48 protein-coding genes and 2 tRNA genes (1 of these 50 running past the window's edge) are annotated in these 56,216 nt (G+C 67.6%); 21 read left to right on the forward strand and 29 right to left on the reverse strand.

All coding sequences use genetic code 11. The features are described 5' to 3' along the window. From QLQ86_RS19370 to QLQ86_RS19385, 4 genes are all read left to right on the forward strand, one after another. On the forward strand, positions 1-614 hold the 3' end of the coding sequence (locus QLQ86_RS19370; RefSeq protein ID WP_282818095.1) for a solute:sodium symporter family transporter. The gene continues 982 nt to the left of window position 1, outside the view; 614 of the gene's 1,596 nt are visible here — the last part of the coding sequence; its start codon lies off the left edge, out of view; the stop codon is at positions 612-614. A 125-nt stretch (positions 615-739) separates the two neighbouring features. Further along, positions 740-2,134, forward strand: coding sequence for a YcjX family GTP-binding protein (locus QLQ86_RS19375; RefSeq protein ID WP_282737002.1), 1,395 nt, complete (start codon positions 740-742; stop codon positions 2,132-2,134). Further along, positions 2,131-3,201, forward strand: coding sequence for a TIGR01620 family protein (locus tag QLQ86_RS19380; protein ID WP_282737001.1), 1,071 nt, complete (start codon positions 2,131-2,133; stop codon positions 3,199-3,201). The genes QLQ86_RS19375 and QLQ86_RS19380 overlap by 4 nt, the downstream gene beginning before the upstream one ends. 79 nt (positions 3,202-3,280) lie before the next feature. Beyond that, complete coding sequence (locus tag QLQ86_RS19385) at positions 3,281-3,721, forward strand: universal stress protein (protein ID WP_282737000.1); 441 nt, start codon at positions 3,281-3,283, stop codon at positions 3,719-3,721. Between the two features lie 51 nt (positions 3,722-3,772). Here the strand turns inward: QLQ86_RS19385 and QLQ86_RS19390 are convergent, their stop codons facing one another. Further along, positions 3,773-4,573 (reverse strand): Cof-type HAD-IIB family hydrolase, encoded by an 801-nt coding sequence (locus tag QLQ86_RS19390; protein WP_282736999.1) that lies wholly within the window; start codon positions 4,571-4,573, stop codon positions 3,773-3,775. Between the two features lie 235 nt (positions 4,574-4,808). Between QLQ86_RS19390 and QLQ86_RS19395 the strand changes: the two genes are divergently transcribed. Continuing rightward, on the forward strand, positions 4,809-6,749 hold the full coding sequence (locus QLQ86_RS19395) for an exoribonuclease II (protein ID WP_282818096.1): 1,941 nt from the start codon (positions 4,809-4,811) through the stop codon (positions 6,747-6,749). 98 nt (positions 6,750-6,847) lie between these two features. Here QLQ86_RS19395 and QLQ86_RS19400 read toward each other — a convergent pair whose 3' ends face one another. From QLQ86_RS19400 to QLQ86_RS19420, 5 genes are all read right to left on the reverse strand, one after another. Continuing rightward, positions 6,848-7,717, reverse strand: a complete 870-nt coding sequence (locus tag QLQ86_RS19400; RefSeq protein WP_282818097.1) for an urea carboxylase-associated family protein — start codon at positions 7,715-7,717, stop codon at positions 6,848-6,850. A gap of 81 nt (positions 7,718-7,798) precedes the next feature. Next, on the reverse strand, positions 7,799-9,139 hold the full coding sequence (locus QLQ86_RS19405) for an extracellular catalytic domain type 1 short-chain-length polyhydroxyalkanoate depolymerase (RefSeq protein ID WP_282818098.1): 1,341 nt from the start codon (positions 9,137-9,139) through the stop codon (positions 7,799-7,801). 24 nt (positions 9,140-9,163) lie between these two features. Beyond that, a complete protein-coding gene (locus QLQ86_RS19410) occupies positions 9,164-9,580 on the reverse strand; it encodes a CopG family transcriptional regulator (RefSeq protein WP_282736995.1) in 417 nt (138 codons plus the stop codon). Positions 9,581-9,861: 281 nt separating this feature from the next. Continuing rightward, entirely contained in the window at positions 9,862-11,187 is a 1,326-nt protein-coding gene (locus QLQ86_RS19415; RefSeq protein ID WP_282818099.1) for an HlyD family type I secretion periplasmic adaptor subunit, read from the reverse strand. Continuing rightward, positions 11,184-12,887, reverse strand: a complete 1,704-nt coding sequence (locus QLQ86_RS19420; protein WP_282818100.1) for a type I secretion system permease/ATPase — start codon at positions 12,885-12,887, stop codon at positions 11,184-11,186. Before QLQ86_RS19420 ends, QLQ86_RS19415 begins: the two co-directional genes overlap by 4 nt. Before the next feature lie 228 nt (positions 12,888-13,115). On the opposite strand from QLQ86_RS19420, the gene QLQ86_RS19425 reads away from it, so the two are divergent. Further along, the gene (locus tag QLQ86_RS19425; protein WP_282818101.1) at positions 13,116-14,984 is read left to right on the forward strand and encodes a cellulose binding domain-containing protein; all 1,869 of its coding nucleotides are present in this window, start codon (positions 13,116-13,118) and stop codon (positions 14,982-14,984) included. An 85-nt stretch (positions 14,985-15,069) separates the two neighbouring features. Here the strand turns inward: QLQ86_RS19425 and sucD are convergent, their stop codons facing one another. The 9 genes from sucD to sdhC all read right to left on the reverse strand — a co-directional run bounded on the left by sucD (position 15,070) and on the right by sdhC (position 26,618). Continuing rightward, complete coding sequence (sucD, locus tag QLQ86_RS19430) at positions 15,070-15,942, reverse strand: succinate--CoA ligase subunit alpha (RefSeq protein WP_282736994.1); 873 nt, start codon at positions 15,940-15,942, stop codon at positions 15,070-15,072. Continuing rightward, complete coding sequence (gene sucC / locus QLQ86_RS19435) at positions 15,942-17,108, reverse strand: ADP-forming succinate--CoA ligase subunit beta (RefSeq protein WP_282736993.1); 1,167 nt, start codon at positions 17,106-17,108, stop codon at positions 15,942-15,944. Before sucC ends, sucD begins: the two co-directional genes overlap by 1 nt. 139 nt (positions 17,109-17,247) lie before the next feature. Beyond that, a complete protein-coding gene (gene lpdA, locus QLQ86_RS19440; RefSeq protein ID WP_282736992.1) occupies positions 17,248-18,687 on the reverse strand; it encodes a dihydrolipoyl dehydrogenase in 1,440 nt (479 codons plus the stop codon). Positions 18,688-18,736: 49 nt separating this feature from the next. After that, entirely contained in the window at positions 18,737-20,308 is a 1,572-nt protein-coding gene (gene odhB / locus QLQ86_RS19445) for a 2-oxoglutarate dehydrogenase complex dihydrolipoyllysine-residue succinyltransferase (RefSeq protein WP_282736991.1), read from the reverse strand. A gap of 41 nt (positions 20,309-20,349) precedes the next feature. Beyond that, entirely contained in the window at positions 20,350-23,178 is a 2,829-nt protein-coding gene (locus tag QLQ86_RS19450) for a 2-oxoglutarate dehydrogenase E1 component (RefSeq protein WP_282736990.1), read from the reverse strand. A gap of 222 nt (positions 23,179-23,400) precedes the next feature. Then, a complete protein-coding gene (locus QLQ86_RS19455; protein ID WP_282736989.1) occupies positions 23,401-24,111 on the reverse strand; it encodes a succinate dehydrogenase iron-sulfur subunit in 711 nt (236 codons plus the stop codon). Positions 24,112-24,123: 12 nt separating this feature from the next. Continuing rightward, positions 24,124-25,896, reverse strand: coding sequence for a succinate dehydrogenase flavoprotein subunit (gene sdhA, locus QLQ86_RS19460; RefSeq protein WP_282818102.1), 1,773 nt, complete (start codon positions 25,894-25,896; stop codon positions 24,124-24,126). Positions 25,897-25,899: 3 nt separating this feature from the next. Further along, complete coding sequence (gene sdhD, locus QLQ86_RS19465; protein ID WP_106230151.1) at positions 25,900-26,247, reverse strand: succinate dehydrogenase, hydrophobic membrane anchor protein; 348 nt, start codon at positions 26,245-26,247, stop codon at positions 25,900-25,902. After that, entirely contained in the window at positions 26,241-26,618 is a 378-nt protein-coding gene (gene sdhC, locus QLQ86_RS19470) for a succinate dehydrogenase, cytochrome b556 subunit (protein ID WP_282736987.1), read from the reverse strand. Before sdhC ends, sdhD begins: the two co-directional genes overlap by 7 nt. A 446-nt stretch (positions 26,619-27,064) precedes the next feature. On the opposite strand from sdhC, the gene gltA reads away from it, so the two are divergent. Further along, positions 27,065-28,351: a citrate synthase gene (gene gltA, locus QLQ86_RS19475; protein WP_282736986.1), complete on the forward strand. Its 1,287-nt coding sequence runs from the start codon at positions 27,065-27,067 to the stop codon at positions 28,349-28,351. A 517-nt stretch (positions 28,352-28,868) separates the two neighbouring features. On the opposite strand, the gene QLQ86_RS19480 is transcribed toward gltA, so the two are convergent. From QLQ86_RS19480 to gltX, 3 genes are all read right to left on the reverse strand, one after another. Beyond that, positions 28,869-28,944: transfer RNA gene (locus tag QLQ86_RS19480), tRNA-Glu, on the reverse strand. A 22-nt stretch (positions 28,945-28,966) separates the two neighbouring features. Continuing rightward, positions 28,967-29,042, reverse strand: a tRNA-Ala gene (locus QLQ86_RS19485). A gap of 58 nt (positions 29,043-29,100) precedes the next feature. Further along, positions 29,101-30,582, reverse strand: a complete 1,482-nt coding sequence (gene gltX, locus QLQ86_RS19490; protein WP_282818103.1) for a glutamate--tRNA ligase — start codon at positions 30,580-30,582, stop codon at positions 29,101-29,103. A gap of 158 nt (positions 30,583-30,740) precedes the next feature. Between gltX and QLQ86_RS19495 the strand changes: the two genes are divergently transcribed. Together QLQ86_RS19495 and QLQ86_RS19500 are read left to right on the forward strand one after the other, a co-directional pair. Next, positions 30,741-31,481, forward strand: a complete 741-nt coding sequence (locus QLQ86_RS19495) for an SDR family NAD(P)-dependent oxidoreductase (protein WP_282818104.1) — start codon at positions 30,741-30,743, stop codon at positions 31,479-31,481. 121 nt (positions 31,482-31,602) lie between these two features. Continuing rightward, positions 31,603-32,190: a helix-turn-helix domain-containing protein gene (locus QLQ86_RS19500; RefSeq protein WP_282736983.1), complete on the forward strand. Its 588-nt coding sequence runs from the start codon at positions 31,603-31,605 to the stop codon at positions 32,188-32,190. 4 nt (positions 32,191-32,194) lie between these two features. Here the strand turns inward: QLQ86_RS19500 and QLQ86_RS19505 are convergent, their stop codons facing one another. The 3 genes from QLQ86_RS19505 to QLQ86_RS19515 all read right to left on the reverse strand — a co-directional run bounded on the left by QLQ86_RS19505 (position 32,195) and on the right by QLQ86_RS19515 (position 33,583). Continuing rightward, entirely contained in the window at positions 32,195-32,791 is a 597-nt protein-coding gene (locus QLQ86_RS19505) for a hypothetical protein (protein ID WP_282736982.1), read from the reverse strand. Positions 32,792-32,855: 64 nt separating this feature from the next. Then, the gene (locus QLQ86_RS19510) at positions 32,856-33,179 is read right to left on the reverse strand and encodes a TraR/DksA family transcriptional regulator (protein WP_282736981.1); all 324 of its coding nucleotides are present in this window, start codon (positions 33,177-33,179) and stop codon (positions 32,856-32,858) included. A gap of 176 nt (positions 33,180-33,355) precedes the next feature. Further along, the gene (locus tag QLQ86_RS19515) at positions 33,356-33,583 is read right to left on the reverse strand and encodes a hypothetical protein (RefSeq protein WP_282818105.1); all 228 of its coding nucleotides are present in this window, start codon (positions 33,581-33,583) and stop codon (positions 33,356-33,358) included. A gap of 287 nt (positions 33,584-33,870) precedes the next feature. Between QLQ86_RS19515 and QLQ86_RS19520 the strand changes: the two genes are divergently transcribed. Continuing rightward, on the forward strand, positions 33,871-34,074 hold the full coding sequence (locus tag QLQ86_RS19520) for a cold-shock protein (RefSeq protein WP_089714596.1): 204 nt from the start codon (positions 33,871-33,873) through the stop codon (positions 34,072-34,074). A 204-nt stretch (positions 34,075-34,278) separates the two neighbouring features. Next, positions 34,279-35,274, forward strand: a complete 996-nt coding sequence (gene dusA, locus QLQ86_RS19525; protein WP_282818106.1) for a tRNA dihydrouridine(20/20a) synthase DusA — start codon at positions 34,279-34,281, stop codon at positions 35,272-35,274. A gap of 65 nt (positions 35,275-35,339) precedes the next feature. Here the strand turns inward: dusA and QLQ86_RS19530 are convergent, their stop codons facing one another. Further along, positions 35,340-36,371 (reverse strand): succinylglutamate desuccinylase/aspartoacylase family protein, encoded by a 1,032-nt coding sequence (locus tag QLQ86_RS19530; protein ID WP_282735539.1) that lies wholly within the window; start codon positions 36,369-36,371, stop codon positions 35,340-35,342. Between the two features lie 179 nt (positions 36,372-36,550). On the opposite strand from QLQ86_RS19530, the gene QLQ86_RS19535 reads away from it, so the two are divergent. Continuing rightward, positions 36,551-37,174, forward strand: coding sequence for a TetR family transcriptional regulator (locus tag QLQ86_RS19535; protein WP_282818107.1), 624 nt, complete (start codon positions 36,551-36,553; stop codon positions 37,172-37,174). Here the strand turns inward: QLQ86_RS19535 and QLQ86_RS19540 are convergent. From QLQ86_RS19540 to QLQ86_RS19555, 4 genes are all read right to left on the reverse strand, one after another. Then, positions 37,166-37,858 carry a hypothetical protein gene (locus QLQ86_RS19540; protein WP_282818108.1) on the reverse strand — a complete coding sequence of 231 codons (693 nt, stop codon included), beginning with the start codon at positions 37,856-37,858 and terminating at the stop codon, positions 37,166-37,168. The genes QLQ86_RS19535 and QLQ86_RS19540 overlap by 9 nt on opposite strands. A gap of 221 nt (positions 37,859-38,079) precedes the next feature. Next, a complete protein-coding gene (locus QLQ86_RS19545; RefSeq protein ID WP_282818109.1) occupies positions 38,080-41,265 on the reverse strand; it encodes an efflux RND transporter permease subunit in 3,186 nt (1,061 codons plus the stop codon). Then, the gene (locus QLQ86_RS19550; RefSeq protein WP_282818110.1) at positions 41,262-42,542 is read right to left on the reverse strand and encodes an efflux RND transporter periplasmic adaptor subunit; all 1,281 of its coding nucleotides are present in this window, start codon (positions 42,540-42,542) and stop codon (positions 41,262-41,264) included. Before QLQ86_RS19550 ends, QLQ86_RS19545 begins: the two co-directional genes overlap by 4 nt. Before the next feature lie 87 nt (positions 42,543-42,629). Continuing rightward, positions 42,630-44,066 carry a TolC family outer membrane protein gene (locus tag QLQ86_RS19555; protein ID WP_282735544.1) on the reverse strand — a complete coding sequence of 479 codons (1,437 nt, stop codon included), beginning with the start codon at positions 44,064-44,066 and terminating at the stop codon, positions 42,630-42,632. Positions 44,067-44,225: 159 nt separating this feature from the next. On the opposite strand from QLQ86_RS19555, the gene QLQ86_RS19560 reads away from it, so the two are divergent. The 5 genes from QLQ86_RS19560 to QLQ86_RS19580 all read left to right on the forward strand — a co-directional run bounded on the left by QLQ86_RS19560 (position 44,226) and on the right by QLQ86_RS19580 (position 48,739). Beyond that, positions 44,226-45,149, forward strand: coding sequence for an alpha/beta fold hydrolase (locus tag QLQ86_RS19560; RefSeq protein WP_282818111.1), 924 nt, complete (start codon positions 44,226-44,228; stop codon positions 45,147-45,149). A 65-nt stretch (positions 45,150-45,214) separates the two neighbouring features. Then, positions 45,215-46,339, forward strand: coding sequence for an ABC transporter permease (locus tag QLQ86_RS19565; protein WP_282818112.1), 1,125 nt, complete (start codon positions 45,215-45,217; stop codon positions 46,337-46,339). After that, complete coding sequence (locus QLQ86_RS19570; RefSeq protein ID WP_407650125.1) at positions 46,336-47,142, forward strand: ABC transporter ATP-binding protein; 807 nt, start codon at positions 46,336-46,338, stop codon at positions 47,140-47,142. Before QLQ86_RS19565 ends, QLQ86_RS19570 begins: the two co-directional genes overlap by 4 nt. Positions 47,143-47,144: 2 nt before the next feature. Beyond that, the gene (locus QLQ86_RS19575; protein WP_282818113.1) at positions 47,145-48,083 is read left to right on the forward strand and encodes an MlaD family protein; all 939 of its coding nucleotides are present in this window, start codon (positions 47,145-47,147) and stop codon (positions 48,081-48,083) included. Further along, positions 48,080-48,739, forward strand: coding sequence for an ABC-type transport auxiliary lipoprotein family protein (locus tag QLQ86_RS19580; RefSeq protein ID WP_282818114.1), 660 nt, complete (start codon positions 48,080-48,082; stop codon positions 48,737-48,739). Before QLQ86_RS19575 ends, QLQ86_RS19580 begins: the two co-directional genes overlap by 4 nt. A 13-nt stretch (positions 48,740-48,752) precedes the next feature. Here QLQ86_RS19580 and QLQ86_RS19585 read toward each other — a convergent pair whose 3' ends face one another. After that, positions 48,753-50,678: a sigma 54-interacting transcriptional regulator gene (locus QLQ86_RS19585; RefSeq protein WP_282818115.1), complete on the reverse strand. Its 1,926-nt coding sequence runs from the start codon at positions 50,676-50,678 to the stop codon at positions 48,753-48,755. A gap of 285 nt (positions 50,679-50,963) precedes the next feature. Here QLQ86_RS19585 and QLQ86_RS19590 point away from each other — a divergent pair, with 285 nt between their 5' ends. From QLQ86_RS19590 to cynS, 4 genes are read left to right on the forward strand one after another with little or no spacing between them, the layout of a single operon-like run. Continuing rightward, positions 50,964-52,403: a CmpA/NrtA family ABC transporter substrate-binding protein gene (locus tag QLQ86_RS19590; protein WP_282818116.1), complete on the forward strand. Its 1,440-nt coding sequence runs from the start codon at positions 50,964-50,966 to the stop codon at positions 52,401-52,403. Position 52,404: 1 nt separating this feature from the next. Then, positions 52,405-53,265 (forward strand): nitrate ABC transporter permease, encoded by an 861-nt coding sequence (gene ntrB / locus QLQ86_RS19595; RefSeq protein ID WP_282735551.1) that lies wholly within the window; start codon positions 52,405-52,407, stop codon positions 53,263-53,265. A gap of 4 nt (positions 53,266-53,269) precedes the next feature. Beyond that, positions 53,270-54,232 (forward strand): ABC transporter ATP-binding protein, encoded by a 963-nt coding sequence (locus QLQ86_RS19600; protein ID WP_282818117.1) that lies wholly within the window; start codon positions 53,270-53,272, stop codon positions 54,230-54,232. After that, positions 54,225-54,665 carry a cyanase gene (gene cynS / locus QLQ86_RS19605; RefSeq protein WP_282735553.1) on the forward strand — a complete coding sequence of 147 codons (441 nt, stop codon included), beginning with the start codon at positions 54,225-54,227 and terminating at the stop codon, positions 54,663-54,665. The genes QLQ86_RS19600 and cynS overlap by 8 nt, the downstream gene beginning before the upstream one ends. On the opposite strand, the gene QLQ86_RS19610 is transcribed toward cynS, so the two are convergent. Further along, a complete protein-coding gene (locus tag QLQ86_RS19610) occupies positions 54,650-55,495 on the reverse strand; it encodes a fructosamine kinase family protein (protein ID WP_282818205.1) in 846 nt (281 codons plus the stop codon). The two genes, cynS and QLQ86_RS19610, sit on opposite strands and share 16 nt — an antisense overlap. 152 nt (positions 55,496-55,647) lie before the next feature. Further along, entirely contained in the window at positions 55,648-56,154 is a 507-nt protein-coding gene (locus tag QLQ86_RS19615; RefSeq protein ID WP_282735554.1) for a fasciclin domain-containing protein, read from the reverse strand. Positions 56,155-56,216 lie beyond the last annotated feature (62 nt).

Consider the following 56,216-nt stretch of genomic DNA (forward strand, 5'->3'; position numbering starts at 1 on the left):
TGCCCGCGCCGCTCACCGGCTTCTTCGCCGCGGTGATGGTCGGCGCCATCCTGTCGTCGTTCAACTCGGCGCTCAACAGCACCACCACCCTGTTCAGCCTCGGCTTCTACAAGGTGGTCCTCAACAAGGACGCCAGCGAGGCGCAGGTGGTGCGCTCGAGCAAGGTCTTCGGCTGGATCATGGCCGTCGCCGCCATGACCATCGCCCCGCTGCTGGCCGGACAGGATAGCCTGTTCGGCTACCTGCAGAAGATGAACGCCATCTACTTCATCCCCATCCTGGCCGTGGTGCTGGTGGGCCTGCTGACCCGTCGCGTGCCGGCCCTGGCGGCCAAGGTGGCCCTAGTGGGCGGCTGTCTGCTGATCTTCGCCGGCTACTTCATCCCGCCCTTCGACAGGCTGCCGGTGGTGATGCACGAGTTCCACTTCGTGGCCAGCGTCTTCGTGCTGCTGGTGGCGGTGATGCTGCTGATCGGCCGGCTGATGCCACGCGAGACCCCCTGGGTCCACGAGGACAGCGGCGCCGTCGACCTGACCCCCTGGCGGGGCGCCATCCCCGCCGGCATCGTGCTGGTGGTCCTGGTGATCGCCATCTACGTGGCCTTCGCCGGCTGACGCGCCAGGGCTACCCGACGCTGCCCCGCCCCGTGCGGGGCAGCGTCGCTTCATGACCTCACGCCTTGTCAGGCGGACGCCCGACCCGCACATTAGGTCAGCATACGACCCTGCAAGGATGCCCCATGCGCACCCCGCTGACCCGTGAACTCCATGACCTGCTCGAGCGCGGCCGCGACCGCCAGCTGCGCCTGGCGGTGACCGGCCTGTCGCGCTCGGGCAAGACGGCCTTTCTCACCTCGCTGGTCAACCAGCTGCGCCATGCCGGCCTCGAGGCGCGACTCGACCTGCTCCCGGTCGCCCGCGAGGGGCGCCTGCTCGGCGCCCGGCGAGTGCAGCAGCAGGACCTCGGCGTGCCGCGCTTCCCCTATGACCAGGCGATGCTGGCCCTGGACGACCAGCCACCGCGCTGGCCCGAGCCGACCCGCGGCATCAGCGAGCTACGCCTGGCGATCCGCTACCGGCCGGCCCGGCGCGGCCTGCTGGGCGGCGAGACACGCCAGCTGACCCTGGATCTGTTCGACTACCCCGGCGAGTGGCTGCTCGACCTGCCGCTGCTGGCGCACGACTACCCGAGCTGGAGCCAGGCCCAGCGACAGGACGTCGGCAGCGAGCGCGCCGCCCTGTTCGCCGACTGGCATCGGGCCGTGGCCGGCCTTAACCCCGACGAGGAGGTCGACGAGGCGCGCCTGGCCGAGATCGCCGAGCTGTATGCGCAGGGACTGCGGGCCGCGCGGGAGGCCGGCTTCGCCGACCTGCAGCCGGGACGCTTCCTGCTGCCCGGGGAGCTCGAGGGGGCGCCGGTGCTGCAGTTCTTCCCCCTGCCGGGCATCGCCGAGGCCGACCCCGCCGAACTCGCCGCCCTGCCGGCCGAGAGCCTCTACGCCACCCTCGCCCGGCGCTTTCGCCACTACCAGCAGCACATCGTCAAGCCCTTCTATCGCGAGCACTTCCGTCGCTTCGACCGCCAGATCGTGCTGGTTGACGTGCTCGGGGCCCTCAACGCCGGGCCGGAGCGCTTTGAGGACCTCTCCCGCGCCCTGTCCAACCTGATGCAGAGCTTCGACTACGGCCGGCGCAGCCTGCTGACGCGGCTGTTCGCCCCGCGCATCGACCGCCTGGCCATTGCCGCCACCAAGGCCGACCATGTCACCCCCGAGCAGCACGGCCGGCTGGTCGCCCTGCTCGAGGCCCTGCTCGCCGACCCGCTGAAGGACCTGCGTTTCGCCGACGTGCCGGTCCGGGCCCTGTCCCTGGCGGCGATCCGCGCCACCCAGAGCCGCGAGGTGAACCAGCAGGGGCGACGCACCCCGGCCCTGCGCGGCACCACCCTGGCCGGCGAGTCGCTGCTGCTGTTTCCCGGCGAGGTCCCCGACCGGCTGCCGGGGGCGGACTTCTGGGCTCGCCAGGGCTTCGACTTCACGGCCTTCCGCCCCCTGCCCCGCGAGAAGGGGGCGCCGCTGCCGCACATCCGCATGGATGCCGCCCTGGACTGGCTGATCGGAGACAAGCTGTCATGACCCCTTCCCGCGAACAGGACCCACGCCCGGGCGAGCGCTTCACCTTCGATGACGCGCCGCCCCCGGAGGCCGACGCCCGAGATCCCCGGCCCGGGCGGCACTTCGAGGCCGGGCTGCCGAGCCAGCCCCTGGCCGACCCCCAGGCCGATGCGGCCCCCGGCGAACAGGCGCTGGGGGATGCCCTGATGCGCCCGCGCAGGCGGCGGTGGGGGCTGCTCGCGCTGCTCGGCGGCAGCCTGAGCCTGGGCGCGGTGGAGGCCGGCCGGACCCTGCAGGCCGCCAGCCTCGGCGGCGACTGGCTGGCCGGCGGCTGGAGCCTGCTGCTGCTGCTGGCCCTGGGGCTCGGCGGCTCGGCCCTGCTGCGCGAGCTGTGGCGCCTGCGCCGCCTGGCCCGCCACGCCCGGCTGCGCGAGCGCCTCGCCGCCCTGCCCGAGGCCACCCCGGCCCGGGCGCAGTCGCTGGGGGACCAGCTGCGCCGCGACCTCGGCCTGGACGACGACCACCCCCACTGGCAGGCCTTCCTGGCCGCCCGCGAGCCCCACCATGACGGGCGCGACACCCGGGCACTGCTCACCCATCACCTGCTCGCCCCCCGCGACCGGGAGGCCCGCCGACTGATCTCGCGGATGTCCGGCGAGACGGCGGTGATGGTGGCGGTGAGCCCCCTGACCCTGGTCGACATGGCGCTGGTCGCCTGGCGCCACCTGGCGATGATCGACCGCCTGTGCCGCCTCTACGGGCTGGAACTGGGCTATGCGGCACGCCTGCGGCTGCTGCGCAGCGTGCTCTACCAGATGGCCTTCGCCGGGGTCAGCGAGATCGCCAGCGAGGCGAGCATGCAGATGCTGTCCATGGACCTGGCCGGCAAGCTCTCGACGCGTGCCGCCCAGGGCCTCGGCGTCGGACTGCTGGGGGCACGGCTGGGGCTGCGCACCCAGCGCCTGGCCCGGCCGCTGGACTTCGCCGCGGAGGAGGCCCCCCGCATGGCCGACCTGCGCCGCGACCTCTGGCAGCAGCTGCGCCGCCTGGAGGCCGGCGAGGAAAAGGCGAAGGCGCGCCATCCTTGATGCGGATCATGACACCGCGCAAGCGGGGAGCTAGGCTCCTCGGTAGGTACCCCTACCATCACCCCTGAAGGATGCCACCATGTTCCACTCCATCCTGGTTCCCATCGACGGCTCCGAGCACGCCAAGAAGGCGCTGTCCGTGGCCTGCCAACTCGCCCGGCAGGAAGGCGCCGCCCTGCACCTGCTGCACATTCCCGAGGAACTCGCCCACGAGACCACACTGGTGTGGGGCATCGGCGCCATCGCCGTCGAGGCCTCGCGGCAGGAACGCGAGGCGGCCGGCAAGCAGGTCGTGGACCGGGCCGCCGAGGCGGCCCGTGAGCTCGGCGCCACCGACATCGAGACGGTCATCGGCCAGGGCGACCCGGCCCGCACCATCATCAGCGAGGCCCGCCGCCGGGGCGTGGATGCCATCGTCATGGGCAGCCGGGGCCTGAGCGACCTCAAGGGGCTGGTGGTCGGCAGTGTCTCCCACAAGGTCAGCCACGCCGCCGACTGCACCGTGATCACGGTCCACTGACCCCAGGCGACGAACAAGCCATCGACGGCGCCCGCGGGCGCCGTTATGCGTTCATGAGAGGTAGAAGCGCTCGCGCAGCCAAGTGGCCACGGCCTGGTCATCGTGATGGCCGATGCGCTCGGCCCCGGGAAGCCGGCTGGCCAGGTCGGGATGGGCATTGGCCATGAGGTGGGCCTCGCCGGCCAGGGTGAGCATCTCGGTATCGTTGAGGTTGTCGCCGAAGGCCAGGCACGCCTCGGGGCCGAGCCCCAGGCGCTCGAGCAGTGCGGCGAGGGCGGTACCCTTGTTCACCCCCTCGGCCATGATCTCCAGGGACGTGGCCATCGACCAGGTCAGGTGAAGCCGCGCGCCATGGCGAGCGCGGATCGTCGCTTCCAGCCGCCTGACCTCGTCCGGCTCGCCGATATAGAGCACCTTGCCGACCCCCTCGCCGTCGAGCTCACCGGGGTCGGCGACCCGGTAGCCGAAGCCGGTGTGGGCATGCAGCGCCAGCAGGCCAGGCGCCTCGGCATCGATCAGCCACTCGTGCTCGTGGTAGAGGTTGAGGCGCACCTCGGGAGGACGCGGCAGGGCGATCAGCGCCCGGGCCAGTGAGGCCTCCAGGTGGCGGGCGGTGACCAGGCGGCCTTCGGTGTCGTGGAGATAGGCGCCGTTGGTGCTGATCACGTGCACCGGCACACCCAGACGCTCGCGGAAGCGCTGCATGTCCCGGAAGTGTCGGCCCGAGGCAAATGCCAGATGGTGGCCCTGCCCCGCCAGTGCCCGCAGGGTGTCGACGGTCGTCGGGTGCAGGTCATGGTCGGCTCCGAGCAGGGTGCCGTCGAGGTCGGAGACGATCAGTCGTGGGGTCATGGGGCCTTCCGCATGTCGTGAAGCCTTCAAGGCTACCGAAGGCGCCCCGCCCTGTCTTCCTTGGCTCGCGCCGGCCGCTCCTGGCCCCGGGAAGCGTTCACCGGGCGCCACCCCCTCGCCTTTGGCCGGGGCGCCATCGCAAGTGACTGATTCCGTTTGGTGCCCCGGCACGCCGTTTGGCGCCACGGTCGCGAATCCGTATAGTGACCCCCCTACCCGCCAACCGATCGTGACCATGCTGCAGAACAACTCGGCGCTTGCCCAGCTCAAGCAACAGATCCGCTCCAACACCCCTCGCGTCGAGGGCGTGATCAAGGCCACCGACAGGGGCTTCGGTTTCCTCGAGACCGACGACGGCAACTCCTACTTCGTGCCGCCCCCCGCCATGAAGCTGGTGCTGCATGGTGACCGCGTCGAGGCCATCCTCCACGAGGAGGGTGACAAGACCTCGGTCGAGCCCGACACCCTGATCGAGACCGGCATGCAGCGCTTCATCGCCAGGGTGCAGAAGCGCGACGGTCGACTGGCGGTGATTCCCGATCACCCCTCGATCAAGACCGCCCTCAAGGCCCGCATCAAGCGAAGCCTCGACGAGGCGAGCATCGCCGACGGCGACTGGGTGGTGGCCCGCCTGGTGCGCCACCCCCTCAAGCCCGACGATCGCGCCTTCTTCACCCAGATCGACGAGCTGGTGGCCAAGACCGACGACCCGGCCGTGCCGTGGCGCGTGACCCTGGCCCGCCATGCCCTCGAGCAGGAGTGCCCGGACGCCGGCCATGACTGGCCGCTGCGCGACGAAGGCCTCGAGCGCGAGGACCTGACCGCCGAGCCCTTCTTCACCATCGACGGCGAGAAGACCCGAGACATGGATGACGCCCTGCGCATCCGCTCCCGCGAGGAGGGCGGCTGGTCGCTGACGGTGGCCATCGCCGACCCCACCGCCTACGTGGAGGAGGGGCATGCCGCCGACCTGGAGGCCCGCACCCGCGCCTTCACCGTCTACCTGCCGGGCCAGAACGTCACCATGCTGCCCGAGCAGCTGGCCGACGACCTCTGCTCGCTGTGGGAGGACAAGGATCGCCCGGTACTGGCCTGCACCCTGGAGGTCGGCGCCGACGGCAGCCTCGGCGACTATCGCTTCTTCGCCGCCACCGCGCGCTCCCATGCCAAGCTCGCCTACGACCGGGTCTCCGACTGGCTCGAGGGTCAGGGCGACTGGGCGCCGGTTGATGCGATCGGCGAACAGCTCAAGGCACTCGAAGCCATGACCGAGGCGCGCAGCGCCTGGCGGGCGGCCCACGCCCTGGTGTTCAAGGACCGGCCCGACTTCGTCTTCGACCTGGACGAGGCCGGCAACGTGCTGGACATCCGCACCGAGCATCGGCGCATCGCCAACCGCATGATCGAGGAGTCGATGATCGCCGCCAACGCCTGCTGCGCGCACCTGCTCGCCGAGCACGTCGGCCACGGCATCTTCAACGTCCACCGCGCCTTCGAGCCGGAGAAGGCCGAGGCCGCCCAGGAGTTCCTGGCCAGCCAGGACATCCAGGTGGAGCGCGAGCAGCTCACCGAGCTGCCCCGCTACACCGAGCTCAAGCGCGAGCTCGAGGGCCGCGACGACGCCTGGCTGGATGCCCGCCTGCGCCGCTTCCAGGGCTTCACCAGCATGTCCGCCCAGCCCGGCCCGCACTTCGGCCTGGGGCTGGCCGCCTATGCCACCTGGACCTCGCCGATCCGCAAGTACGGCGACATGGTCAACCACCGCCTGATCAAGCGAGTCCTCAAGGGCGAGCAGGCCCCGGCCGAGGCCAGCCAGCAGCTCACCGAGCAGCTCACCGAGCGCCGCCGGCTGAACCGCATGGCCGAGCGCGACGTCAAGGACTGGCTCTATGTGCGCTACCTGACCCCGGCCGCCGAGGCCCAGGAGAGCTTCGAGGCCGAGGTCATCGCCGTCAACCGCGGCGGCATGCGGGTGCGCCTGACCGCCAATGGCGCCACCGCCTTCATCCCGGCCCCGCTGATGCACAGCGACCGCACCAAGGTGGCGATCGACGACAAGGAGGGACGCGTCCAGATCGAGGGCGAGGAGCGCTTCAAGCTCGGCGACGTCATCCGCGTGGTGCTGACCGAGGCCCGCGAGGAGACCCGCTCGCTGGTGGGTCGTCCGGCCGACTGAGCCTCTGCCGTCACGCCTTCGACACCTGCCTGGTGTCGAAGGCTCCACGCTCCAAGGGTAACCTCATGGCCTGAGCCGTGTTGAACGCCTATGCCTTCTCAGCTGCTGTAACGACGCTGCTTCTCCGCCGTCCAGTCGATGGCCGGGGTGCGCATGCCGTGCCCGCCCCGGTAAGGCGCATACGCCGGCGGCTCCCAGCCCGCCAGCAGTGACGGCGCCAGCCGAAAGACCTCGACGCCGATGGGATGGCAGGTTGCCAGAGGATCGCGGGCGTCGGGGCCCCACAGGTCGACCGACAGGTCCCCGCCCGGGCAGCACGACAGCGCGCACAGCAGGTCGACCTCGGCGAACAGCTCGATATAATCGCCCTCGCGGGCCGGACAGGCCTTCATGAAGTACTGGTCATCGTCATTGAGTCCGGTGCACTGGAAGACATTCAGCACGTCATGCACGTCGAACTCGGTGAGCCCGAAGGGAGCCACCGCACGCACCAGATTGGAATGACAGTGATGGTCGAAGTCCTCGCCGGTCAGCAGCTTGTTGACGTAGGGGTCGCAGCGCGTCCCCAGCAGGTCATGGACGCGTCCACCGTCGACGTCCATGCCGTAGCCCGCCAGGGTATCGTCGATGATGGTCGCCATGGGCCGCAGATAGGGTAGCGACGACCACAGGCGATCGAACGTCGACACATGGGCCCGCTGCAGCTGGCGAGTGCGTGAGGCCCAGAAGCGCTCCCGCGGGTTATGGCGATGCCATAGGTTGAGATCTCCCACCTGCGGCCCCTCCAGCGTCGAGAGACGCAGCACATGGCCGGCCGGCACCTCCCAGGCCAGTCCCTCGCGGATCGGCACGACCCACTGATTGACGCTCGCTCTCGCCGCTGGCGCCGTCAGCCGGGCATAGAAGTCGCGGTCCACGTCGAGAATGGAGCCTTGCGTGGCGCGATAGGCGGCGGGCACCTTTGCCATTACCCTGTCTCCTTGGCTAGTCGAGCGATACCCGACAGCTAGTGAATGGTGTCAAGGGGCTCACGACTGCCAGATGACGCCTCAGCTCATGCTGCGCTCGTCCCGCCGATGGCAAAAGAAGAAGCGCAGCATCTCCTTCGCGGCATCGGGCCCGCTGGGATCGGTATAACTTCCATGCGCGCTCCCCCCCGACCAGGCGTGACCCGCGCCGTGTACCTGCCACTGCTCCAGGCGTGGCTCACCCTTCGCATCGTGATGCGTCGTACGGGTATAGGCATGGCCTTCGGCCACCTGCCCCTGCTCCACCGTTACCCTGGCGTTGCCCTCACGGTGGCTTGCCGTCTTGTCCTCCCTGCGCGTGGCGGCGTACTGGGCGGCAACGCGATCCGCATTGCTGGGATGCACGGTCGTGTCCCGGTCGCCATGAAAGATGATGGCAGGCACCTCCGACGCCCACCCTGAGGCTCGCGCTGTGCCGCCACCCCCGAGGGGCCTCGTGCCCCCCTGCATCGCCCCCAGGGCATCGGGAAGACTCTGGGCAACGCCATGGGGCAGACCGGAGTGCACGCCCACCGCCGCAAAGAGATCCGGATAAGTCATCGCAAGTGTCGTTGCCATGGCCGCACCCGCCGAGAGTCCCGCGACGTAGACCCGGCTCGCATCGAGCCCGTGCATGTCGATGACCTGACGGGTCATGCCGGCAAGGATGGCTGGCTCACCGCCCTCGCGCTGCTGGTCGTCGGCCTTGAACCAGTTCCAGCACTTCGAACTGTTGGCGGTCATCGGCTGGGCCGGATAGAGCACGCAACACGGCTGCTCTTCGGCCAGCCGATTCATGGAGGTCCCTGCAGCGAAGTCGTCCGGATCCTGCGTACAGCCATGCAGCATGACCACCAGCGGCAGTGCCTGCCCGTGATAGCCACTGGGGAGATACAGCTTGTACTCGCGCGTGCCGGCCTGATTGGCAAAGCCACCGGCGGTGAACGTGCCGGGCGCCGCTGGCGCGCTGGTGCGTCGAGCCTGCTCCGGCTGCTGCACCACGGTCTCACGCAAGTGGCGCCACTTGTCGCGCCAGGCAGAGGGCAGCCCGACATCACCGCCCGGGAAAATCCCCCTGGTCGCCTGACGAGCATGGTCAAATGCCGTGGATTGCGCCGCTCCCGCTGACGGCTCCCCTCTTCGGTGCGACCCCGACTCAGCGGACGCTGACCTCGACGCCGGCGCCTCCCCGTCGATGACCTGGCAGGTCCCCTCGAAGGTATTGCCCGCGCGGTTCGGTTCTTCCGGCGTTGGCTCGCCCCTCGCCACTCCTCTCCCCCCGGGCACGGCGCCCTGCAGGATGGCCATGGCCTCGTGCAGCTTCCCGGCGCGGGTGAGCCGTGTTGCGTCTTCCATTCGTCGCGTCATGGTGGCGTCGATCATCGTCGCTCTCCCCAATTCAATGATTCAGTGGATCCGATCCGCCAGGGCGGCCTTGACCGCCGCGCTGGCATGCAGGGCGCCCAGCACGACCACCGACTCGATGGTGGCGCGAGCAAGCTCCGGTGGTACGTCGTCGGCGATGCTGGCCATGCCCAGGACCTGTATCTGCAACGTCTCTCCTGCCGACTGGAGGGCCTCCAGGTCCGTGCGACTGTAATGCTCGAGCCCCAGCACGAAGGCCTTGCGGGTCACGGTCTCCCTGACCACCTCGGCATGGGTCGCCAGCTGGTTGCGGATGGCCGTGCGGATCAGGTCGGTGCGATTGGAATAGAACCCTTCCTGGACCAGCAGATCGATCTGCCCCAGGTCGACGACCCCCAGGTTGATGGTGATCTTCTCACTGGAATCGCCGGACTTGCGGCGAAGCTCATGGACGCTCATGTGGTGTACCTCGTTGGCCCAGGAGGGGAGACTCCCCCTCCTGGTAGTCAACAACCATCTTTATGGATTCCATATACCATCCATATGGATGGTATAGTAGGCCAACCGGGGCAATAGTCAAGACGTGGGCAGACGAAGACGACCCACCGAGTGATAGGCCGTCAAGCACCTCAAACAACAAGGACACCCAGCGGGTGCCCTTCAAGGACGCCATGCCCGAAGGCGGCGCCACGTATTTACCCGCTTGCCGGCCGGTCGCTTGCTTTTGCGTTCAGGGGTGCCTAGTCGGCCCGCATGGCCCGCGAGAGCGTGTCTTCCAGCGGTCTGATCAGGTAGCCGGCCAGGGTACGCTCTCCGGCCTGCAGCCTCACCTCGGCCGGCATCCCGGCCCGCAGCGGCATTGCCTCCAGGCTCTCCCCGGTCTCTTCCTCTTCGTCGATCCGGACCCGGGCCCGGTAGAAGCGCCGTCCCGAGCCCTCGTCCCTCACGCTGTCGGCGGAGAGCCGCACGACCCGCCCGTCGATGCTACGGGTACGACGTCGATTGTAGGCCGTGAACCGGATCTCGGCAGGCTGCCCTACCGCCACACGGTCGATATCGTGGTCGGCGACCCGCGCCTCGACCACCAGGGGATCCGTGTCGGGCACCAGTTCCATCAGGGTGGCCCCCGGTTCGATGACCGCACCCGCGGCATGCACCGCGAGGCCGACCACACTCCCGGAGACCGGGGCCGTGATCACCGCTCTCCGCCGTTGCTCCTGGAGACGGGCCAGTCGCTCCTCGACATCGGCGACCCGCCGGCGCGCCGCATGGAGGGCCTCGCCGACTTCCTCCCGGAAGGCCTCGCGGCGTCTCTCCGTGAGCCGGACATTCTCCGCGATGCGTGAGGCGAGGCGGATCCGCTCCAGGCGGTAGCCCTCGACGCGCCCCTGCTGCTCCAGCAGTGCCCGCTCCAGCTCGTTGAGCCGCTGCCGGTCACCCAGCCCGTCCCGGTAGAGCGAGCCCAGGGCCTCCACCTCCTCACGCAGGTTGTCGAGGCTGCGCTCGCCGATGTCCGCCTGGGTCGCGAGCCCCGCGACACGCTCCCGCAGCCGGTCGTTCTGCTGCGCAAGGGCCTTTCGCTCCTTCACCTGGGCGAGGCGTCGAACATGGAAGAGCCCGAGCTGCACCTCCTTGGCCCGGCGGGCCTTCGGGTCCTCGGCCTCGCCGAGTGCCGGCGGAAAGGTCGGGCGCGCCTCGCCTTCCCGCTCGGCCGCCAGCCGCGCCTCTGCTGCCAGGGCCAGGCGAAGGTGGGTGCGGGCGATCTCCAGCCGCCGTTCGAGCAGGGTGGTCTCCAGCACCACCAGCGGTTCGCCCTGCGCCACACCGTCGCCTTCCGCGGCGGTGACCCGGGCGACGACTCCGCCGGTGGGATGCTTCACGGCCTTGTTGGAGGAGGCTGCCACCAGTTGGCCGGGGGCGATGACCGCCACCGCCAGGTCGGCCGTCACCGCCCAGCCACCGACACCGCCCAAGCAGACCAGCAGCACGAGCAGGCCGAAGCGGCGCGCCCAGCGGTCATCGACGGGGGGAGACGACACGCCAGTACCGTCGAGATCCTGACTCATGGCGCGCCAGCCCCTGACGTCCCCTCGCGCTGACCGGCGAGATGCGCCAGTACCCGATCCCTGGGACCGTGGAGGGCGACGCGACCGCCTTCCAGCACCAGCAGCGTATCCACCTGTCGGAGCACCCGCGTGCGGTGACTGATCACCACCAGGCTGACGCCCTCCTCCCGCAGCAGCTGCAGGCTCCGGGACAGGGCCCGCTCGCCCTCCAGGTCCAGGTTGGCATTGGGCTCGTCGAGTACCACCAGCACCGGGTCACCATGCAGTGCCCGGGCCAGGCCAAGACGCTGGCGCTGGCCGGAGGAGAGCGGGTTCCCCGCGGTCGAGAGCCGGGTATCGTAGCCATCGGACAGACGCAGGATCGTCTCGTGTAACCCGGCACGCCGGGCCGCCGCGATCACCCGCTCGGACCTGACCTCCCCGAACCGGGCAATGTTCTCGGCGACGGTGCCATCGAAGAGTTCGATGTCCTGGGGCAGGTAGCCGACGTGGGGACCGAGCGCCTCCCGGTCCCAGCGGGCGATGTCGGCGCCATCCAGGCGCACGGTCCCCACCTGGGCGGGCCAGATGCCGAGCAGGACGCGCATCAGCGTCGACTTGCCCGACGCGCTGGGCCCGATCACCCCGAGCTGCTCGCCCGACGCGATGGAGAGGCTCACGCCTTGCACGACCGGCTCCCGGCTACCCGGCGGACCGGCCGTGACGGCCTCCGCCACCAGGCGGCCGGCCGGTCTCGGCAAGGCCATCCGCTCATCTTCCGGCTCACTACCGGTCAGCAGCCTCTGGAGGCGACGGTAGGCCGTCCGTGCGCCCACCAGGTCGCGCCAGTGGGACGCCATCTGGTCCAGCGGGGCCAGGGCACGCCCCATCAGGATGGAGGCCGCGATCATCATGCCCGGCGTGATCTCCTCCTCGAGCACCAGCAGGGCCCCGAGGCCCAGGATCAGGGACTGGAAGAGCAGCCGCAGCACCCGGGTCAGGCCGGAAAGGATCCCGGCGCGGTCGCTGGCACGTGACTGCGTCGCCAGCCAGCGGCGCTGGTCGCCCTGCCAGCGACGGCCGAGGGCGGGGCCCATCCCCATGCCCTGCAGCACCTGGGCATGGCGCAGGTTGGTCTCCGCCCTGCCCCTTGCGCGGGCCTGCTCGTCGCCGGCCGCCTGGAGCAGGCCGCGGGTGAGCCGTTCAGCAAGCAGCAGCAGGAGCAGCAACACGGCCCCCGACAGCAGGGCGAAGGTGCCGAGCCAGGGGTGGAACAGGAACAGCAACGCCAGGTAGAGCGGTACCCAGAAGGCATCGAACAGCGCGACGAGGCCACCGCCGGCCAGCGCCTGTCGCAGGGCAGACAGGTCATCGAGCGGCCAGGCGGTAGGCGTGGCCTGGCGCAGGGCGCGCGCCACCATGGTCCGGTGGAGCCCCTCGTCCAGGCGGGTCTCGAGGCGATTGCCCACCCGGACCAGCACCCGGGCCCGCACCCCTTCCAGCAGGCCCATCACCGTGAAGAGGAAGAGCACCACCAGGGTCAGCAGCAGCAGCGTCTCGCGGCTGCCCGTGGTGATGACGCGATCGTAGACCTGCAGCATGTAGAGCGCCGGGGTCAGCATCATCAGGTTGATCACCAGGCTGAATCCCCCCACCCACAGCAGGGATGGGCGACAGGCACGCAGCACTGATGGCAGGGACGGCTGCAGCATCTCCTTCATGATTTTCGACGCATTAATTGACGATGAATCATTGGTTTTCGACACTAGCATTTCTAGATTGATGGGAGACGATACGCCACATTCATCCTGGCTTAAAGCACACATTGAATTACATGAATTGTACCTAAATAGAGACACAATAAACTGATAGGAAAGGGATATTCCTGAAGGGCACTAAGGCATTCCAGGTAAAACCGTCTCTAAGCCGCGACAACAAGGAGCTTTATCATGGCCACCTCCCGCGACATCGATACCGGAACGTCGGCCGATGAGATCAACGACTTGATCCGCGATGCCGAGCCGGGCACGACCCTGAGACTCGCCGCCGGCAACCATGCCCTCGACGATACGCTGCGGGTCGAGCGCTCGGATATCGCCCTGGTGGGGGCCGGGGCCGGCGACACCACCCTGACCTTCAGCGACCGCGCCCTGGAGCGAAACGATGACCATGCCATCCACCTGGACGGCTTCCGCACGCGCTTCCAGGGCCGGCTCGAGAGCGGCGTCGACGAGGGAGACCGGCGCCTCTCGCTGGATCGCGACCATGGGCTGGCCGCCGGAGACACCGTGAGGCTCTGGCAGGACAACGACGATGACTTCTTCGATGCCATCGGTGACACCTCCTGGCGCCGGGTGGAGTATGCCGAGCTGCGCACCAGCATGGCCCGGGTCGAGGCCGTGGAGGGCAACGACATCGTGCTGGATCGCGGGGTGCACTTCGCCTTCGAGGGGGGCGAGACGCGGTTGGCCCGCCTGGACAGCGTCGACGACGTCAGGCTGGAAGGCTTCAGCGTCGCCTTCGAGCTGGGCGAGCCCGATCCGGGCACCTTCGAGAACACCCTGAATGCGCTGAGCGGCTATAATGCCGTGCTGCTGGAGGGCACCGTGGGCACGCACCTGGCCGACCTCGAGGTCCGCGATGGCCCCTCCACCGCCTTTCGCTTCTCCAAGACCCTGGACCCCGTGGTCGAGGAGCTCGGGGCCCATGGCGCCTTCAACAAGGGCAGCGGCGGCAACGGCTATGCCGTGGAACTCCACGAGAGCTATGACGGCACCTTCACCGGTCTCATGGATTCCGGCATGCGTCACGGCCTGACCTTCGCCTCCTGGCGCTCCTCGGTGGGAAACGACATCGAGGTGGCCTTCACCGATCGCGATATCAACTTCCATGGCGGCCAGGATCACGACAATCGCGTGCGAGTCGAGCAGTCGATCCGCGACCCCGAGACGGACGACCTCTCCCCCTCGCTGTGGATCAACCAGGGAGGCGAGAGCTTCGGCGCCATCACCGACGCCGAGGCCAACGAGGTGATCTTCGACTACCTGATCGGCTCCCGCCGCTCGGATGAGATCGAGGGGTCCGACGACGGCGTCTACCTGAATGGCGGTTCGGGTCACGACAGCCTCACCGGCGGTGCCGGCAATGACATCCTTCAGGGCGGCCCCGGCAACGACTGGTACGACGGCACCGACCTCCTGGATGGCGGCGCGGGGGTAGATACCGCCCGCTATACCGAGGACTACGGCGATCACCAGGTGTTCATGGGCGAGGAGGAGACCCTCATCCTCGGCCGGGGCAGCCATGACACCCTGGTCGACATGGAGTTTGCCGTGTTCGGGGACGGCACCACCCTGCACCTGGCCTCGGGCAACGCCTTCCGCGGCGAGCCGCTCGAACGCCCCGAGCCGGATGCCGTGCTGGAGGGTGGTAACCTGCTGCCGGGGGTGATCGATGAAGATACCGAGCTGCTGGTCACGGGCAACACGACCAGCAGCTGGTCCTCGGGCTATGTGGCGGAGCTCTTCGTCGAAAACCTCTCCGACGAGGAGATCGTCGATCCTCGGGTGCGCTTTGACCTGCCCGCGCAGATCGACACGGTGTGGAACGGTCGCGTCGAGAGCTCCGATGGCGGCTATCGCGTGCGCGACGATGATCCCGGCACCCTCGAGCCCGGCGAGGCCTGGCGCTTCGCCTTCAAGGCCTACGGCGACGACCAGTCCCTCCCGGATACCCTCCAGGCCGAGGCGAACGGGGCCAGTCTCCGGGTCCAGCTGCTGGGCATCGGCGACAGCCCGGTCGAGGAGGTGGCCGGCTGAGCCACGGCCTCGGGCGGCCACATACGCGAAGAGGGCACCCGAAGGAGGTGCCCTCTCGCGTTGCCGTCGGTTGCCGGAGAACGGCTTACCAGCCGGTCGCTGCCTTCAGCGCATCGCCGATCTCGGCCAGCGAACGCACGGTCTTCACGCCTGCGGCTTCCAGGGCGGCGAACTTCTCGTCCGCGGTGCCCTTGCCGCCGGCGATGATGGCACCGGCATGGCCCATGCGCTTGCCGGGGGGCGCGGTGACGCCGGCGATGTAGGAGACCACCGGCTTGGAGACGTTGGCCTTGATGTAGGCCGCTGCCTCTTCCTCGGCGGTGCCGCCGATCTCGCCGATCATCACGATCGCCTCGGTCGCCGGATCCTTCTCGAACTGCTCGAGGATGTCGATGAAGTTGGAGCCCGGGATCGGGTCGCCGCCGATGCCCACGCAGGTGGACTGGCCGAAGCCGTGGTCGGTGGTCTGCTTGACCGCTTCATAGGTCAGGGTGCCGGAACGCGACACGATACCGACCTTGCCCGGCTTGTGGATGTGCCCCGGCATGATGCCGATCTTGCACTCGCCCGGGGTGATCACGCCGGGGCAGTTCGGGCCGATCAGGCGCACGCCCAGTTCGTCGCACTTCACCTTGACGTCGAGCATGTCCAGGGTCGGGATGCCCTCGGTGATGCAGACGATCAGCTTGATGCCGGCATTGGCCGCCTCGAGGATGGAGTCCTTGCAGAACGGGGCCGGCACGTAGATCACGCTGGCCTCGGCGCCGGTCTCGGCCACGGCTTCCTTGACGGTGTTGAAAACCGGCAGGCCCAGGTGCTCCTGGCCGCCCTTGCCCGGGGTCACGCCGCCGACCATCTGGGTGCCGTAGGCGATCGCCTGCTCGGAGTGGAAGGTCCCCTGTCCGCCGGTGAAGCCCTGGCAGATGACCTTGGTGCTCTTGTCGATCAGGATGCTCATTACTTGCCCTCCGCTGCCTTGACGACCTGCTGAGCCGCATCGGTCAGGCTGGTAGCAGCGATGATGTTCAGACCGCTGGACGCCAGCTTCTCGGCACCCAGCTCGGCGTTGTTACCTTCCAGACGCACCACCACCGGCACGTTGACACCGACCTGCTCGACGGCGCCGATGATGCCCTCGGCGATCATGTCGCAGCGCACGATGCCGCCGAAGATGTTGACCAGCACGGCCTTCACGGAATCGTCGGAGAGGATGAGCTTGAAGGCCTCGGCCACACGCTCCTTGGTGGCACCGCCGCCCACGTCGAGGAAGTTGGCCGGCTGGCCGCCGTTGAGCTTGATGATGTCCATGGTGCCCATGGCCAGGCCGGCGCCGTTGACCATGCAGCCGATGTTGCCTTCCAGGGCCACGTAGTTCAGCTCCCAGGCGGCCGCCTCGGCCTCGCGCTCGTCTTCCTGGGACGGGTCACGCATCGCCTGCAGGTCCGGGTGGCGATACAGGGCGTTGCCGTCCAGGTTGATCTTGGCGTCGAGGCAGTGGAGGTTGCCCTCGTCGGTCACCACTAGCGGGTTGATCTCGAGCAGGGCCAGGTCCTTGTCGTGGAACAGCTTGGACAGGCCCAGGAAGATCTTGGTGAACTGCTTGACCTGGTTGCCGGAGAGGCCCAGGGCGAAGGCCAGCTCACGCGCTTGGTACGGCTGGGCGCCGACCAGCGGGTCGATCTCGGCCTTGAGGATCTTCTCGGGAGTCTCTTCCGCGACCTTCTCGATCTCCACGCCACCCTCGGTGGAGGCCATGAACACCACGCGACGGGTACCACGATCGACCACCGCGCCCAGGTAGAGCTCGTTGGCGATGTCGGTGCAGGTCTCGACCAGGATCTTGGTGACCGGCTGACCGTTCTCGTCGGTCTGGAAGGTCACCAGGTTCTTGCCCAGCCAGGATTCGGCGAAGGCCTGGGCCTCCTCCGGGCTCTTGATCAGCTTGACGCCACCGGCCTTGCCGCGGCCACCGGCGTGGACCTGAGCCTTGACCACCCACTTGTCGCCACCGATCTTCTTGCAGGCTTCCGCAGCCTCCTCGGGGGTGTCGACGGCGAAGCCCTTGGAGACCGGCAGGCCATAGTCGGCAAACAGCTGCTTGCTCTGATACTCGTGAAGGTTCATCGATTCATGCCATTGGTTGCATGTGACTCGAACGATGACGCGGCTCGCAGCCTCTGGGCAGCGGTCGCCGTGTCACCACCGTTCGCCTCCGATACTTGGCCGGAAGCGATGCGCCACCTGCCGGTGGCGCTTGTTGTCCTTACTTCTTCTTCTTGCGGTTGGCCATGTGGATGGCATGACCTTCCACCGCCAGGGCGGCCTCGTGCACCGCCTCCGACATGGTCGGGTGGGCGTAGCAGGTCAGCGCCAGGTCCTCGGCGCTGGAGCCGAATTCCAGGGCGATCACGCCCTGTGCGATCATCTCGCCGGCATGCTGGCCGACGATATGCATGCCCAGCACGCGGTCGGTCTCGGCATCGGCGATGATCTTGGCCTGGCCCTCGGTGGCATTGTTGGCCATGGCGCGGCCGCTGGCGGCGAACGGGAATGCACCCGTCTTGACCTCGATCCCCTTGGCCTTGGCCTCCTGCTCGGTCAGGCCCACCCAGGCCACTTCCGGGAAGGTGTAGATGACGTTGGGGATGGCGTCGTAGTTCATCTCGGCCTTGTGGCCGGCGATGATGTCGGCGACCATCACGCCCTCTTCCGAGGCCTTGTGGGCCAGCATCGGGCCGCGCACGCAGTCGCCGATGGCGTAGACGCTCGGCACGCTGGTGCGACACTGGTCGTCGACGTGGATGAAGCCACGCTCGTCGGTCTCGATACCCACGCCATCGGCGATCACGCCCTGGGTGTAGGGCTTGCGGCCGACACAGACGATCAGCTTGTCGAAAGTCATCTCCTGCTCGCCCTTGGCGTCGGTGTACTTGACGACCACCTCCTCGCCCTTGACCTCGGAGCCGGTGACCCGCGCCCCCAGCTTGATGTCCAGGCCCTGCTTCTTGAGCAGCTTCTGGGTCTCCTTGGCGATGGCACCGTCGACCATGGGCAGGAAGTCATCCACGGCCTCGAGCACGGTGACCTCGCTGCCCAGGCGGCTCCACACGCTGCCGAGCTCCAGGCCGATGATGCCGGCACCGATCACGCCCAGGCGCTTGGGGGTCTCCTGGAACTCCAGGGCGCCGGTGGAATCGACCACCAGGCCTTCCTTCAGCGGGGTCGGCGGGATCTCCACCGGCACGGAGCCAGCCGCAACGACGATGTTGTCGGCGTCATAGGTGGACGCCTTGCCGTCCTGGTCGGTCACCTCGACCTGCTTGGAGGAGACCACCTTGCCGGTGCCCTCGATGGCCGTGACGCCGTTGGCCTTGAACAGACCGGAGATGCCGCCGGTCAGGTTCTTCACGATCTTGTCCTTGCGGGCCATCATCTTCTTGACGTCCATGTTGACGTCGCCCGCCTCGATGCCCATGTCGGCGAAGTCGTGCTTGGCCTCGACGAACTTGTGGGAGGCCTCGAGCAGCGCCTTGGACGGGATGCAGCCCACATTCAGGCAGGTACCGCCGTGTACGACCTTGCCTTCCTTGCCGATCCACTTCTCGACACAGGCGACCTTCAGTCCCATCTGGGCGGCACGGATGGCGGAGACGTAGCCGCCGGGGCCCGCACCGATCACGATCACATCAAACTTGTCAGCCATGTTGGCTCCTTCGTTGCTTGTCGCTGAAGAACGTAGTGGGTCCGGTGGCTCAGATGTCCAGCAGCAGGCGTGCCGGATCCTCGAGCAGCTCCTTGATGGTGACCAGGAACTGTACCGCATCCTTGCCGTCGATCATGCGGTGGTCGTAGGAGACCGCCAGGTACATCATCGGCCGGATCTCGACCTTGCCGTTCACCGCCATCGGACGTTCCTGGATCTTGTGCATGCCCAGGATCGCGGTCTGCGGCGGATTGATGATCGGCGTGGACATCAGCGAGCCGAAGATGCCGCCGTTGGTGATGGTGAAGGTACCGCCCTGCATCTCGTCGATGCCGAGCTTGCCGTCACGGGCCCGCTTGCCGAAGTCGACGATGCCCTTCTCGACGTCGGCGATCTTCATGCTGTCGGTGTCACGCAGCACCGGGACCACCAGGCCACGGTCGGTGGAGACGGCGACGCCGATATCCTGGTAGCCGTGATAGACGATGTCGGTGCCATCGATGGAGGCGTTGACGTCCGGGAAGCGCTTGAGGGCCTCGCTGGCCGCCTTGACGAAGAAGCCCATGAAGCCGAGCTTGACGTCGTGGGCCTTGAGGAAGGTGTCCTTGTACTGGGCCCGCAGATCCATCACCGCACCCATGTCCACTTCGTTGTAGGTGGTCAGCATGGCGGCGGTCTGCTGGGCCTGGACCAGGCGCTTGGCGATGGTCTGGCGCAGGCGGCTCATCGGCACGCGCTTCTCGGGGCGCTCGCCCTCCACGGCCGGGGCGGCGGCGGCAGCGGCCTGGGCACCACCGGCCGGCTTGGCCGCCTTCTTCGCAGCGCCTTCCTTCACTGCCCGCTGCACGTCCTCCTTGAGGATGCGGCCGCCCTTGCCGGTGCCCTCGATGGCATTGACGTCGAGGTCGTGCTCGGCGACCAGCTTGCGCGCGGCCGGGGCGAGGATCTTGTCGCCCACCTTCTCGTCGCTCGCCCCGTCGTCGGCGGAGGCCGGCGCCTTCTCCTCGCTGGGCGCGGCAGCGGCGCCGCCGGCGCCTTCGCTGAAGGTCGCCAGCACCTGCTCGGAGGTGACCTGGCTGCCCTCCTCGGCCTTGATCTCGGCGAGGGCACCGTCGGCCGGGGCGACGACCTCGAGCACCACCTTGTCGGTCTCGATCTCGGCCAGCACCTCGTCGCGCTTGACCGCCTCGCCGACCTTCTTGTTCCAGCTGGCCACGGTGCCTTCCTGAATCGACTCGGGGAAGGTCGGGGCCTTGACTTCGTGGGTCTTGCCACCGGCCGACGGCTTGGCCTCGGCGTCGTCCTGCTTCTCGGCCTTGGCATCAGCCTTCTGCTCGGCCTTGGCATCCTTCTTGGCCGCCGGCTTGTCGCCGCCTTCGGCCTTGCCCTCGCCGATCCTGCCCAGCACCTGCTCGGACTCCACGGTGTCGCCCTCTTCCACCAGCACCTCGCTGAGGGTGCCGGCCTCGGGGGCCACGACCTCTAGCACCACCTTGTCGGTCTCGATCTCGACGATCAGCTCGTCACGCTCGACGCTGTCGCCGGGCTTCTTGTGCCAGGCCGCCACACTGCCCTCGGCGACGGATTCCGGAAAGGTGGGTGCCTTGATATCGGTAGCCATGTCGTATCCCTTGTCTGTTCTCTCTCGTCCCGGTGGGCGCCTCAGAGGTTGAAGGCGTCTTCCACCAGCTGGCGCTGCTGTTCGGTATGCACGGACATGTAGCCCGCCGCGGGTGCCGCGGATGCCGGGCGACCGGCGAACTTGAGCTTGCCGCCCAGGCCGTCACGCAGCATGTCGGCCACGGCCCGCATGTGGTGCTGGCTCGAATACCAGGCGCCCTGGTTGAGCGGCTCCTCCTGGCACCACACCACGTCGGTGACGTTGGTGTAGTCCTTGATGGCCTCCAGCAGTTCCTCCTTGGGGAAGGGGTAGAGCTGCTCGATGCGCAGGATCGCCACGTCGTCGCGGGCGTTCTCCTCGCGCCAGTTAGCCAGGTCATAGTAAACCTTGCCGGCACAGAGGATGATGCGCTCGACCTTGCCGGCCTCGAGGTTGCCCTGGTCGGGCAGCACCATCTGGAAGCCGCCATGGGCCAGCTCCTCGATGGTCGAGGTCGCCGACTTGTGGCGCAACAGACTCTTGGGCGACATCACCACCAGCGGCTTTCTCAGCGGACGGATCACCTGGCGGCGCAGCAGGTGGAAGATCTGCGCCGGGGTAGTCGGGACGCAAACCTGCATGTTGTGCTCGGCACACATCTGCAGGAAGCGCTCGAGACGCGCCGAGGAGTGCTCCGGCCCCTGCCCCTCGTAGCCGTGGGGCAGCAGCATGGTCAGGCCACACAGGCGCTCCCACTTGGTCTCGCCGGAGGAGATGAACTGGTCGACCACCACCTGGGCGCCGTTGAAGAAGTCGCCGAACTGGGCTTCCCAGACGATCAGGGCGTTGGGCATGGTCGTGGCGTAGCCGTACTCGAAGGCCAGCACCGCCTCTTCCGAGAGGAAGGAGTCGTGGATGGTGAAACGCGGCTGGCCGTCGGCCATGTGTTGCAGCGGCACGTAGGCACTGCCGTCCTTCTGGTTGTGCACCACCGCATGGCGGTGGGAGAAGGTGCCGCGACCGACGTCCTGGCCGGTGATGCGCACCGGATGGCCCTGGTCGAGCAGCGTGGCGTAGGCCAGGGTCTCGGCGAAGCCCCAGTTGACCGCCAGGCCGCCGGCCTGCATCTTGCGCCGGTCGTCGTAGATCTTGGCCACCTGGCGCTGCACCTCGATCCCGTCGGGAATCTCGCACATCCTGCCGGCGAGGCGCTGCAGACGTTTCATGTCCACGGTGGTGTCGGCATGGCCGGTCCACTCATGGCCCAGGTAGGGGGTCCAGTCGACGAACAGCGACTTGTTGGGCTTCTGCACCAGGGCGTTGGCCACGTGGTTGCCGGCCATCAGGTCATCGCGGTACTTCTCCATCATCGCCTTGGCGTCGTCGTCGCTGAGCAGCCCCTCGCCGACCAGCCGCTCGATGTAGCGGGCCCGCGATGACGGATGTTCCCTGATCTTGCTGTACATCATCGGCTGGGTGCCGGAGGGCTCGTCGGCCTCGTTGTGGCCGCGGCGGCGGTAGCACACCAGGTCGATGACCACGTCGCGATTGAACTGCTGGCGATAGTCCAGCGCCACCTGGGTGGCATGCAGCACGGCGTCGGGGTCGTCGCCGTTGACGTGGAAGATGGGCGACTGGACCATCTTGGCAATGTCGGTGCAGTACTCGGTGGAGCGCGAGTCCTGGGGATGCGAGGTGGTGAAGCCCACCTGGTTGTTGATGACGATGTGCACCGTGCCGCCGGTCTTGTAGGCACGGGTCTGGGACATCTGGAAGGTCTCCATGACCACGCCCTGGCCAGCGAAGGCCGCATCGCCGTGGACGTTGATCGGCAGCACCTTGTTGCCGACCGGGTCGTCCCGACGGTCCTGGCGGGCCCGCACCGAGCCCTCGACCACCGGGGCGACGATCTCCAGGTGGGAGGGGTTGAACGACAGCGCCAGGTGCACCTCACCGCCCGGCGTCATGACGTTGGAGCTGAAGCCCTGGTGGTACTTGACGTCACCCGAGCCACGCTCGATGACCTTCTTGCCATCGAACTCGTCGATCAGGTCCGAGGGGTTCTTGCCGAGGATGTTGACCAGCAGGTTGAGGCGACCGCGGTGGGCCATGCCGATGACCACTTCCTTGGTGCCGTAGCCGCCGGCACGCTGGATCAGCTCGTCCATCATCGGGATGAAGGCTTCGCCACCCTCGAGGCCGAAGCGCTTGGTCCCCGGGTACTTGGAGGCCAGGTAGCTCTCCAGGCCCTCGGCGGCGGTCAGCCGCTCCAGCACGTGCTTGCGCACCTCGGGACTGAACCTGGGGGCCGAGCGCACCGACTCGAAGCGCTGCTGCAGCCAGCGCTTCTCCTCGGTGTCGACGATATGCATGATCTCGCAGCCGATGGAGCGGCAGTAGGTCTGCTCCAGGGCGCTGACGATCTCCTTGAGCGGCGCCTTGTCCATGCCCAGGAAGAAGGAACCGGTCTGGAACTCGGTGTCCAGGTCGGCCTTCGAGAGCTGGTGGAAGGAGAGGTCGAGATCAGGGACGGGAGTGGGGCTGCGCAGGCCGAGGGGGTCGATGTCGGCCTTCTGGTGCCCGCGGAAGCGGTAGGCGTTGATCAGCTGGAGAACCTTGACCTGCTTCTTGTTCTCGCCACTGTCGACACCGGCCTGGGCAGTACGCCGATGGCGGCCCAGCTGGTAGAACTGCTCCCGGACCGGTGCTAGCGGGACATCGTGGCTGGCCCCGCCCTCGGGTCGCGGCAACTGGTCGAAGTACTGGCGCCATTCGTCGGGAACGGCGGAGGGATCATCGAGGTACTGTTCGTAGAGCGCTTCCACATAGTGGGCATTGCCGCCACTCACGTGGGAGGAGCGCCACATCAACTCCATTATGCCTTGTTGCATCTCTTGGTCACCCTGCACTGATGGGGTGGTATCGGCGCCGACACGACTCGACCGTATCGACATCGCTGGTGCCCTGCCGGAGGAAGGGCATCCTGAATTCCATGGTCAAGAGCCGGTGCCCAGGGCACCGGCTCTATGCATCATGCTCCGCACCGGACTCGGCTGCGACCTCTCGCCGCAGCCCGAGAGCGGTGGACATGATAACAAGCTGGACGCCACGATTTAAGTGGCATCGGCCAGCAGCATCTCGCGGATCTTGCCGATCGCCCGCGTCGGGTTGAGCCCCTTGGGGCAGACCGCGACGCAGTTCATGATCCCGCGGCAGCGGAACACGGAGAACGGGTCCTGGAGCTCCGCCAGGCGGTCGCGGGTGGCGGTGTCACGGGAGTCGGCGAGGAACCGGTAGGACTGCAGCAGCCCGGCCGGGCCGACGAACTTGTCCGGGTTCCACCAGAACGACGGACAGGAGGTCGAGCAGCAGGCACACAGGATGCACTCGTAGAGGCCATCGAGCTTGTCGCGCTCCTCCGGCGACTGCAGGCGCTCGATGGCCGGCGCCGGCTCGTCGTTCTGCAGGTACGGCTGGATGCGCTCGTACTGCTTGTAGAACAGCCCCATGTCGACCACCAGGTCGCGAATGACCGGCAGGCCCGGCAGCGGACGCAGGGTCAGCTTGTTGCCCTTGACCACCTCGGAGAGCGGGGTGATGCAGGCCAGGCCGTTCTTGCCGTTCATGTTCATGCCGTCGGAACCGCACACGCCCTCGCGGCAGCTGCGGCGATAGGCCAGGCCATTGTCCTGCTCCTTGGCCAGGTGCAGGACGTCGAGCACCATCAGGTCGCGGCCCTGGGTGTCGACCTGGAACTCCTGCATGTAGGGCGCGGAGTCGGTTTCCGGATTGTAGCGGTACAGGGATACCTGAAGCTTGGACATCGTGACTCCCCCTTAGTAGGTGCGGACTTTCGGCTCGAACATGTCGACGGTCTTGGGTGCGAAGTTCACATCGCGCTTGCCCAGTCGCTTCTCGGCCGGGAAGTAGAGCGAGTGCTTCAGCCAGTTGACGTCGTCGCGGTCCGGGTAGTCGTAGCGGGAGTGGGCGCCACGGCTCTCCTTGCGCTCCAGGGCCGCGATGGCGGTGGCCTCGGCCACTTCCATCAGGTTGTCCAGCTCCAGCGCCTCGACGCGCGCGGTGTTGAAGGTGTTGGACTTGTCCGGCAGGTAGGCGTTGGCAATGCGCTCACGCAGCTCCTCGAGGCGCTTGACGCCCTCGACCATGTTCTTCTCCTCGCGGAACACGCCGAAGGAGGTCTGCATGATGTCCTGCAGCTCGCGCTTGAGCTCGGGAACGGTCTCGCCGCCCTCCGACTCGTTCCAGCGCGTGATGCGCTTCATGGCGGACGCGACGTCGGACTCGGAGGCGTCGAGGTACTCGATGCCCTCGTTGAGCGCGCCCTCGATGAACATGCCGGCCGCACGGCCGAACACCACCAGGTCGAGCAGCGAGTTGCCGCCCAGGCGGTTGGCGCCGTGGACCGACACGCAGGCCGCCTCGCCGCAGGCGAACAGGCCGTTGACGATCTGGTCGTTGCCGTCGGCGTCCTGCATGATCGCCTGGCCGTGCACGTTGGTCGGGATCCCGCCCATCATGTAGTGGCAGGTGGGGACGACCGGGATCGGCTCCTTGGCCGGGTCCACGTGGGCGAAGGTCTTGGAGAGCTCGACGATGCCGGGCAGGCGCTTGCCGAGGACGTCCTCGCCCAGGTGATCCAGCTTGAGGAAGACGTGGTCGCCCTTCTCGCCGCAGCCACGGCCCTCGAGGATCTCCATGACCATGGAGCGCGCGACCACGTCGCGGCCGGCCAGGTCCTTGGCGTTGGGGGCATAACGCTCCATGAAGCGCTCGCCGTCCTTGTTGATCAGGTAACCACCCTCGCCGCGACAGCCTTCGGTCACCAGGGTGCCCGCGCCGTAGATGCCGGTCGGGTGGAACTGCCACATCTCCATGTCCTGCATCGGGAAGCCGGCACGCAGCGCCATGCCGATGCCGTCGCCGGTGTTGATCAGGGCATTGGTGGTGGAGGCGAAGATCCGCCCCGCCCCGCCGGTGGCCATGACGGTAGCCTTGGACTTGACGTGCACCACTTCGCCGGTCTCGATGTCCATGGCAATGCAGCCCACCACGTCGCCGTTGGCGTTCTTGACCAGGTCGACGGCGTACCACTCGTTGAGGAAGGTGGTGTTGTTCTTCAGGTTGTTCTGATAGAGCGTGTGCAGCAGGGCGTGGCCGGTGCGGTCGGCGGCCGCACAGGTGCGTGCCGCCTGGCCGCCCTTGCCGAAGTCCTTGGACTGGCCGCCGAACGGGCGCTGGTAGATGCGGCCGTTGTCGAAGCGGGAGAACGGCAGGCCCATGTGCTCGAGCTCGAACACCGCCTTGGGGCCCTCGGAACACATGTACTCGGAGGCGTCCTGGTCGGCGATGTAGTCGCCGCCCTTGACGGTGTCGTACATGTGCCAGCGCCAGTCGTCGTCGGGATCCGCGGAGGCGATGGCACAGGTGATGCCGCCCTGGGCCGAGACGGTGTGCGAGCGGGTCGGGAAGACCTTGGACAGCACGGCGGTCTTCTTGCCGGACTTGGCCAGCTCGAGGGCGGCACGCAGGCCGGCACCGCCCCCGCCGATGATGATGGCGTCGAAAGACAGGCTACGCATGGTGGACATGTATCAGGCTCCCCACAGAACGGTGATGCCCCAGACCAGGAACACGAAGATGGCCAGGATGATGATGAGCTGGACGGCGACGCGTACGCCGGTCGACTTGAGGTAGTCGGTGGTCACGGTCCACAGGCCGACCCAGGCGTGGGCCGCCAGGGAGATGAAGGCCAGCAGCGAGAAGATGCGCATCCAGGTAGCGGAGAAGAGGCCGCTCCAGGCCGCGTAGTCCAGGCCGGGGCTGAGTAGCAGGAAGCCGACGATGAAGAGAGTGTAGAGCGCCAGGATGACGGCGGAGACGCGCTGGAGCAGCCAGTCGGAAAGACCGCTGCGCCCGAGATTCGTGATGTTGGTTACCATACCCAGACTCCAGCCAGAATGATCAGGACCACGCTTACCACCACGGTGATCTGCGCCTTCTTGACGCCGCCCTCGAGGGTCACGCCGATATCCATGTCCATCAGCAGGTGCTTGATGCCGGCCACGAAGTGGAAGGCCAGGGCGGACAGCAGCCCCCAGGCGATCAGCTTGGCCAGCAAGTTGTGGGCCAAGGCGTCACTCACGGCCGCGAAACCTGCCGGCGAGGAGAGCGACGTGTCGAGCGCCCAGAAGGCGAAGATCAGGCCGATGAAGAGGATGACGCCGGTGATGCGATGAGCGATCGACGTCAGGGCGGGAAGGGGAAACTGTATCGTGGACAGATCCAGATTTACGGGTCGTTTGCTATTCACGGCTCTACACACTCTCTTGGCCCGCTGTTCGGTCGTCGGACAAGGCCCGAGCGGGCGGTGGTTTCGGGAAGGGACACGATCGTGGCCGAGTTGGACACGACCACCGGTTCCTGCCAGTCGCGCGCTGAGATTATAGGGACATCGCCCTGTCATGACAAATGGACACAGAGCGTACTCGACCATGGTGGAAGGCCGATTTTTCGGCGCTGGCGGCGTCTACCCGGGCATCCGGAGGCGTCGACCGGGGCCGTGGCGCACCGCCATGGTGCGGAGCACCATTTCCTATACAAAAGCCATCCACTTAACAAGCTAATGTACAATACCGACCGCACAATGGTGGAATTGACAATCGCTGGCACGCTTCTATAGTGGGCGAACCTTTTCGCCGGCACCATCAGCGGAATAACGACTTAATCGTCCCACCATGAACTCGAGAGGAGGCCAGCATGGCTGACAGGAAAGCGACATTGACGGTAGACGGTCTGGAAAAGCCGATCGACCTGCCGATCTACTCCGGCACCCTGGGCCCCGACGTCATCGACGTCCGCGGCCTCGGCGCCGAAGGCCTCTTCACCTATGACCCCGGCTTCATGGCGACCTCCTCCTGCCAGTCGGCGATCACCTATATCGACGGCGGCAAGGGGGTGCTGCTGCACCGCGGCTACCCGATCGACCAGCTGGCGAAGGAGTCCAACTTCGTCGAGCTGTGCTACCTGCTGATGTTCGGCGAGCTGCCCGACGACGCCCAATACGCCGACTTCGAGTCGCGGATCAGCAACCACACCATGGTCCACGACCAGATCAACAACTTCTTCAAGGGCTTCCGCCGCGACGCCCACCCGATGTCGATCCTGTGCGGCGTGGTCGGTGGCCTGGCCGCCTTCTACCATGACCACCTGGACATCAATGTCCAGGAGGACCGCGAGATCAGCGCCATCCGCCTGATCGCCAAGATGCCGACCATCGCCGCGATGTCCTACAAGTACAACATCGGCCAGCCGTTCAACTACCCGCGCAATGACCTGAACTATGCAGAGAACTTCCTCTACATGATGTTCAGCAACCCGTGCGAGGAGTACCGGATCAACCCGGTCTACGCCAAGGCCATGGACCGCATCTTCATGCTGCATGCGGACCACGAGCAGAATGCCTCCACCTCCACGGTGCGCCTGGCGGGCTCCACCGGCGCCAACCCCTTCGCCTGCATCAGCGCCGGCATCGCGGCCCTCTGGGGCCCGGCCCATGGCGGCGCCAACGAGGCGGTGCTGAACATGCTCGACGAGATCGGCGACGACTCCGAGGAGAACATCCAGCGCTTCGTCGACAAGGCCAAGGACAAGGACGACCCGTTCAAGCTGATGGGCTTCGGTCACCGCGTCTACCGCAACTTCGACCCACGCGCCAAGGTGATGAAGGAGACCTGCGACGAGGTCCTCGCCGAGTTGGGCCTGGCCGACGACCCGCAGCTGAAGATCGCCAAGCGCCTGGAGCAGATCGCCCTGGAGGACGAGTACTTCATCGAGCGCAAGCTCTACCCCAACGTCGACTTCTACTCCGGCATCATCCTCAAGGCCATGGGCATCCCCAAGAACATGTTCACGGTGATCTTCGCCGTGTCCCGCACCATCGGCTGGATCTCCCACTGGAACGAGATGCTCAGCGACAGCTACAAGATCGGTCGGCCGCGCCAGCTCTACACCGGCCACGCCCAGCGCGACTACCCCGCCAAGTAAGCCGGCACGGCGGCGCGCACGCCGACACCACCAGGAAGGCCGCCCTCGGGCGGCCTTCCGCGTTTGCGGGCCACGTCGACCCCCTTAGCGACTTAGTACCGGAGAACTAGAATCTTCATTTATTCAGGTTGACTTTATTACGGAAACGCCCTCCTCCGCGGCACCGCCCGTTTTCCACACATTCTGTGGATAAGCCTGTTCAAAACCTCTCGAAAAGGTCGCAGAATCGCCATGAGAAGCGGGGCCGGCTTAGATTGATCAATTTTTGATCTATTGTAACTCATTGAAATAAAAGGGTAAATCCAGGAGGCCAGCAACCATGCGGGTTCGGGGCGAGACTGTGCACAGGTCGACCCGGGGTGCGCGGGAAAGTGGACAAGTCAAGGGGGATGTCAAGCCGATATCGCCTCGGATGCCAGGGCCGCAGCGGCGGGCCGCCCGGACACGGCGAAGCACCCGGCGAGCGAACTGGCCGGCTGATAATGAAAAAGCATTAGGAAGGTAGAGCGGTAGAAGGTGGCGTCCCATAGGGGGTTCGAACCCCTGTTACCGCCGTGAAAGGGCGGTGTCCTGGACCACTAGACGAATGGGACGCAGCATCCTCGATGCGAGAAGTGGTGGAGCCTAGCGGGATCGAACCGCTGACCTCGACACTGCCAGTGTCGCGCTCTCCCAGCTGAGCTAAGGCCCCGTATCTCTCGAAGACGGGGCGTATGTTACTGATAAGCCCCACCTTCGTCAACAGGAAATCACGCGAGCTCACGGAATTCCTTCTCGAAGCGCTTGGCCTGCTTCTTGGAGACGCCGCCCAGCACCTCGATGGCGTGGCGCAGGCGCGCCCGGGTCACGTCGGAGCCCAGGATCGCCATGGCGTCCATCACCGAGGTGCTCGAGCTGGAGCCGGTGATGGCGATGAACACCGGGGCCAGGAAGGCCTTCATCTTCAGCTCGAAGTGGGCGGCGAGCGTCTTGACCTCCTCCAGCAGCACCGCCTTGTGCCAGGCCGGTACACCTTCGAAGCGCCACACCAGGAACTGCAGCAGCTTGAGCAGTTCCTCGCGGGAGAGCTTGACCTCGTCGAAGCTCTTCTCCTCGATGGCCGGCAGGCCCGAGAAGAAGTGGCCGGCCAGGGGCACCACCTGGGAGAGCGTCTCCACCCGCGGGCGCACCTGGGGCAGGATCTGGCTGACGTACTCCTCGTTGAAGGCCCACTCCATCAGCGCCTTGAGGAAAGCCTTGTCGTCGAGCTCCTCGCGAATGTAGACGCCGTTGAGCCAGGTCAGCTTCTCCAGGTCGAACACCGGCCCGCCCAGCGACACGCGCTGGACATCGAAGTGGCTCATCATCTCGTCGAGGCTGAACTTCTCGCGCTCGTCGGGCATCGACCAGCCCATGCGGCCCAGGTAGTTGATCACCGCCTGGGGCAAAAAGCCCATGCGCCGGTAGTAGTTGATGGAGGTCGGGTTCTTGCGCTTGGAGAGCTTGGACTTGTCGGGATTGCGCAACAGCGGCATGTGGCAGAGCTGCGGCATCTCCCAGCCGAGGTACTCGTAGAGCAGCTGGTGCTTGGGCGCCGAGTTGATCCACTCCTCGCCGCGCAGCACGTGGGTGATGCCCATCAGGTGGTCGTCCACCACGTTGGCCAGGTGGTAGGTGGGCATGCCGTCGGACTTGAGCAGGATCTGGGCATCCACCTGGGCCCAGTCGACCTCGATCACGCCACGCAGCATGTCATCGATCACGCAGCTGCCGGTGGCGGGTACCTTCATGCGCACCACATGGGGCCAGCCCTCCTTCTCGCGACGCGCCTGCTCCTCGGCGGGCAGGGCGAGGTCGGAAGGCTTGAGGGCCAGGTGCATGCCGGCGGCCTTGCGCGCCTCGCGCAGCTCGTCGAGCTCCTCGCTGGTGCGGTAGCACTTGAAGGCATGGCCGGCTTCGACCAGCTGGCGTGCGTATTCCCCGTAGATGTCGCCGCGCTCGCTCTGGCGGTACGGGCCATGGGGGCCACCCACGTCGGGGCCCTCGTCCCACTCCAGCCCCAGCCAGCGCAGCGAATCGAGGATCATCTGCTCGGACTCGGGGGTCGAGCGCACCCGGTCGGTGTCCTCGATGCGCAGGATGAACTGGCCGCCGTGCTGGCGGGCGAAACAGAGGTTGAACAGGGCGATATAGGCGGTGCCCACATGGGGGTCGCCGGTGGGTGACGGCGCGATACGAGTGCGTACGGTCATGTCGTCCTTGGTCCTGTCGATGGTGTGGGGCTTGCCCTGCCGGGAGGGCGAATGCCCCGCATTATACGCACCTGGCCGGCGCCGGGCAGCCGTGGCCGGGAATCATTCCCCCGCCTCGTGGTCCATGCTTGAGCCCGAATTCCCCACCAAGGAACCTCATGCTCTCGCGACTCCCCGACGGCTTCACGGCCCTGGTCACCGGCGCCTCCGGCGGCATCGGCCGCGCCGTGGTCGATGCCCTGCTGGAAAGCGACCGTCCCGGTCGGGTGGTCGGCATCAGCCGCGCCGGCCACACGCACCCCGACCCCCGCTTCGAGTCCCTCGCCCTGGACGTCGGCGAGCCGGACGGCGTCGCGGCCCTGGAGCAGGCCCTGGACACCACCCCGCTGCACCTGGTGTTCAATGCCATCGGCATGCTGCACGACGAGCGGCTCGGCATCGGGCCCGAGAAGAAGCTCGACGACCTGGACGCCGAGGCCATGAGCCGACTCTACCATGTCAATGCGATCACCCCGGCCCTGCTGCTCAAGGCCCTGCAGCCCGGCCTCAAGGGGCGCCATCCGGCTGTGGTCGCGAGCCTCTCGGCACGGGTCGGCTCCATCGGCGACAACCGGATGGGTGGCTGGTACGCCTACCGGGCCAGCAAGGCTGCCCACAACATGCTGATGAAGACCGCCGCCGTGGAGCTGCGCCGACTCAACCCCCAGGTCAGCGTCGCCTGCCTGCATCCCGGCACCACCGATACCGCCCTGTCGAAACCCTTCCAGGCGCGGGTCCCGGCGGACAAGCTGTTCACGACGCGGTTCGTGGCCCAGCGGTTGCTGGCGGTACTGGACGATTGCGGCCCCGAGCAGAACGGGGTCTTCCTCGACTGGGCCGGCGAACCCGTGGCGTGGTGAGCCCCGAAGGCGCATGCCGACCCGGCCCGGATTAGGGCAGAATTAACGTTGATGCGTGCCCTTGCACGGCATAAATCGATCACAGAAGATCAGCCAACTCAATTCCCCACAGGATGCTGAAATGGACACACTCGGCCCGCGGATCAAAGAACTTCGGCTGGAGGCCAGGCTCAACAAGGCGGCCCTGGCGCGCAGGGTCGGTGTGTCCGATGTGACCATCTCCTACTGGGAATCCGGTGCCATCCGGCAGATCGGCCACGAGCGGCTGGTGGCCCTGGCCCAGGCCCTCAACTGCCCGCTGTCGCGGCTGCTCGAGGAAACGGGCGCCCAGGCCTCGCCGCTCTATCTGCGCAGCCGCCCGCCGCTACCCTGGCAGGATGGTCGGCAGAAGGGCATCGACCTGCCGATCGAGATGGTGCCCGGCCAGCGCTGGGACGGCGACTGCCACCTGGTCACCCCCGCCCCGGGGGAGCACTTCGACTTCCTCACCCAGGGGGACCTGGTCGCAATTGCCCCCAGCGACATCTTCCGCCAGCCCGGGCTCTACCTGATCGACGACGACGGCAGCCTGGCCATCCGCCGGGTCGAACAGGGCCCCACCGGGGAGCTGATGTTCCACCGCGAGAACAGCGACGAGGCCATGCCCTGGACCCCGGCCTGCCGGCTGGTCGGCAAGATGGTGGCCCATTGGCGCGTCCAGCCGCTGTGAGGGTTCACTCCACTTCCAGCACCTCGACGTGGTCGAGGGTGCGGCGGGTCTCGCTGCCCACCAGGAAGCGCTGGCTGTAGCTGGCCACCTGCCCCAGGCCATGACGTGACTCCTGTACCAGGGGACCACTCAGATGCTCGTTCTCCTCGCCGAGGCGGTCACGCACCGACCGCGGCTGCACGCTTCCTTCCTGCACGTCGACCGTGACGCGATAACCGCCGTCCGGTAGCCCGCTCCCGGGGCCGAAGGGGCCAGCCACGAAGCCGCCCTCCTCCACCGACACCCGTTCACGCCAGCGCACCCCGCTGAGTTCCCGCTCCACGATGACCTGCAGGCGGGTCGCCTCGGGCAGGTTAGTCTCGCCTTCCACCGTCAGGCGCCGGTCGCTGCCCAGGCGGGAGGTGAGGTCGATCATCGCCGGCTGGTCGAAGGGCGGCACCGCGGGCACTTCGGGCTTCGCCTCCGGCGGTGGCTCGCGGGTCTCTTCGGCAGTGTCCGTCTGAGCGGGCTCGGACGCCGCCTCCTCCTCCTCGCCACCGCTGCAACCGGCCAGCCACACCAGCAGCAGACCTGCCCCCATTGCTCGATACCACGCCGTCATGCACGCCTCCCGCCCGGTCGATGAGAGGCCAGACTACCATCATTCCCGTCCACGGCGCGTCCGCTCAGCGCAGCTCGGCACAGTCGCGGCATACCGTGGTATAGGGCACCGCCGCCAGCCGGCGGGCATCGATGGACTCGCCGCACTCCTCGCAGCGATCGCCCTCGCCTTCGTCGATACGCGCGAGCGCATGCATCACCTGGCGAAGCTCATCCTCGGCCTCCTGCTGCAGGGCCTCGATCACGTCATCGTTCTGCAGTTCGATGGACTGGTCCTCCATGTCCTTATCCAGCGGACCGCCCCGCTGCTCCTTGTGGGCCTTGTAGCGGTCGAACCGGTCGATCAGCTCGTCGCGCAGCGCTTCCAGTTCCTGCTTCCGATCCGCCATGACGTCGCCTCCTGTCATTGTCGGCAATGCCGAAGGGGCACCGCCCCGCTTCCTTCTAGATAGCACATCGCGCCCTGCCCCACGGTGACGAGGGTCACGACGCCGCTTTCCCCGTCCCGTCCCGTGGGCGAGCCCTCGGAGCGCGCAAGGGCATTCCCGTTCCGCTGGACCAGCGCTCAGGCCATGCCCAGGGCGTCATAGCCCTCCTGGGTCAGGGAGATGCGCTCGGGCTCGTCGCTGCCCCGGGTCCGGTCGACGGTGATCAGCCCCCTGGCCTCCAGGGTGTCGATGTCCTCCAGCAGGCTGTCCTCGCCCGGATGGCCGAAGGGTGATGCCAGTGCCCCGCCGTGCTGCAGCACGCGGGCCAGCAGCTCCATCTGATGCTCGGTGAGATCGCCGCTCATGTTCTGCTGCTCCTGATGATCATGGGTGTCGGTCAGTATGGACGAGGAACGCCAGATGCGGCCTCGGCCTACTGCCCTTGCAGGTCGGGATGGAGGCGACAGCACACAAGGCATTGACGGCGGCCGCCATACGTGACACCGTAGCGTCAGTTGGTTAGCAAGATGCATATTGTCAGTAGTAGTCGAATCCTTTCGGTTGTCTGGTTATATCCCCTTGTTTGACCCACTAGCACTCGGGGCATTACCCGGTAATTCGTAAAGAGCGCATAGCGCGAAAGGAGACAACTATGTCTACTGGCACAGTCAAGTGGTTCAACGACGCAAAAGGCTTCGGCTTCATCACCCCGACCGACGGTGGCGATGACCTCTTTGCCCACTTCTCCGAAATCAAGGCAGACGGCTTCAAGTCCCTCCAGGACGGTCAGCAGGTCTCCTTCGATGTGGTTCAGGGCAAGAAAGGCCTGCAGGCTTCGAACATCGAAGTCATCTGATCGCCGATCAGACAGACCTATCGCGTCGCAAGACGCCGAGCACCAAGGCCCGCTGATGCGGGCCTTGGTGTTTCTGCGTGTCGGGTTTTCGTGCACCCGCCAATGACCGCAAGGCTGCGGGGATATCACCCTGCCAGCATTGGCCAGAAATTGACCAGTACTGGTAGAATATCCGCCCTCCCGACCGACACCCCCGTGATGCCGATGCTCCAGCTCGACCGTACCTTCTCCGTCGCGCCCATGATGGACTGGACGACCCGCGACTACCGCGCGTTCGCCCGGACCCTGACCCGCCGCGCCCTGCTCTATACCGAGATGGTGACCACCGGCGCCATCCTGCACGGCAGCCCGCGCAGCCGATTCCTGGGCCATGACGACGTCGAACATCCACTCGCCCTGCAGCTGGGCGGCAGCGACGCCGGTGAACTCGCCGAGTGCGCGGCCATCGCCGAGGCATGGGGCTATGACGAGGTCAACCTCAACGTCGGCTGCCCGAGCGACCGGGTGCAGAACAACCTGATCGGCGCCTGCCTGATGGGCCACCCCGAGAAGGTGGCCGGCGCCGTGCGCGCCATGCGCGAGGCGGTCTCGATCCCGGTCACGGTCAAGTGTCGCATCGGCATCGACGACCAGGACGAGGATGCCGACCTCGAGCGCTTCATCGCCACCGTGGCCGAGGCCGGCTGCGACACCTTCATCGTGCATGCGCGCAAGGCGTGGCTCGAGGGGCTCTCCCCCAAGGAGAACCGCGATATCCCGCCGCTCAACTACGGTCGCGTCCATCGGCTCAAGGCGAGCCATCCCGAGCTGCATATCGGCATCAACGGCGGCCTGAAGAGTCTCGACGCCTGCCGGGAACAGCTCGAGCGCCTGGACAGCGTGATGGTCGGCCGCGAGGCCTACCAGAACCCCTGGCTGCTGGCCGGCGTCGACGAGGCGCTATACGGCGTGTCGGGCCCGGCAGAGAGCCGCCATGCGGCCGCGCGCGCGCTGCGCCCCTATATCGCCCGCCGCCTGGCGGAGGGCGCAAAGCTCAACCACGTCACCCGCCACCTGCTGGGGCTCTTCCAGGGCCAGCCGGGCGGGCGCAAGTTCCGCCGGCACCTCTCCGAGCACGCCCACCGCGAGGGCGCGGGCCTGCAGGTCCTCGACGACGCCCTGGGCCTGGTCCCCGAGCGCGAGGCCGCCGCCGTGGCCTGAGGCCGGCGCCTCCCGAAGCGCGGACGGCGTCGAGACATCGGCGCCGTCCGCGTCTGGGGCGCGGCTCAGTAGAGCGCGTCGGGCGGCGGCTCCAGGCTGGAGTGGAAGTCCTCGATGGCGCTCTCGGCCTCCTCGATGGCGTCGAAGCGGGCGATATGGAACAGCGCCTCGCCCTCGTTGGCCAGCGGCAGTCGGCTCATGCCGATCACGATGCCGTCGGCCACCGAGCGCACCTCGCCCTCGGCGTTGCCGAAGGGATCCGCCACCCGCCCCAGCAGTTCGCCCTTCGCCACCCGGGCCCCGAGCCGCACCTGGGGGCGCAGGATGCCATCGATGGGCGCCCGCGCCCAGCTCGAGCCGTTGGCCACCTCCGCGGCCGGCACCGGGCGACGGCGATGCTCGCCGGTCAACATCCCCAGCCGACGCATCACCCGCAGCACGCCCCGCACCCCCGGGGTGATCGCCCACTGGTCGAAGCGCAGCGCCTCGCCGGCCTCGTAGGTGAGCACCGGGATGCCGCGGTTCTGGGCGTAGTGGCGCAGGCTGCCCTCGCGCAGCTCGGCGTTGAGGATCACCGGCGCCCCGAAGGCATTGGCCATGCGCTCGGTCTCGCCCCCGGACGTCAGCTGGGCGCGGATCTGCGGCAGGTTGGTGCGGTGGATGGCGCCGGTATGCAGATCGATGATGTGGGTGGCGTGGTCGACGATCTGCTCGCGGAACAGCGCCGCCACTCGCCCACCCAGCGAGCCCGACTCGCTGCCCGGGAAGCAGCGGTTGAGGTCGCGGCGGTCCGGCAGGTAGCGGCTGTGCTGCACGAAGCCGAAGACGTTGACGATCGGCACGGCAATCAGGGTGCCGCGCAGGCTCTGGAGCTGCTTCGAGCGCAGCAGGCGGCGCACGATCTCCACGCCATTGATCTCGTCGCCGTGGATCCCGCCGCAGACCAGCAGCACCGGCCCGGACTGACGGCCGTGCACCACCTCGACGGGAATGTAGAGCGGGGCATGGGTGTAGAGGCGCGCCACCGGCACGTCGATCTGGGTCCTCGAGCCTGCCACCACGCGGGTACCGGCGAGTTCGAAGGGGGCACGAGCCATGGGCGCTCCTTGCGTCACAGAACGGTGTTTTTCGTGGCTTCCTTATACGCCACTGACGCATCGAAGACGAGCCCGGGTGGCGTGACCGGCGGGTCATTATCCATACAATGGTGTATGTAAATGGCGAGGCGACTCGGGTAGAATACGACCATCACCAGAACGCTGGAGAGCCCGCTTCCATGGCCAGACGCACCAAGGCCGAGGCCGCCGCTACCCGGGAGGCCCTGCTGGACGCCGCCGAGGAGGTCTTTCTCGAGAAGGGCGTGGCCCGCACCTCCCTGGAACAGATCGCCCGTCACGCCGACATGACGCGCGGCGCCATCTACTGGCACTTCCGCAACAAGGCCGACCTCTTCCAGGCCATGCTGCAGCGCGTGCGCATGCCCTTCCAGGAACTGGTGGAAGAGATCGGCGACCCGAGCCTCGCCGAGCGTCCCCTCGAGGCGATCCGCCTGGCCTGCCTGAAGGGCTTCGAGCGCCTCGAGCAGCCACGCTACCGGCGCGTGCATGCCATTCTCATCCATCACTGCGAGGTCTTCGGTGACATCGACCCGCTGGCCATGCAGAACGAGATGGCCGAGGAGGCGTGCGGGGCGCTGATCGACTATTGCGGCTGTGCGGCACGCCTGGGCCACCTACGCCCGGGGCTCGACCCCGGGGTGGCCGGCGAGCTGCTGCAGGCGATGCTCGGCGGGCTCTTCCACGACTGGCTGCGCAACCACGAACGCTTCTCGATCCTCGAACGCGGCACGGTGCTGCTGGACGCCCAGCTGGAACTGATGCGCGCCCCGGCTTCAGGATGAGGCCGCGGCGCCGCTCCCCCCCTGGCCGCCGCGTCCCTGGCGCAGGCGCAACCGACTGAGATGGGCTCGCGCCTCGCGGTACTCGGCCTCCGGCACGCTCCGATAGGCGTCCTCCCCGGCCACGTACTTGACCAGCACGCGGCGTTCACCGAGATGCGGCAGGTTGCCGGGCTTGCCGTGCAGGCGCACCTGCCATTCCGGATCGTCGACCAGCGCCGCCGTGGCCCAGCCATCGGCATCGGCTTCTGCCTTCACCTCGACCTTCTCGCCGAGCAGGCAGCGCCGCTGCTGCGGGGCATGGCGATGGAACCAACGATGCAGGGCATGGCATAGCCCCCCCGCCAGCGGCGAGGCGAGCGCGAAGGCCCCCCACAGCACCGCCACCCCGACCGGGATGCGGAACAGCCCCAGCGGCAGCCAGCGCAGCACGGCGAGTTCCACCCCCAGGGTGATGGCCCCCGACAGCAACAGCAGCACCGTCAGCGCGAAGGAGGCCGGCACCCCGGCGAAGCCCAGCGCCACCAGGGTACTGGCCAGGTGGTCGCCCTTGAGGCTGTCGTGCTCGAAGCACTCCACCGGCGCCAGGCGCAGCGCCACCAGCAGCCAGTAGAGGGCGACGAGGGCAAGCAGCACGCTGAACACCACCACCGGGAAGCTCAGGGCAATCTGGCGTACGGTTTCCATGGGGCACCTCCCGGCAATACTTAGCCAACGAATGAGTCTCTTGCCTCAGCGTAGACCATCCGGGCAACGGAGAGGGCAGCCTATCCCTGATGTGGGTCATGGACGGGCCCGCAAGCATCCCCGGCCGGCCCTTGACAGGAAAAGGGGCGCCCCCGGTCGGAACGCCCCTTTTGCTGCGTAGGGGTGATCGGGTGCCAGCGCCTGGCGCTGGCACCCGGGCCTCAGGGCTGGTCGGCGCCGGCCGCCCGGCGATGCTCGGGGCCACCACCGAGTACCCTGCGCCGCAGCCAGTCGGAGACCGCCGCGATCATGGCGTAGAAGCTCGGCACGAAGAAGCTGCCCAGCACCGCCACCGTGGCCATGCCCACCGCCACCGTGGTGCCGATGTGGTGGCTGCTGGTATCGCTCGCCCCGGTGGCCAGCGCCAGAGGCAGGGTACCGAAGATGAACGCCAGCGAGGTCATCACGATGGGCCGGAAACGCAGCCGGGCCGCGGTGATGGCCGCCTCACGGATCGACTGGCCCTGCTCCTTGCGCTGCAGCTCGGCGAACTCGACGATCAGGATGGCGTTCTTGGCCGCCAGCCCCACCACCACCAGCATGCCGATCTCCACGTAGACGCTGGTGTCGAGCCCGCGCAGCACGATGCCGCCGATGCCGCCGAGGAAGGCGAACGGGGTCGCGGTGAGCACCGCCAGCGGCAGCGACCAGCTCTCGTACTGGGCCGCCAGGATCAGGAACACCATCAGCAGGCCGAAGACGATGGCCAGGGTGGCGGTGCTGCCCATCTGGGTCTCCTGGTAGGCGGTGCCGGTCCAGCCCATGCCCCAGTCGTCGCCCAGGGTCTCCTGGACGATCTCCTCCATAGCGGCGACCGCCTCGCCGGAGCTGTAGCCCGGTGCCGGGCCGCCCTGGAACTGGGCGCCCAGGTAGACCCCGAAGCGCGACACCACCGCCGGCTTGGCCTGGCGCTCGAGGGTCACGAACTCCGAGAGCGGGATCCGCTCGCCGTTGCCGCCGCGCACGTAGACGTTGTTGATGTCGTCCGGGGTCCTGCGGAACTCGTCCTCGTTCTGCAGGTAGACCTGGAAGTTGCGGTTCTGGTAGCTGAAGTAGTTGACGAAGCCGTTGCCGAAGGTGTTCGACAGGGTGGCGTTGAGGTCCTCCAGCGCCACGCCGTAGCTGAGCGCCTTCTGCTGGTCGATCTCGGCCCGGTAGCCCGGCACGTTGACGTTGAAGGTGGTGAACACCCGCTGCAGTGCCGGGTGTTCCCCCGCCGCCTGCATCACCTGTACCGAGGCCTGGAAGAGCTCCTGGGGGTTCGCGCCCTCGAAGGACTGCAGGTAGCCGGTGAAGCCGCCGGTGGTGGAGAGCCCCATGATCGGCGGCATGTTGAAGGCCATGGCCGAGCCGCCCGGCACCTGGGCCCCCAGCTGCATCACCTGCCCCACCAGCCCCTCGGCGGTGAGCTCGCGCTCCGCCCAGGGTTCCATGTTGATGAACATCACGCCCCGCGCGGTGTTCACGGCACTGGAGAGGATGTCGTAGCCGGCGACCGCCGCCACGTAGCTGACCCCGGAAATCTCCTCGATGCGCGAGCTCAGCTCGCCCATGTAGTCCTGGGTGCGCGCCAGGGAGGCGGAGTCCGGCAGCTGCACGCTGGCCAGCACGATCCCCTGGTCGGTCTCCGGTACCAGGGTCGAGGGGGTGTTCTGGTAGAGCCACCAGGAACCGCCGATCACCAGCGCGGTGAGCAGCAGCGCCAGGCCCCAGAAGCGCACCAGCACCTTGACCACCCACATGTAGACGGCGGTGATGGCGGCGAAGAGGCGATCGAAGAGGCGCAGGGGCGTATTGATGGCTCGCCGAAACGTCGTTTCGTTGCCGTTTACCGGCTTGTGCTTGATGAAGATCGCCGACAGCGCCGGAGTGAAGGTCAGCGCCATCAGCGCCGAGAAGGCCACCGAGATCGCCACGGTCAGCGCGAACTGCTGGTAGATCTGGCCGGTGAAGCCACCCAGGAAGGCCACCGGCACGAACACCGCGGCCATGATCAGCGAGGTGGCGATGACCGGGCCGCCCACCTCCTTCATGGCGCGGATAGTCGCCTGGATGACGGTGATCTCCTCGTCCTCGCTGAGCACCCGTTCGACGTTTTCCACCACCAGGATGGCGTCGTCGACCACGATGCCGATGGAGAGCACCAGGGCGAACAGCGTCAGCAGGTTGATGGAGAAGCCGAAGGCGAAGAAGCCGGCGAAGGTCGCCAGCACCGAGACCGGCACCACCGACATGGCGATCACCGTGAAGCGCCAGTTCTGCAGGAAGATGAACAGGATCACGCCGACGATCAGGAAGGCCTCGATGAACACCTTGGTCACGGTGCCGACGGAGGCATCGATGAACAGGGTGGTGTCATAGGGCACTACCTGTTCGAGCCCGGGCGGGAAACGCCCCTCCAGCTCGGCCATGGTCGCCTTGACCGCCTCGGCCGTCTCCAGGGCGTTGGCCCCGGGCTGCTGGTTGATGATGATCGGCGACATGGCGGCGCCGTTCAGGCGGGCATCCACGCCGTAGAAGGAGGCACCGAGCTCGATGCGCGCCACGTCCTGCAGGCGCAGCGACGAGCCATCCGGATTGGTGCGCAGGAAGATCTCGCGGAAGTCATCGACGTCGCTGAGCCGTCCGCCCGCGGTGATGGTGTAGCTGAAGGCCCGCGGCTCGCTCTGGGGCGTGGCCGCCAGGCTGCCCGCCGGCACCTCGGTGTTCTGCGCACGGATGGCGGCGGCCACCTCGGTGGGGGTCAGGTCGTACTGGGCCAGCTTGTCCGGGTCCATCCAGATGCGCATGGCGAACTCGCCACCACCCAGCACCTCGGCATTGCCGACACCGGGCACCTGGCGCAGCTCGTCGAGGATGTTGAGGGTGGCATAGTTCTGCATGAAGGTGCGATCGTAGTCGCCCTCCGGCGAGATCAGCGCCACCAGCATCAGGATCGAGCTGGAACGCAGCTCCACCTGCACGCCCTGGGCCTGGACCGCCTCGGGCAGCTGCGACAGCGCCCCCTGCACGCGGTTGTTGACGTTGATGGTGTTGATGTCGCCCTCGGTGCCGATATTGAAGGCGACGTTGAGGCTCATGGTGCCGTTGTCGGCACTCGTCGAGGTCATGTAGAGCATGTCCTCGACCCCATTGATCGCCTCGGCCAGCGGGGCAGCCACCGTCTGGGCCACCGTCTCGGCATCGGCGCCCGGGAACTGGGCCTGCACCGAGACGGTGGGCGGCACCACGCTGGGGTACTGCTCGACCGGCAGCACCCGCATGCTCATCACCCCGATCAGCGTCAGGATGATCGCCAGCACCGTGGCGAAGATCGGCCGCTTGATGAAGAAGTTGGAGAAGCTCATGAGGCGTCGTCCTCGTCCGCCTCGCCTTCCTGCTCACCGGCAGGCGGTGAGCCGGCACCTTGCTGCATCTCCTCGGCGGCTTCCTGCTCGGCCTCGGCCTCGGCCTGCTCGACCTCCTCGACGATCTCGCCGGCCTCGCCATCGAAGGGCTGGGGGTCGATGGCCGTGCCCGGTTCGATGCCGGAGGGGTCGCCGACCACCACCCGCTCGCCGACCTCCAGGCCGCCGCGGATGATCTGCCAGGGACCGGCCACCTCGCCCAGCTCCACGGTGCGGGCCCGGGCCACATCGTCCTCGTCGAGCACGAACACCTGGGGCCCCATCAGCCCCTGGCCGATGGCGATCTCGGGCACCGCCAGCACGTCATAGCGCTTCAGCCCCTCCAGGCTGACCCGCACGAACTGGCCGGGCAGCACGCGACCTTCCGGATTGGCGAAGGTGGCGCTGGCCTGGACGGTGCTGGTGGCCTCCTCCACCCGGGAGCCCAGGAAGTCGAGGTGGCCTTCGAGGGTCGAGCCCTCGGCACCGTCTGCCCCGGGAATGCGCAGCATCGCGGTGATCGCCTCAACGGACTGATCGCCCATCTGGCGGCGCAGCTCGAAGGCATCGCGCTGGGGCAGCTGCAGGCGGACCTCCAGGGGATCGAGCGGCGTGATGGTGGCGAGTTCGGTGCCGCTGCTCACCAGGTTACCGACGTTGACCCGGCTGAGGCTGATCATCCCCGACACGGGCGCGGTGACCTCGGCATACCCCAGGTCGATCCGCGCACTGGCGAGTGCCGCCTCCGCCTGGGCGACGCCGGCCTGGGCGACGCCCAGCTCGGCCCGCGCCTGGTCATACTGCTGGCGGCTCACCGAGTTCTGGCTCAGCAGCCGCTCGAAGCGGTCGGCATCGCGCTGGGCCCGGGCGAGCTCGGCGCGGGCACTCTGCAGGTCGGCCTCGCGCTGGTTGACCGCCGCCTGGTAGAGGTCCGGCTCGATGCTGTAGAGCTTCTGCCCCTGCTCCACCAACTGACCGGGCTCGAAGTGGCGCTGTTCGAGGAAACCGGTGACACGGGCCACCAGGGTGACCTCGTTATCGCTGCGCAGCAGCGAGGGGTAAGACTTGTCCAGGGGGATGTCCTGACGGGCGATCTCCGTCACTTCCACCGGATGTGGCGGCCGCTCCTGGTCGCCGCCGGCCTGCGGGGGGGCCTCGTCCTGGCCACAGGCGGCCAGCAACAGGCCCGCGGCCAGGACGAGCAGGGTCGTCCGGCCGTGTCGGAAGAGCTTTTTCATGGTGTCGGTCGTTCCCGTTGGCGTCGTCAGAGATGAACGAATCTTACATCCATGCGTGTATGGATGTAAATATTAGGACGCTAAGCATCATTCCCGGGGACGGGGCGGCTCACCGATCTCCATGGCCCCATCGGTCGGATCGCGCTCTTCCGGCAGGGTGAAGGAGACGCTGCCGCCGTCCAGCCAGGCGTTGACCTCCTCCACGGCCGGCACGTCCAGGGTCCCCGACTGCTGGCGCAGGCTGAGCAGGTTGATCACGTAGTCGTAGCGGGCGCTGGCATGGTCGGCGACGGCATTGAAGAAATTCTGTTCGGCGTTGAGCACATCGACGATGTTGCGGGTGCCCACCTCGTACCCGGCGCGGGTGGCGTCCAGGGCGCTCTGGTTGGAGACGATCGCCTGGGCCCGGGCCTCCACCGTGGAGACGTCGTTGCTGACCTGGGTGAAGCGTGACCGGACCTGCTGGACGGTATCGCGGCGCTGGGCCTCGAAGTCGTACTGGCTGGCCTCCAGCCGATAGGTGTTCTGGCGGATGCTCGCCTGGGTACGGCCGCCGGTAAAGAGCGGCAGGCTGGCGCGCAGGCCGACCTGGCTGGCGGAGTTGTGTCCCTCCACGCCGTCCCGGTCGTCGTCGGCATAATTGTAGTTGGCGAAGGCGTCGACCGTCGGCAGGCGCTGGGCGCGGGCGATCTCGACGCTACTGCGCGAGACCTCGACGCCGGCCTCGCTGGCCAGGACCAGGGGGTTGTTCTCCATGGCCAGCTCGACCCATTGGCCGCGGTCGTCCGGGGTGGGCGACTGGATGGGCATTTCCTCCCCCAGCGCGTCGATGCTGGAATAGCGCTGGCCGGTCAGTCGCTCCAGGACCTCGAAGCGCACCTGCAGGTCGCTCTCGGCAGCGATGCGGACCGCCCGCGCCTGGTCGAAGGCCGCCTTGGCCTCCTCCACCTCGGTGATGGCGATCAGCCCCACCTCGAACTGCTCGCGGGCCTGCTCCAGCTGGCGGCCGATGGCCCGCTCCTGGGCGCGCCGCGCCTCCAGCACCTCGTAGGCCCGCAGGATCTCGAAGTAGGCCGAGGAGACGTCGATCAGCACCTGCTGCTCGGTGGCGGCCAGCTGGTAGGTCTGCTGGTCGATCTGGCGCTCGGCCTGCTCGACCTCGCGGGCGTTGCGGGCATCGAAGAGCGCCTGGGTGGCCTCCAGCGTCAGGCCGGCACTGTTGTAGTTGTCGTCACCGCCTCCCGTGCCTCCTGCCGGAAAACCGCCTGTCTGTGTCTGAGATTCATACTGACGGTTATGAGATACGTCCGCCGAGGTATTGACCTGCGGAAGTAAGTCAGCCCGTTCCACGGCCCGCCCCGCCTCGACGCTGCCGGTCTGTGACCGGGCCGAGGCCAGCTCGGCATTGTTCTCCAGGGCGTCCCGGGTGATGGTCAACAGGTCGGCCGCCTGCAGGGGCGCGGCGAAGGCCGACGCGATCAGTGCCGGCAGCAGGGCACGACGAAGGGTGCGGTGACGGGTCATCGGGTCATCCTCGATTTGTACGGACAGTTTTACATACATTGTCGCATGTTTCGGTGGTGAATCCACTGCCGAGCCGTCGGGAAATGTGCATCCTTGCCGAAAGTCCCGGAAAATTCCGCTATGCTGCCATGCAGCATAGCCCACTGAGGGAGAACGCCCATGGACGCTCTGGAACTCGTCAGGGTGCGGGAGTTGGAGGTCGCCGTGCGCATCTGGCACCCCGCGGCACCGCGTACCGTCATCGCCTGGCACGGCCTGGCCCGCCACGGCGGGGACTTCGAGGACTTCGCCCGCGTGCTGGGCCCCGGCTGGCGGGTCCTGGCCCCGGACACCCCCGGGCGCGGCCTGTCGAGCTGGTCGCTCTACCCCGCCCACGACTATCTCTACGCCCACTACATGAAGGTAGCAGTGGCGGTGCTCGACCACTTCGACCTCGCACAGGTCCCCTGGGTGGGCACCTCCATGGGCGGGCTGATCGGCATGTTGATGGCCGCCGAGCCCGAGACGGCATCGCGCATCGAGCGGCTGGTGCTCAACGACGTGGGCCCGGAGCTCGACCCCGAGGGCCTGGCGAGCCTGGCAAAGTACTTCGGCGTGCCCCACCGCTTCTGTCGCTTCGGCGAGCTCGAGGCCGAGCTCAGGCGCCACTACACCGGCTTCGGTATCGAGGGCGACGACGCCTGGCGGCGCCTCGCCCTGAACAGCGCGCGGCGGCTGCCGGACGGCAGCTGGACCTACCACTACGATCCGCGCATCGGCGAGCAATTCGTCCATGACACTCCCCGTGACACCTGGTCCGACTGGGCGGCGATCCGCTGCCCGCTGATGGTCGTCCGCGGCGAGTCCTCGCCCCTGCTCAAGGCCGAGAGCGTGACCCGCATGGCCAAGGCGCAGCCCGGCCTGGTCAGCCTCGAGGTACCCGGTTGCGGACACGCCCCGATGCTCGACCGGACGAGCCAGGTCCGCCCCATCGCCGACTTCCTCGACCGGCCGCGCCGCCGCGTCCTGCCTGGCGCCGCCGGCGGCGCCCTGGCCTGGTGGCAGCGCGGCCTGCGCTGGCTGAAGGGGGCCGGCGCAGGTTGAACTAATGTAAAGGCACGCGGGCTGATACCATCGGCCACCATGACTCGCCTGAGATGCCTTCGCCCATGACCGAGCCGGGCCACATCGACCAGCAGGACGGCCGCCTGGCCATTGCCGGCGACTGGACCCTGGTGCACTACGCGACCCTTAAGAACCAGGTCGAGCGCCTGGCGCAGGCCCGCGAGCCGTCCCCCGAGGGGGTCGACCTCGAGCGGCTCGCCGCCCTGGATACCGCCGGTGCCGTCCTGCTGATGGAGCTGGTCGGCGCCGGGCCGCTCGCCGCGATCGACGACTGGGCCCCCGACCTGCCGGCGACGCGCCGCGCCCTGCTGCGCACCCTGGGCGAGGCCATGGCGGACAATCGGCCGCCCCCGGCGCGCCCCGCCCGACCGCTGAGGGACACCCTGGCGCGGACCGGCCAGATCGTCGAGGGGCTCTGGCAGCAGCAGCGCCAGCTGCTCGGCTTCATCGGCCAGGTGCTCGCCACCCTCGCCGCCACCGCCTGGCGGCCGAGCCGCTGGCGCCTCACCTCGATGGTGGCCCAGCTGCACCAGACGGGCCTCAATGCCCTGCCCATCGTCGCCCTGCTGACCTTCCTGGTGGGCGCCGTGGTGGCCTTCCTCGGCGCCACGGTGCTGCGCGATTTCGGCGCCACCATCTACACGGTCAACCTGGTCGCCTACGCCTTCCTTCGCGAGTTCGGGGTGCTGCTCGCCGCCATCCTGCTCGCCGGTCACACCGCCAGCGCCTTCACGGCCCAGCTCGGCGCCATGAAGGCCAACGAGGAGCTCGATGCCGTGCGCACCCTCGGCCTCGACCCCATCGAGCTGCTGGTGCTGCCGCGGGTACTGGCGATGATGCTGACCCTGCCGATCCTCACCTTCGTGGGCATGCTGAGCGGCATCCTCGGCGGGGCCCTGGTCTGCCTCGTGGCGCTCGACATCTCGCTCGTCCAGTTCCTGGCCATCCTGCAGCGCGACATCCCGCTCAACCACTTCCTGGTGGGCCTTTCCAAGGCGCCGCTGTTCGCCTTCCTGGTCGCGGTGATCGGCTGCCTGGAGGGCTTCAAGGTCAGCGGCAGCGCCCAGTCGGTGGGCGAGCACACCACCTCGAGCGTGGTGCAGTCGATCTTCGTGGTGATCCTGCTGGATGCGGTGGCGGCGCTGTTCTTCATGGAGATGGGCTGGTGAGCGCGGCACGGGCCTCGAGGAACGACGCGCCGCTGATCCGGGTCCGCGGACTGACCAACCGCTTCGGTGAACACAGCGTCCACGAGGACCTGGATATCGACCTCTACCCGGGCGAGATTCTCGGCGTGGTCGGTGGCTCGGGCACCGGCAAGTCGGTCCTGCTGCGTAGCATCGTCGGCCTGCTGCGGCCCAGCGCGGGGCACATCGAGGTGTTCGGCGAGGACCTGCTGGGCCTCTCCGCCCGGGACCGCTCACGGGTGGAGCGCCGCTTCGGGGTGCTCTTCCAGCGCGGGGCGCTGTTCACCTCGCTGACCCTGCAGGAGAACGTCGCCCTGCCGTTGATCGAGCACATCGGGCTCTCCCGCGCCGACGCCGAGGGCCTGGCCCGGGTCAAGCTGGCACTCGCCGGCCTGCCCGGGGAGGCCGCGATCAAGTATCCCGCCGAGCTCTCGGGTGGCATGATCAAGCGGGCCGCCCTGGCGCGCGCCCTGGCGCTAGACCCGGAGGTGCTGTTCCTGGACGAGCCGACGGCGGGCCTGGACCCGATCGGCGCGGCGGCATTCGACCGCCTGATCCTGACCCTGCGCGACGCCCTGGGCCTGAGTGTCTTCCTGGTGACCCACGACCTGGACACCCTCTATACCGCCTGCGACCGGGTGGCCGTGCTGTCGCGAGGCCGAGTGCTGGTCGCCGATCGCCTCGACGTCGTCGCGGCCACCGACGATGAGTGGATCCACGACTATTTCCATGGCCCCCGAGGCCGCGCCGCCCAGGCGGCGGCCCACCCGGTGGAGGAGCCCTGACGATGGAACCCCGCGCCCACCATGTACTGATCGGGCTGTTCACGGTGATCACCCTGGGCAGCGCCCTGCTGTTCGCCCTCTGGCTCGGCAAGTCCAGCGTCGACCGCGACTATGCCTGGTACGAGATCGGCTTCAACCGAGCCGTCAGCGGCCTGTCCGAGGGCAATGCGGTCCAGTACAGCGGCATCGAGGTCGGGGATGTGGTCAGGCTGCGCCTCGACCCCCGGGACCCGCGCCAGGTCCGGGCACTGATACGCGTCTACAGCGATGTCCCGATCAAGCAGGACACCCGCGCCAGCCTGGCGCTGGCCAACATCACCGGCACCATGAACATCCAGCTCTCCGGCGGTACCCCGCAGAGCCCCCGCCTGCAGGGCGACCGCGACGATCCCCCGCTGATCCAGGCCGAGCCCTCGCCGCTGAGCTCGCTGCTCTCCAACAGCGAGGAGCTCTTCGCCCAGGTGGACCGGTTGCTGACCAACGCCAACCGGCTGCTCTCCGAGGAGAATGCCGAAAGCCTGACGCGCACCCTGGACAACCTGGAGGTCGTCTCGGGGGCACTGGTCGACCAGCGCCATGCCCTCGGCGAGGCCATGGCGCGCTTCGGCGAGGCCGGCGAACGGATCGAGGCCTCCCTGCAGGGCTTCAGCCGCCTGGGCGAGACGGCCGACGAGCTGCTCGACGAGGAGGGGCGCGCGACCCTGCAGAGTGCCCAACGCGCCATGCAGTCGCTGGAGTCCACCACCGCCCGGCTGGACGGGCTGACGGCACGTCACGAGGGCTCCCTGGCACGAGGCCTGCAGGGCGTGGGCGAGCTCGACCCGGCCATGCGCGAACTGCACGCCGCGCTGCGTGCCCTGAACCGGTTGGTGCGACGCCTCGAGGAAAACCCGGCCGATGCCCTGCTGGGTCGCGACGAGATCCAGGAGTTCACCCCATGAACCTGCCCGCCATGTCTCGACGTCCCCTGTCTCGACACCCCATTCCACGCCTCGCCATGGCACTGCCGGCCCTGCTGATGGCAGTGCTGATCGCGGGCTGCAGCCTGCTCCCCGAGCAGGAGCCGGTGCGCCTCTTCACGCTGCCCGAACCGTCGCTGTCGGAGTCTGATGAGGCCACCCGCGACCTCACCCTGCGCCTCGACACCCCCAGCGCCGGGGCGCCCCTGGATGGCCGACGCCTGCTGGTCATGCCCTCCCCCGGGGAGTTCCAGGCCTATGCGGGGGCACGCTGGAGCGACGATGCCCCGCGGCTGTTGCGCGACCACCTGATCGCGGCCTTCCGCCGCGACGGCCGCCTGGCCGCCGTGGTGGACGACGCCAGCCGGGCGCGCAGCGACGCCACCCTGGCGAGCCACCTGGGGGTCTTCCACAGCCGCTACCGCGAGGGCGCGCCCGAGGTGGTGCTGCGCCTCGAGGTACAACTGCTCGACGAGGCCAGCCGCGAGGTGCTGGCCAGCCGCCGGTTCGAGGCGGTGGTGGCAAGCGATGACGACGGCGTCGACGCCGTGGTCGCGGCCTTCGGTCGCGCCGCCGACCGGGTTGCCTTCGAGCTGGTCGACTGGACCCTGGCAAGGATGGCCAGCGGCTCGCCCTGAAAGGCCATGGGCCTCAGGATGCCCGGTAGTCGCGGGGGTCGATCCGCCACGCCTTGAGGCGCGAACGCAGGGTCGTCGGCTTGAGGCCCAGCAGCTCGGCGGCCCCGCCCTGACCCGACACCTTGCCCGCGCAGGCGCGCAGGGCCGCCACCGCACTCGCGCGCTGACGGCGGAGGAGCTCAGGCTCGGTAAGCAGCGTTGCCTCGTTCTCCTCCGCCAGGGGTCCCGACACGCTGGCCTCCTCCCCCTCAGGCGCGACCGGCACCGCCGCGTCTGGTGCCAGCAGGTCGTCGAAGGCCAGCCGCTGCCCCTGGGCAACGATGACCTGTCGCTCGATCACGTTCTCCAACTCGCGAATGTTGCCCGGCCAGGGATAGCGCTTGAGCACCTCCAACTGGGCGGGCGGAAGACGCACCCCCGGCTTGTTGAACTTCTGGCAGGCGCGCACCAGGAAGTGCCGCGCCAGCAGGGGCACGTCCTCGGCGCGTTCGCGCAACGGCACCGAGACGATGGGAAAGACATTGAGTCGGAAGTAGAGGTCCTCGCGAAATGCCCCCGCCTCGACCATCTCGCGCAGCTCGCGGTTGGTGGCCGCGATCACCCGCACATCGACCTCGCGGGTGCGATTCTCGCCCACCCGCTCGAACTGCTGGTCCTGCAGCACCCGCAGAAGCTTGCTCTGCAGTTCCAGCGGGATCTCGCCCACCTCGTCGAGAAACAGCGTGCCGCCATCGGCCAGTTCGAAGCGCCCGGGGCGGTCGCTCACCGCGCCGGTGAAGGCCCCCTTCACATGTCCGAAGAACTCGCTCTCGAACAGGTCGCGGGGAATCGCCGCACAGTGGACGCGAATCAGCGGACGATCGCTGCGCGTGCCGCCGGCATGGATGGCGCGGGCGATCAGCTCCTTGCCGGTGCCCGATTCGCCGCTGACCAGCACATTGGCATCGGTGGGCGCCACCAGCGCGATCTGCTGTATCAGGTGGGACACGGCGGCACTCTCGCCGACGATCTCCCGGTGGTTCAGCTCCGCCTTGATCTCCTCCTGCAGGTACTGGTTCTCGAGCTCGAGCCGCCGCTTGAGCGACCCCACCTCGGCCAGCGCATCACGCAGCTGCTGTTCGGCCCGCTTGCGTTCGCGGATATCGCGAAACAGCACCACCGCGCCCACCAGGCGCCCCATCTCGAAGATCGGCGTGCTGGTGTACTCCACCGGGATCGCCTCGCCGTTCTTGTGCCAGAACACCTCGTCGTCGACGCGATGCACCTGGCCATCGCTGAACGAGGCATGAATCGGGCACTGCTGTACCGGAAAGTGGCTGCCGTCGGCCTGGGTGTGGTGAAACAGCTGGTGGGCACCGTGGCCGACCATATCCTCGCTGCTCCAGCCGAGGATACGCTCGGCCGCGGGATTGACGAAGGTGGTACGGCCCTCGGCATCCAGGCCGTAGATGCCCTCGCCCGCCGCGCCAAGGATCAGCTGGTTCTGGCGCTCGATACGCTCGAAGACCTGCTCGACACGCTCCCACCCCACCTGGCCGCGGCGATGCTGGCGGCGCAGCTCGGCCCGGGCGCGTCGCTGCTCCGCCTTCTGGCGGTCGACCAGGGTCAGCAGCAGCAGCCCCTCGTCGAGGACCTGGGCCTGCACCTCCACATGGCGAGGCTGACGCTTGAGGTCGAGGAGCACCAGGTCATCCGACCAGGCCGACGAGCGGCTCAGCGCCTCGTCGGTGAAGCAGACCCACAGCGGCAGGGTCGCCCCCAGGAAATGACTGAAGGGGCGCTCGACCAGCGCGGGCGCCGCGTCCCCCAGCAGGCGGCTGGCGGCCTCGTTGGCCGAGATCAGCCGGTCGGCCACGGGGTCGACCACCACCAGCGCCTGGGGCGCGCGGGCAAAGACCTGCTGGGACAACGGCAGTGCGGCGACGGCGGTGGCAGGCATGCAGAGCTCCTCGGCAAGCGATGTCCCTGCACATACAAGCGCCGGGCCAATGACGAAAAATCGTCATTCTTTCAACGAGATCTCGTGATTGACGAGATCTCGTCACGGGCGGGCCGGACGAGCTTGACTCGCAGCGCAACAAACAACCTTCTGACTCTTATCGTTTTTTTCCATCACGCCTCGTGATGGCACGTGCTTCGCAGTGTTCTGGGAGAACACACCCGCCGCGCCAGGCATGCACCACCCTGGCGCATGCGCCTCCTTCCACAGCACGAGCGACGTGACATGACCATGAACAACGATCACAACAGTCTGGGTAACCCCTTCGACCACCGCCAATCGCTGATCCATGGACGGCACTGCGACTGCCAGGCGTGCTCCGATGACGCACGGGCACCCGCCTCCCCGCACCATCACGACGATTCGCCGCAGGTGACGGCCCCCGTGGCCCGAGCCACGCCACAGGGCCAGGAGGCGATGCTGGACCGCATGGTGGAGAGCGCGCTGGTGCGGGGAATGTTCGGCCACAGCGACATGCATCGCCGCCAGTTCATGAAGCTGGTGGGCGGCGGCACCGTGGCCGCGGCCCTGGCGACGCTGCTGCCGATGGACGCCATCAAGGCCGCCGTGAAGGAGGACCTGGGACCGCTGGAGAAGACCCGCCTCGATGTCGGCTTCGTGCCGATCACCTGCGCCACACCGATCATCATGGCCCACCCCATGGGCTTCTACGAGCGCTACGGCCTGGATGTCTCGGTGATCAAGACCGCCGGCTGGGCGGTGGCCCGCGACAAGTCACTCAACCGCGAATACGACGCCGCCCACATGCTGACGCCGATGCCGCTGGCGATGACGCTGGGCGCCGGCTCCAATCCCGAGCCCTTCATCATGCCGGCGGTGGAGAACATCAACGGCCAGGCGATCGTGCTGCACAACGACCACCAGGACAAGCGCGACCCCCGGCAGTGGAAGGACTTCACCTTCGGCGTGCCCTTCGAGTACTCGATGCACAACTTCCTGCTGCGCTACTACGTCGCCGAGCATGGCCTGGACCCCGACCAGGACATCCAGATCCGGGTGATCCCGCCCCCCGAGATGGTCGCCAACCTGCGCGCCGGCAACATCGACGGCTTCCTGTCGCCGGACCCCTTCAACCAGCGCGCGGTGTTCGAGCGAATCGGCTTCATCCACCTGCTCACCAAGGAGATCTGGGACGGCCACCCCTGCTGCGCCTTCGCCACCAGCCAGCGCTTCGCCACCGAGAACCCCAACACCTACGGCGCGCTGCTGCGGGCGATCATCGATGCCACCCAGTACTCCTCCAACCCCGAGAACCGCTCGGAGATTGCCGAGGCCATCGCCCCCACCAACTACCTGAACCAGCCGGTCACGGTGATCGAGCAGGTCCTCACCGGACGCTACGCCGATGGCCTGGGTGGCGTGCAGAACGTCCCTGACCGCATCGACTTCGATCCCTTCCCCTGGCACTCCATGGCGGTGTGGATCCTCACCCAGATGAAGCGCTGGGGCTATATCGAGGGCGATGTGGACTACCAGCAGGTGGCGCGCGACGTCTACCTGGCCACCGATGCCGAGAAGGTCATGCGCGAACTGGGCTACGAGACGCCCGGGGAAACCTCGCGCAACTACCAAATCATGGGCAAGACCTTCGACTACACCCAGCCCGAAGCCTATGTCGAGAGCTTCGCGATCCGGAGGAGCTGACATGGACCGCACGACCACCGAGTGGAAGTTCAGCCTCAACCTGCGCGCCGGCATCCTCGCCGTGGTCATGCTGGCCGTGCTGCTGGGGCTCTGGGAGGGGCTCAACCATGTGCCTGCGCTGGGCGGCGGCGGGGCCGAACTCAGCGAATACGAGAAGCTGATGGGCGGGGCCGACGAGACCGCCAAGGTACCGCCGCCCTCCGAGATCCTCACGCGGGCCTGGGAGGAGCTCTCCAACCCCTTCTACGATGCCGGCCCCAACGACAAGGGCATCGGCATTCAGCTGGGCTACTCGCTCTACCGGGTGCTGACCGGCTACCTGCTGGCCGCGGTGATCGCCATCCCGATCGGCTTTCTGATCGGCATGTCGCCGCTGATGTACAAGGCGCTCAACCCCTACATCCAGGTGCTGCGCCCGATCTCGCCGCTGGCCTGGATGCCGCTGGCGCTGTTCATCATCCGCGACTCCGAGGCCTCGGCGATCTTCGTGATCTTCATCTGCTCGATCTGGCCGATGCTGCTCAATACCGCCTTCGGCGTGGCGGGGGTCAGGCAGGACTGGGTCAACGTGGCCCGCACCCACGAGCTATCGCCGCTGAAGACCGCCTTCAAGGTGATCCTGCCCGCCGCGGCCCCGACCATCCTCACCGGCATGCGCATCTCCATCGGCATCGCCTGGCTGGTGATCGTGGCCGCCGAGATGCTCGTGGGCGGTACCGGCATCGGCTACTACGTGTGGAACGAGTGGAACAACCTCGACCTGACCAGCGTGATCTTCTCGATCCTGATGATCGGCGTGGTGGGCATGCTGCTCGACCTGGCGCTGTCGTCCATCGCCCGACTGGTCACCTATCAGGAGTAATCCCATGACCCATGCCTTCGTGGAAGTCCAGCAAGCCGCCAAGCGCTTCCCCGGTGCCAAGGGGGAAGAGGCGCTCACGGTATTCGAGAACGTCAGCTTCCAGCTCGACAAGGGGGAGTTCGTCTGCATCATCGGCCACTCCGGCTGCGGCAAGTCGACCATCATGAACGCCCTGGCCGGGCTCGACAGCCTGAGCGACGGCGCGATGATCATGGATGGCCGCGAGATCAACGGTCCGAGCCTGGAGCGTGGCGTGGTATTCCAGAACTACAGCCTGCTGCCGTGGCTCACCGCGCTGGAGAACGTGAGGTTCGGGGTGCGCGCCCGCTGGAGGGCGTGGGACGAGTCCCGGGTCACCGAGCACAGCCTCGCCTACCTGGAGATGGTCGGGCTGGCGGACGTGGTCGACCGCAAGCCCGCCCAGCTCTCGGGCGGTATGCGCCAGCGCGTGAGCATCGCCCGGGCCTTTGCCACCAAGCCGGAACTGCTGCTGCTCGACGAGCCCTTCGGGGCACTGGATGCCCTCACCCGCGGGGTGATCCAGGACGAACTGGTCAAGATCTGGGGCCAGGATCGCCAGACGGTGTTCATGATCACCCACGACGTGGACGAGGCGATCCTGCTGGCCGACCGCATCCTGCTGATGACCAACGGCCCCCAGGCGCGCATCGCCGAGGCCGTGGAGATCGACCTGCCCCGCCCCCGCTCGCGTGCCGAGATCGTCAAGCACCCGCACTACTACAGAATCCGCAACTACCTGGTCGATTTCCTGGTGAATCGCTCGGGTGAGCTGCGCACCGCCGACCTCGACCGGCGCGGCCTGCATTATCCGCGAGCGGTCAACCCGGTCGACGAACGGGACGGGGAGCCCGACGCCTCCGCTACCACCAACGCGGATGCCCCGTCATCCCGCACTCCCGCCAGCAAGCTGGCCACCATCACCCTCAAGGAGACTCATCATGGATAAGCTCGAGATGCGCCACACCCTGCTCGCCGCCAAGGCTCGCAAGAAGATGAGCTGGGACGACATCGCCTCCGCCGTCGGCATGTCACCGGTGTGGGTGGCGTCCGCCTGCTACGGCATGAACAGTGCCAGCCACGCGGTCGCCCACAAGCTGTGCGACGTGCTGGGTGTCGATGCCGAGGCCGCCGAGGCGCTGACGACTTTCCCGACCAAGGCCTGGGACGAGGCAATTCCCCAGGACCCCTTTATCTACCGCCTCTACGAGGTGGTGGGCGTCTATGGCGAGACCCTCAAGGACGTGGTCCAGGAGAGGTTCGGCGACGGCATCATGAGCGCCATCGACTTCACCATGGAGGTCGACAAGGTCGAGGACCCCAAGGGCGACCGCGTGCTGCTGACCCTGAGCGGGAAGTTCCTGCCCTACAAGGCCTGGTAGGCTTCCAGCCGCGATACTGCCCGGTCGACCGCGCCACGATAGCCTCCGCCGAACAGCAGCAGGTGGTTGAGCAGGGGGTAGAGCTGGAAGAGTGTCTCGCGCCCCGGCCAGTCGGCCGGGGCGCCACCGTTCCAGTAGGCCTCGAAGAAGGCCTCCCCGGGTGAGCCGAACAGCGTCAGCATGGCGAGATCCACCTCCGGGTAGTGGCGATAGACCGCGGGGTCGATGAGCGCCGGCCCCTGCGGGGTGTAGAGCACGTTGCCCGACCACAGGTCGCCATGCACCAGGCTCGCCGGGGCATCCGGCAGCCAGGCCTCCAGGCCATGGGCGATGGCCTCGATACGAGCGCGCAGCCGACTCTCCATCAGCCCTCGCGCCTGGCAGGCATCAACCAGGGGCAGCAGGCGGCGATCGCGCTGGAAGGCGCGGCCGTCGGGCAGCGGGGCATTGGGTTGGGGCGTACGCCCGCAGGCATTGTCCCGCGGCCAGCCGTGGGCGTCGCCGGTCTCCGCATGGAGCCGGCGCAGCCCCTCGCCGAGACTCGCCTCGTCACCGGGGGAGCGCCCCGGCGTCAATGCCTCCATGACCAGATAGCCCCCCGCCTCGCCCAGCACCTCGGGCACGATCAGCCCGCTGCGAGCCTCGCGCAGCGCCCGCAGGCCCTCGGCCTCGCCGGCCAGCCGCTCGGGGTCGTCGCGCTTGACCACCACCTCGCCCTGGTCGGTCGCCAGGCGGAAGACCTCGGCAATATCGCCGCCTCCCAATGGCTGCGTCTCGCCCCTTGGCGTCAGTCCGGCATCCGACAGCAGGGAGGCGAGGGTCTCGTCGATCGACATGAGGCAAGGCTCCCTTGATTCAATGCCATGAGGGTCGCCAGTCCATAGAAGACTGTCAAAACCGGGACGAAAAAAGACCGCCCGGAGGCGGCCAGAAGGGGCATTCAAGCAAGGAACAGGGTGTAGACCCGATCGGGATGCCGGGATCACTCGGGCATCAGCACGCCGTCGATCACGTGGATGACGCCGTTGCTGGCCTCGATGTCGGCCTGGACCACGGTGGCATCATTGATCATCACACTACCGTCCATGGTGGTGATGGTGATGTCCTGGCCCTGCACGGTGGTGGCGCTGTCGGCCGCCATGGCGTCCTCCGCCATGATCTTGCCGGGCACCACGTGGTAGGTGAGGATCGCCTGCAGCTGCTCCTGGTTCTCCGGCTCGAGCAGGGACTCCACGGTGCCATCCGGCAGGGCGGCGAAGGCCTCGTCGGTCGGGGCGAAGACGGTGAAGGGTCCCTCGCCCTTGAGGGTCTCGACCAGGCCAGCCGCCTCAACTGCGGCCACCAGGGTCTCGAACTGGCCCGCACCCGCCGCGGTGTCGACGATGTCCTTCTTCATGCCGTGGTTGTCGGCCTGCACGCCGCCGGCGAGCATAAGGCCCAGCACGCCGGCGCCGATGAACTGGGAAACAGGAGTGGTGAAGGTCTTCATGGGGCACTCTTCCTCTTTGGCTGACCCCGGACGCGTCGCGACCGGTGGGTTTCGTGGCTTCA

The sequence above is a fragment of the Halomonas rhizosphaerae genome, from assembly GCF_030012485.1.
GTDB lineage: Bacteria > Pseudomonadota > Gammaproteobacteria > Pseudomonadales > Halomonadaceae > Halomonas > Halomonas rhizosphaerae.

What these genes read in the sequence shown, in the direction of transcription:
- QLQ86_RS19375 (WP_282737002.1), top strand. Translation starts at nt 740, where the DNA reads ATGCGCACCCCGCTGACCCGTGAACTCCATGACCTGCTCGAGCGCGGC.
- QLQ86_RS19380 (WP_282737001.1), top strand. Translation starts at nt 2,131, where the DNA reads ATGACCCCTTCCCGCGAACAGGACCCACGCCCGGGCGAGCGCTTCACC.
- QLQ86_RS19385 (WP_282737000.1), top strand. Translation starts at nt 3,281, where the DNA reads ATGTTCCACTCCATCCTGGTTCCCATCGACGGCTCCGAGCACGCCAAG.
- QLQ86_RS19390 (WP_282736999.1), bottom strand. Translation starts at nt 4,573, where the DNA reads ATGACCCCACGACTGATCGTCTCCGACCTCGACGGCACCCTGCTCGGA.
- QLQ86_RS19395 (WP_282818096.1), top strand. Translation starts at nt 4,809, where the DNA reads ATGCTGCAGAACAACTCGGCGCTTGCCCAGCTCAAGCAACAGATCCGC.
- QLQ86_RS19400 (WP_282818097.1), bottom strand. Translation starts at nt 7,717, where the DNA reads ATGGCAAAGGTGCCCGCCGCCTATCGCGCCACGCAAGGCTCCATTCTC.
- QLQ86_RS19405 (WP_282818098.1), bottom strand. Translation starts at nt 9,139, where the DNA reads ATGATCGACGCCACCATGACGCGACGAATGGAAGACGCAACACGGCTC.
- QLQ86_RS19410 (WP_282736995.1), bottom strand. Translation starts at nt 9,580, where the DNA reads ATGAGCGTCCATGAGCTTCGCCGCAAGTCCGGCGATTCCAGTGAGAAG.
- QLQ86_RS19415 (WP_282818099.1), bottom strand. Translation starts at nt 11,187, where the DNA reads ATGAGTCAGGATCTCGACGGTACTGGCGTGTCGTCTCCCCCCGTCGAT.
- QLQ86_RS19420 (WP_282818100.1), bottom strand. Translation starts at nt 12,887, where the DNA reads ATGAAGGAGATGCTGCAGCCGTCCCTGCCATCAGTGCTGCGTGCCTGT.
- QLQ86_RS19425 (WP_282818101.1), top strand. Translation starts at nt 13,116, where the DNA reads ATGGCCACCTCCCGCGACATCGATACCGGAACGTCGGCCGATGAGATC.
- sucD (WP_282736994.1), bottom strand. Translation starts at nt 15,942, where the DNA reads ATGAGCATCCTGATCGACAAGAGCACCAAGGTCATCTGCCAGGGCTTC.
- sucC (WP_282736993.1), bottom strand. Translation starts at nt 17,108, where the DNA reads ATGAACCTTCACGAGTATCAGAGCAAGCAGCTGTTTGCCGACTATGGC.
- lpdA (WP_282736992.1), bottom strand. Translation starts at nt 18,687, where the DNA reads ATGGCTGACAAGTTTGATGTGATCGTGATCGGTGCGGGCCCCGGCGGC.
- odhB (WP_282736991.1), bottom strand. Translation starts at nt 20,308, where the DNA reads ATGGCTACCGATATCAAGGCACCCACCTTTCCGGAATCCGTCGCCGAG.
- QLQ86_RS19450 (WP_282736990.1), bottom strand. Translation starts at nt 23,178, where the DNA reads ATGCAACAAGGCATAATGGAGTTGATGTGGCGCTCCTCCCACGTGAGT.
- QLQ86_RS19455 (WP_282736989.1), bottom strand. Translation starts at nt 24,111, where the DNA reads ATGTCCAAGCTTCAGGTATCCCTGTACCGCTACAATCCGGAAACCGAC.
- sdhA (WP_282818102.1), bottom strand. Translation starts at nt 25,896, where the DNA reads ATGTCCACCATGCGTAGCCTGTCTTTCGACGCCATCATCATCGGCGGG.
- sdhD (WP_106230151.1), bottom strand. Translation starts at nt 26,247, where the DNA reads ATGGTAACCAACATCACGAATCTCGGGCGCAGCGGTCTTTCCGACTGG.
- gltA (WP_282736986.1), top strand. Translation starts at nt 27,065, where the DNA reads ATGGCTGACAGGAAAGCGACATTGACGGTAGACGGTCTGGAAAAGCCG.
- gltX (WP_282818103.1), bottom strand. Translation starts at nt 30,582, where the DNA reads ATGACCGTACGCACTCGTATCGCGCCGTCACCCACCGGCGACCCCCAT.
- QLQ86_RS19495 (WP_282818104.1), top strand. Translation starts at nt 30,741, where the DNA reads ATGCTCTCGCGACTCCCCGACGGCTTCACGGCCCTGGTCACCGGCGCC.
- QLQ86_RS19500 (WP_282736983.1), top strand. Translation starts at nt 31,603, where the DNA reads ATGGACACACTCGGCCCGCGGATCAAAGAACTTCGGCTGGAGGCCAGG.
- QLQ86_RS19505 (WP_282736982.1), bottom strand. Translation starts at nt 32,791, where the DNA reads ATGACGGCGTGGTATCGAGCAATGGGGGCAGGTCTGCTGCTGGTGTGG.
- QLQ86_RS19510 (WP_282736981.1), bottom strand. Translation starts at nt 33,179, where the DNA reads ATGGCGGATCGGAAGCAGGAACTGGAAGCGCTGCGCGACGAGCTGATC.
- QLQ86_RS19515 (WP_282818105.1), bottom strand. Translation starts at nt 33,583, where the DNA reads ATGAGCGGCGATCTCACCGAGCATCAGATGGAGCTGCTGGCCCGCGTG.
- QLQ86_RS19520 (WP_089714596.1), top strand. Translation starts at nt 33,871, where the DNA reads ATGTCTACTGGCACAGTCAAGTGGTTCAACGACGCAAAAGGCTTCGGC.
- dusA (WP_282818106.1), top strand. Translation starts at nt 34,279, where the DNA reads ATGCTCCAGCTCGACCGTACCTTCTCCGTCGCGCCCATGATGGACTGG.
- QLQ86_RS19530 (WP_282735539.1), bottom strand. Translation starts at nt 36,371, where the DNA reads ATGGCTCGTGCCCCCTTCGAACTCGCCGGTACCCGCGTGGTGGCAGGC.
- QLQ86_RS19535 (WP_282818107.1), top strand. Translation starts at nt 36,551, where the DNA reads ATGGCCAGACGCACCAAGGCCGAGGCCGCCGCTACCCGGGAGGCCCTG.
- QLQ86_RS19540 (WP_282818108.1), bottom strand. Translation starts at nt 37,858, where the DNA reads ATGGAAACCGTACGCCAGATTGCCCTGAGCTTCCCGGTGGTGGTGTTC.
- QLQ86_RS19545 (WP_282818109.1), bottom strand. Translation starts at nt 41,265, where the DNA reads ATGAGCTTCTCCAACTTCTTCATCAAGCGGCCGATCTTCGCCACGGTG.
- QLQ86_RS19550 (WP_282818110.1), bottom strand. Translation starts at nt 42,542, where the DNA reads ATGAAAAAGCTCTTCCGACACGGCCGGACGACCCTGCTCGTCCTGGCC.
- QLQ86_RS19555 (WP_282735544.1), bottom strand. Translation starts at nt 44,066, where the DNA reads ATGACCCGTCACCGCACCCTTCGTCGTGCCCTGCTGCCGGCACTGATC.
- QLQ86_RS19560 (WP_282818111.1), top strand. Translation starts at nt 44,226, where the DNA reads ATGGACGCTCTGGAACTCGTCAGGGTGCGGGAGTTGGAGGTCGCCGTG.
- QLQ86_RS19565 (WP_282818112.1), top strand. Translation starts at nt 45,215, where the DNA reads ATGACCGAGCCGGGCCACATCGACCAGCAGGACGGCCGCCTGGCCATT.
- QLQ86_RS19575 (WP_282818113.1), top strand. Translation starts at nt 47,145, where the DNA reads ATGGAACCCCGCGCCCACCATGTACTGATCGGGCTGTTCACGGTGATC.
- QLQ86_RS19580 (WP_282818114.1), top strand. Translation starts at nt 48,080, where the DNA reads ATGAACCTGCCCGCCATGTCTCGACGTCCCCTGTCTCGACACCCCATT.
- QLQ86_RS19585 (WP_282818115.1), bottom strand. Translation starts at nt 50,678, where the DNA reads ATGCCTGCCACCGCCGTCGCCGCACTGCCGTTGTCCCAGCAGGTCTTT.
- QLQ86_RS19590 (WP_282818116.1), top strand. Translation starts at nt 50,964, where the DNA reads ATGACCATGAACAACGATCACAACAGTCTGGGTAACCCCTTCGACCAC.
- ntrB (WP_282735551.1), top strand. Translation starts at nt 52,405, where the DNA reads ATGGACCGCACGACCACCGAGTGGAAGTTCAGCCTCAACCTGCGCGCC.
- QLQ86_RS19600 (WP_282818117.1), top strand. Translation starts at nt 53,270, where the DNA reads ATGACCCATGCCTTCGTGGAAGTCCAGCAAGCCGCCAAGCGCTTCCCC.
- cynS (WP_282735553.1), top strand. Translation starts at nt 54,225, where the DNA reads ATGGATAAGCTCGAGATGCGCCACACCCTGCTCGCCGCCAAGGCTCGC.
- QLQ86_RS19615 (WP_282735554.1), bottom strand. Translation starts at nt 56,154, where the DNA reads ATGAAGACCTTCACCACTCCTGTTTCCCAGTTCATCGGCGCCGGCGTG.